Source organism: Mixta sp. Marseille-Q2659, assembly GCF_940807255.1.
GTDB lineage: Bacteria > Pseudomonadota > Gammaproteobacteria > Enterobacterales > Enterobacteriaceae > Mixta.
In genome coordinates this window covers 115,344-165,731 of the sequence record NZ_CALNWY010000002.1, presented here as the reverse complement: position 1 = coordinate 165,731, position 50,388 = coordinate 115,344, and the positions used below count along the sequence as shown (strand labels likewise).

The 50,388-nt window shown below is 51.9% G+C and carries 78 protein-coding genes, 2 tRNA genes and 1 pseudogene (2 of these 81 running past the window's edge); 47 read left to right on the top strand and 34 right to left on the bottom strand.

Annotation, left to right across the window (positions count from 1 at the left end; translation table 11 throughout):
- Positions 1–283 carry the 3' portion of an oxidoreductase gene (locus tag P3C52_RS02795; RefSeq protein ID WP_275553696.1) on the top strand. It extends 812 nt beyond the left edge of the window, so only the last 283 of its 1,095 coding nucleotides appear in the window; its start codon lies beyond the left edge, outside the window; it ends in the stop codon at positions 281–283.
- A gap of 146 nt (positions 284–429) precedes the next feature.
- On the opposite strand, the gene ybcJ is transcribed toward P3C52_RS02795, so the two are convergent.
- Together ybcJ and folD are read right to left on the bottom strand one after the other, a co-directional pair.
- Positions 430–642: a ribosome-associated protein YbcJ gene (gene ybcJ, locus P3C52_RS02790; protein ID WP_275553695.1), complete on the bottom strand. Its 213-nt coding sequence runs from the start codon at positions 640–642 to the stop codon at positions 430–432.
- Positions 642–1,508 carry a bifunctional methylenetetrahydrofolate dehydrogenase/methenyltetrahydrofolate cyclohydrolase FolD gene (folD, locus tag P3C52_RS02785; RefSeq protein WP_275553694.1) on the bottom strand — a complete coding sequence of 289 codons (867 nt, stop codon included), beginning with the start codon at positions 1,506–1,508 and terminating at the stop codon, positions 642–644. The genes ybcJ and folD overlap by 1 nt, the downstream gene beginning before the upstream one ends.
- Positions 1,509–1,690: 182 nt before the next feature.
- Here folD and P3C52_RS02780 point away from each other — a divergent pair.
- A tRNA-Arg gene (locus tag P3C52_RS02780) sits at positions 1,691–1,767 on the top strand.
- Between the two features lie 15 nt (positions 1,768–1,782).
- Here P3C52_RS02780 and P3C52_RS02775 read toward each other — a convergent pair.
- The 18 genes from P3C52_RS02775 to P3C52_RS02690 all read right to left on the bottom strand — a co-directional run bounded on the left by P3C52_RS02775 (position 1,783) and on the right by P3C52_RS02690 (position 9,886).
- Positions 1,783–2,946: a site-specific integrase gene (locus P3C52_RS02775; protein WP_085067656.1), complete on the bottom strand. Its 1,164-nt coding sequence runs from the start codon at positions 2,944–2,946 to the stop codon at positions 1,783–1,785.
- Positions 2,947–3,247: 301 nt separating this feature from the next.
- Entirely contained in the window at positions 3,248–3,724 is a 477-nt protein-coding gene (locus P3C52_RS02770; RefSeq protein WP_275553693.1) for a class I SAM-dependent methyltransferase, read from the bottom strand.
- Between the two features lie 46 nt (positions 3,725–3,770).
- Positions 3,771–4,118: a hypothetical protein gene (locus tag P3C52_RS02765; protein WP_275553692.1), complete on the bottom strand. Its 348-nt coding sequence runs from the start codon at positions 4,116–4,118 to the stop codon at positions 3,771–3,773.
- A complete protein-coding gene (locus P3C52_RS02760; protein WP_275553691.1) occupies positions 4,115–4,324 on the bottom strand; it encodes a hypothetical protein in 210 nt (69 codons plus the stop codon). The genes P3C52_RS02765 and P3C52_RS02760 overlap by 4 nt, the downstream gene beginning before the upstream one ends.
- Before the next feature lie 2 nt (positions 4,325–4,326).
- Positions 4,327–4,590, bottom strand: a complete 264-nt coding sequence (locus P3C52_RS02755) for a DUF5405 family protein (RefSeq protein WP_275553690.1) — start codon at positions 4,588–4,590, stop codon at positions 4,327–4,329.
- A gap of 42 nt (positions 4,591–4,632) precedes the next feature.
- Positions 4,633–4,821, bottom strand: coding sequence for a hypothetical protein (locus tag P3C52_RS02750; RefSeq protein ID WP_275553689.1), 189 nt, complete (start codon positions 4,819–4,821; stop codon positions 4,633–4,635).
- 162 nt (positions 4,822–4,983) lie between these two features.
- Positions 4,984–5,448 carry a hypothetical protein gene (locus P3C52_RS02745; protein WP_275553688.1) on the bottom strand — a complete coding sequence of 155 codons (465 nt, stop codon included), beginning with the start codon at positions 5,446–5,448 and terminating at the stop codon, positions 4,984–4,986.
- Between the two features lie 8 nt (positions 5,449–5,456).
- Positions 5,457–5,657, bottom strand: a complete 201-nt coding sequence (locus tag P3C52_RS02740) for a hypothetical protein (protein WP_275553687.1) — start codon at positions 5,655–5,657, stop codon at positions 5,457–5,459.
- Complete coding sequence (locus P3C52_RS02735) at positions 5,650–6,186, bottom strand: hypothetical protein (protein ID WP_275553686.1); 537 nt, start codon at positions 6,184–6,186, stop codon at positions 5,650–5,652. Before P3C52_RS02735 ends, P3C52_RS02740 begins: the two co-directional genes overlap by 8 nt.
- A complete protein-coding gene (locus tag P3C52_RS20935) occupies positions 6,179–6,853 on the bottom strand; it encodes a hypothetical protein (protein WP_343252003.1) in 675 nt (224 codons plus the stop codon). Before P3C52_RS20935 ends, P3C52_RS02735 begins: the two co-directional genes overlap by 8 nt.
- The gene (locus P3C52_RS02725) at positions 6,850–7,068 is read right to left on the bottom strand and encodes a hypothetical protein (RefSeq protein WP_275553685.1); all 219 of its coding nucleotides are present in this window, start codon (positions 7,066–7,068) and stop codon (positions 6,850–6,852) included. The genes P3C52_RS20935 and P3C52_RS02725 overlap by 4 nt, the downstream gene beginning before the upstream one ends.
- 2 nt (positions 7,069–7,070) lie before the next feature.
- Positions 7,071–7,373, bottom strand: coding sequence for a hypothetical protein (locus P3C52_RS02720; RefSeq protein ID WP_275553684.1), 303 nt, complete (start codon positions 7,371–7,373; stop codon positions 7,071–7,073).
- Positions 7,374–7,391: 18 nt separating this feature from the next.
- Positions 7,392–7,949, bottom strand: coding sequence for a single-stranded DNA-binding protein (locus P3C52_RS02715; protein WP_275553770.1), 558 nt, complete (start codon positions 7,947–7,949; stop codon positions 7,392–7,394).
- Positions 7,949–8,821: an ATP-binding protein gene (locus tag P3C52_RS02710; protein WP_038627872.1), complete on the bottom strand. Its 873-nt coding sequence runs from the start codon at positions 8,819–8,821 to the stop codon at positions 7,949–7,951. Before P3C52_RS02710 ends, P3C52_RS02715 begins: the two co-directional genes overlap by 1 nt.
- Positions 8,822–8,836: 15 nt before the next feature.
- Complete coding sequence (locus P3C52_RS02705; protein ID WP_275553683.1) at positions 8,837–9,001, bottom strand: hypothetical protein; 165 nt, start codon at positions 8,999–9,001, stop codon at positions 8,837–8,839.
- Positions 8,988–9,188, bottom strand: a complete 201-nt coding sequence (locus P3C52_RS02700; protein WP_275553682.1) for a DUF5444 family protein — start codon at positions 9,186–9,188, stop codon at positions 8,988–8,990. Before P3C52_RS02700 ends, P3C52_RS02705 begins: the two co-directional genes overlap by 14 nt.
- 2 nt (positions 9,189–9,190) lie before the next feature.
- Positions 9,191–9,325, bottom strand: a complete 135-nt coding sequence (locus P3C52_RS02695) for a protease FtsH-inhibitory lysogeny factor CIII (protein WP_275553681.1) — start codon at positions 9,323–9,325, stop codon at positions 9,191–9,193.
- A 360-nt stretch (positions 9,326–9,685) separates the two neighbouring features.
- Complete coding sequence (locus P3C52_RS02690) at positions 9,686–9,886, bottom strand: hypothetical protein (protein ID WP_275553680.1); 201 nt, start codon at positions 9,884–9,886, stop codon at positions 9,686–9,688.
- A gap of 246 nt (positions 9,887–10,132) precedes the next feature.
- Between P3C52_RS02690 and ghoS the strand changes: the two genes are divergently transcribed.
- Positions 10,133–10,414, top strand: coding sequence for a type V toxin-antitoxin system endoribonuclease antitoxin GhoS (gene ghoS / locus P3C52_RS02685; RefSeq protein WP_275553679.1), 282 nt, complete (start codon positions 10,133–10,135; stop codon positions 10,412–10,414).
- Here the strand turns inward: ghoS and P3C52_RS02680 are convergent.
- From P3C52_RS02680 to P3C52_RS02660, 5 genes are all read right to left on the bottom strand, one after another.
- On the bottom strand, positions 10,391–10,657 hold the full coding sequence (locus P3C52_RS02680; protein WP_275553678.1) for a hypothetical protein: 267 nt from the start codon (positions 10,655–10,657) through the stop codon (positions 10,391–10,393). The genes ghoS and P3C52_RS02680 overlap by 24 nt on opposite strands.
- A gap of 13 nt (positions 10,658–10,670) precedes the next feature.
- Entirely contained in the window at positions 10,671–10,994 is a 324-nt protein-coding gene (locus tag P3C52_RS02675) for an antitermination protein (protein ID WP_275553677.1), read from the bottom strand.
- 679 nt (positions 10,995–11,673) lie between these two features.
- Entirely contained in the window at positions 11,674–13,110 is a 1,437-nt protein-coding gene (locus P3C52_RS02670; RefSeq protein WP_275553676.1) for an ATP-binding protein, read from the bottom strand.
- A gap of 105 nt (positions 13,111–13,215) precedes the next feature.
- Entirely contained in the window at positions 13,216–13,314 is a 99-nt protein-coding gene (locus P3C52_RS02665) for a YoaK family small membrane protein (protein WP_143807664.1), read from the bottom strand.
- Positions 13,315–13,318: 4 nt separating this feature from the next.
- Complete coding sequence (locus P3C52_RS02660; RefSeq protein WP_275553675.1) at positions 13,319–14,032, bottom strand: LexA family transcriptional regulator; 714 nt, start codon at positions 14,030–14,032, stop codon at positions 13,319–13,321.
- Between the two features lie 101 nt (positions 14,033–14,133).
- Here P3C52_RS02660 and P3C52_RS02655 point away from each other — a divergent pair, with 101 nt between their 5' ends.
- From P3C52_RS02655 to P3C52_RS02480, 36 genes are all read left to right on the top strand, one after another.
- Positions 14,134–14,340, top strand: coding sequence for a Cro/CI family transcriptional regulator (locus P3C52_RS02655; RefSeq protein WP_275553674.1), 207 nt, complete (start codon positions 14,134–14,136; stop codon positions 14,338–14,340).
- A gap of 148 nt (positions 14,341–14,488) precedes the next feature.
- A complete protein-coding gene (locus tag P3C52_RS02650) occupies positions 14,489–14,779 on the top strand; it encodes a CII family transcriptional regulator (RefSeq protein ID WP_084970707.1) in 291 nt (96 codons plus the stop codon).
- Positions 14,780–14,803: 24 nt separating this feature from the next.
- Positions 14,804–14,944 carry a hypothetical protein gene (locus P3C52_RS02645; protein ID WP_275553673.1) on the top strand — a complete coding sequence of 47 codons (141 nt, stop codon included), beginning with the start codon at positions 14,804–14,806 and terminating at the stop codon, positions 14,942–14,944.
- Positions 14,941–15,891 carry a DNA replication protein gene (locus P3C52_RS02640; RefSeq protein ID WP_275553672.1) on the top strand — a complete coding sequence of 317 codons (951 nt, stop codon included), beginning with the start codon at positions 14,941–14,943 and terminating at the stop codon, positions 15,889–15,891. The genes P3C52_RS02645 and P3C52_RS02640 overlap by 4 nt, the downstream gene beginning before the upstream one ends.
- Positions 15,878–17,293, top strand: a complete 1,416-nt coding sequence (locus P3C52_RS02635; RefSeq protein ID WP_275553671.1) for a DnaB-like helicase C-terminal domain-containing protein — start codon at positions 15,878–15,880, stop codon at positions 17,291–17,293. The genes P3C52_RS02640 and P3C52_RS02635 overlap by 14 nt, the downstream gene beginning before the upstream one ends.
- Positions 17,293–17,547 (top strand): hypothetical protein, encoded by a 255-nt coding sequence (locus P3C52_RS02630; protein ID WP_275553670.1) that lies wholly within the window; start codon positions 17,293–17,295, stop codon positions 17,545–17,547. Before P3C52_RS02635 ends, P3C52_RS02630 begins: the two co-directional genes overlap by 1 nt.
- A 1-nt stretch (position 17,548) precedes the next feature.
- Positions 17,549–17,869 (top strand): phage protein NinX family protein, encoded by a 321-nt coding sequence (locus tag P3C52_RS02625; RefSeq protein ID WP_275553669.1) that lies wholly within the window; start codon positions 17,549–17,551, stop codon positions 17,867–17,869.
- A gap of 365 nt (positions 17,870–18,234) precedes the next feature.
- The gene (locus P3C52_RS02620; protein ID WP_275553668.1) at positions 18,235–18,525 is read left to right on the top strand and encodes a hypothetical protein; all 291 of its coding nucleotides are present in this window, start codon (positions 18,235–18,237) and stop codon (positions 18,523–18,525) included.
- The gene (locus P3C52_RS02615) at positions 18,494–18,910 is read left to right on the top strand and encodes a recombination protein NinB (protein ID WP_275553667.1); all 417 of its coding nucleotides are present in this window, start codon (positions 18,494–18,496) and stop codon (positions 18,908–18,910) included. Before P3C52_RS02620 ends, P3C52_RS02615 begins: the two co-directional genes overlap by 32 nt.
- On the top strand, positions 18,903–19,274 hold the full coding sequence (locus P3C52_RS02610; RefSeq protein ID WP_275553666.1) for an NUMOD4 motif-containing HNH endonuclease: 372 nt from the start codon (positions 18,903–18,905) through the stop codon (positions 19,272–19,274). Before P3C52_RS02615 ends, P3C52_RS02610 begins: the two co-directional genes overlap by 8 nt.
- A 33-nt stretch (positions 19,275–19,307) precedes the next feature.
- Positions 19,308–20,005 (top strand): IS1 family transposase gene (locus tag P3C52_RS02605; protein WP_275553408.1). Its coding sequence is split into 2 segments (ribosomal slippage): positions 19,308–19,557 and positions 19,557–20,005, totalling 699 coding nucleotides; the frame shifts between segments, so codons are not numbered across the junction.
- Positions 20,006–20,293: 288 nt separating this feature from the next.
- Positions 20,294–20,656 carry a hypothetical protein gene (locus P3C52_RS02600; RefSeq protein ID WP_275553665.1) on the top strand — a complete coding sequence of 121 codons (363 nt, stop codon included), beginning with the start codon at positions 20,294–20,296 and terminating at the stop codon, positions 20,654–20,656.
- A complete protein-coding gene (locus P3C52_RS02595; RefSeq protein WP_275553664.1) occupies positions 20,653–20,937 on the top strand; it encodes a hypothetical protein in 285 nt (94 codons plus the stop codon). Before P3C52_RS02600 ends, P3C52_RS02595 begins: the two co-directional genes overlap by 4 nt.
- Before the next feature lie 136 nt (positions 20,938–21,073).
- Positions 21,074–21,241: a protein NinF gene (locus P3C52_RS02590; protein WP_343252002.1), complete on the top strand. Its 168-nt coding sequence runs from the start codon at positions 21,074–21,076 to the stop codon at positions 21,239–21,241.
- Positions 21,234–21,527 (top strand): DUF1364 domain-containing protein, encoded by a 294-nt coding sequence (locus P3C52_RS02585; protein WP_275553769.1) that lies wholly within the window; start codon positions 21,234–21,236, stop codon positions 21,525–21,527. The genes P3C52_RS02590 and P3C52_RS02585 overlap by 8 nt, the downstream gene beginning before the upstream one ends.
- Positions 21,524–21,886, top strand: coding sequence for a RusA family crossover junction endodeoxyribonuclease (locus tag P3C52_RS02580; RefSeq protein ID WP_275553662.1), 363 nt, complete (start codon positions 21,524–21,526; stop codon positions 21,884–21,886). The genes P3C52_RS02585 and P3C52_RS02580 overlap by 4 nt, the downstream gene beginning before the upstream one ends.
- Positions 21,883–22,107: a protein ninY gene (locus tag P3C52_RS02575; protein WP_275553661.1), complete on the top strand. Its 225-nt coding sequence runs from the start codon at positions 21,883–21,885 to the stop codon at positions 22,105–22,107. Before P3C52_RS02580 ends, P3C52_RS02575 begins: the two co-directional genes overlap by 4 nt.
- Before the next feature lie 154 nt (positions 22,108–22,261).
- On the top strand, positions 22,262–22,387 hold the full coding sequence (locus P3C52_RS02570) for a YlcG family protein (RefSeq protein ID WP_104958083.1): 126 nt from the start codon (positions 22,262–22,264) through the stop codon (positions 22,385–22,387).
- Positions 22,377–22,991 (top strand): hypothetical protein, encoded by a 615-nt coding sequence (locus P3C52_RS02565; protein WP_275553660.1) that lies wholly within the window; start codon positions 22,377–22,379, stop codon positions 22,989–22,991. The genes P3C52_RS02570 and P3C52_RS02565 overlap by 11 nt, the downstream gene beginning before the upstream one ends.
- 130 nt (positions 22,992–23,121) lie before the next feature.
- Positions 23,122–23,198, top strand: a tRNA-Ile gene (locus tag P3C52_RS02560).
- Positions 23,199–23,343: 145 nt separating this feature from the next.
- Positions 23,344–23,802: a hypothetical protein gene (locus tag P3C52_RS02555; RefSeq protein WP_275553659.1), complete on the top strand. Its 459-nt coding sequence runs from the start codon at positions 23,344–23,346 to the stop codon at positions 23,800–23,802.
- Positions 23,799–24,044, top strand: coding sequence for a hypothetical protein (locus P3C52_RS02550; RefSeq protein ID WP_275553658.1), 246 nt, complete (start codon positions 23,799–23,801; stop codon positions 24,042–24,044). The genes P3C52_RS02555 and P3C52_RS02550 overlap by 4 nt, the downstream gene beginning before the upstream one ends.
- A complete protein-coding gene (locus P3C52_RS02545; RefSeq protein ID WP_275553657.1) occupies positions 24,041–24,508 on the top strand; it encodes a glycoside hydrolase family protein in 468 nt (155 codons plus the stop codon). The genes P3C52_RS02550 and P3C52_RS02545 overlap by 4 nt, the downstream gene beginning before the upstream one ends.
- Positions 24,505–24,849, top strand: a complete 345-nt coding sequence (locus P3C52_RS02540; protein ID WP_275553656.1) for a hypothetical protein — start codon at positions 24,505–24,507, stop codon at positions 24,847–24,849. Before P3C52_RS02545 ends, P3C52_RS02540 begins: the two co-directional genes overlap by 4 nt.
- Positions 24,846–25,142: a hypothetical protein gene (locus P3C52_RS02535; RefSeq protein ID WP_275553655.1), complete on the top strand. Its 297-nt coding sequence runs from the start codon at positions 24,846–24,848 to the stop codon at positions 25,140–25,142. Before P3C52_RS02540 ends, P3C52_RS02535 begins: the two co-directional genes overlap by 4 nt.
- 231 nt (positions 25,143–25,373) lie before the next feature.
- Entirely contained in the window at positions 25,374–25,571 is a 198-nt protein-coding gene (locus P3C52_RS02530; RefSeq protein WP_145055753.1) for a hypothetical protein, read from the top strand.
- Between the two features lie 182 nt (positions 25,572–25,753).
- Complete coding sequence (locus P3C52_RS02525; protein WP_275553654.1) at positions 25,754–26,455, top strand: phage antirepressor KilAC domain-containing protein; 702 nt, start codon at positions 25,754–25,756, stop codon at positions 26,453–26,455.
- The gene (locus tag P3C52_RS02520) at positions 26,452–26,661 is read left to right on the top strand and encodes a hypothetical protein (RefSeq protein ID WP_275553653.1); all 210 of its coding nucleotides are present in this window, start codon (positions 26,452–26,454) and stop codon (positions 26,659–26,661) included. Before P3C52_RS02525 ends, P3C52_RS02520 begins: the two co-directional genes overlap by 4 nt.
- A 91-nt stretch (positions 26,662–26,752) precedes the next feature.
- Entirely contained in the window at positions 26,753–27,061 is a 309-nt protein-coding gene (locus P3C52_RS02515; protein WP_275553652.1) for a hypothetical protein, read from the top strand.
- On the top strand, positions 27,058–27,324 hold the full coding sequence (locus tag P3C52_RS02510; RefSeq protein WP_275553651.1) for a hypothetical protein: 267 nt from the start codon (positions 27,058–27,060) through the stop codon (positions 27,322–27,324). Before P3C52_RS02515 ends, P3C52_RS02510 begins: the two co-directional genes overlap by 4 nt.
- A gap of 33 nt (positions 27,325–27,357) precedes the next feature.
- Entirely contained in the window at positions 27,358–27,630 is a 273-nt protein-coding gene (locus P3C52_RS02505) for a hypothetical protein (RefSeq protein ID WP_275553650.1), read from the top strand.
- A gap of 9 nt (positions 27,631–27,639) precedes the next feature.
- Entirely contained in the window at positions 27,640–28,065 is a 426-nt protein-coding gene (locus P3C52_RS02500) for a DNA-packaging protein (protein WP_275553649.1), read from the top strand.
- Entirely contained in the window at positions 28,049–29,344 is a 1,296-nt protein-coding gene (locus tag P3C52_RS02495) for a PBSX family phage terminase large subunit (protein ID WP_275553648.1), read from the top strand. The genes P3C52_RS02500 and P3C52_RS02495 overlap by 17 nt, the downstream gene beginning before the upstream one ends.
- A 9-nt stretch (positions 29,345–29,353) precedes the next feature.
- Positions 29,354–30,796, top strand: coding sequence for a phage portal protein (locus P3C52_RS02490; protein WP_275553647.1), 1,443 nt, complete (start codon positions 29,354–29,356; stop codon positions 30,794–30,796).
- A gap of 40 nt (positions 30,797–30,836) precedes the next feature.
- Positions 30,837–31,736 (top strand): phage minor head protein, encoded by a 900-nt coding sequence (locus P3C52_RS02485; RefSeq protein WP_275553646.1) that lies wholly within the window; start codon positions 30,837–30,839, stop codon positions 31,734–31,736.
- A 43-nt stretch (positions 31,737–31,779) separates the two neighbouring features.
- Complete coding sequence (locus tag P3C52_RS02480) at positions 31,780–32,388, top strand: HNH endonuclease signature motif containing protein (RefSeq protein ID WP_275553645.1); 609 nt, start codon at positions 31,780–31,782, stop codon at positions 32,386–32,388.
- A gap of 10 nt (positions 32,389–32,398) precedes the next feature.
- Here the strand turns inward: P3C52_RS02480 and P3C52_RS02475 are convergent.
- A protein-coding gene (locus P3C52_RS02475) for an IS1 family transposase (RefSeq protein ID WP_275553408.1) occupies positions 32,399–33,096 on the bottom strand; the annotation gives its coding sequence in 2 pieces (ribosomal slippage) (positions 32,399–32,847 and positions 32,847–33,096; 699 coding nt in all).
- Between the two features lie 55 nt (positions 33,097–33,151).
- Positions 33,152–33,499 (bottom strand): annotated as a pseudogene (locus P3C52_RS02470) (SDR family NAD(P)-dependent oxidoreductase); the annotation flags it as partial.
- Between the two features lie 99 nt (positions 33,500–33,598).
- Between P3C52_RS02470 and P3C52_RS02465 the strand changes: the two are divergent.
- The gene (locus P3C52_RS02465) at positions 33,599–34,483 is read left to right on the top strand and encodes a LysR family transcriptional regulator (protein WP_275553644.1); all 885 of its coding nucleotides are present in this window, start codon (positions 33,599–33,601) and stop codon (positions 34,481–34,483) included.
- Between the two features lie 127 nt (positions 34,484–34,610).
- On the opposite strand, the gene P3C52_RS02460 is transcribed toward P3C52_RS02465, so the two are convergent.
- The 7 genes from P3C52_RS02460 to P3C52_RS02430 form a co-directional block, all read right to left on the bottom strand.
- Positions 34,611–35,174, bottom strand: coding sequence for a nucleotidyltransferase family protein (locus P3C52_RS02460; protein WP_275553643.1), 564 nt, complete (start codon positions 35,172–35,174; stop codon positions 34,611–34,613).
- Positions 35,174–36,112, bottom strand: coding sequence for an XdhC family protein (locus tag P3C52_RS02455; protein WP_275553642.1), 939 nt, complete (start codon positions 36,110–36,112; stop codon positions 35,174–35,176). The genes P3C52_RS02460 and P3C52_RS02455 overlap by 1 nt, the downstream gene beginning before the upstream one ends.
- A 9-nt stretch (positions 36,113–36,121) precedes the next feature.
- Entirely contained in the window at positions 36,122–38,320 is a 2,199-nt protein-coding gene (paoC, locus tag P3C52_RS02450; protein ID WP_275553641.1) for an aldehyde oxidoreductase molybdenum-binding subunit PaoC, read from the bottom strand.
- A gap of 3 nt (positions 38,321–38,323) precedes the next feature.
- A complete protein-coding gene (locus P3C52_RS02445) occupies positions 38,324–39,274 on the bottom strand; it encodes a xanthine dehydrogenase family protein subunit M (RefSeq protein WP_275553640.1) in 951 nt (316 codons plus the stop codon).
- Entirely contained in the window at positions 39,271–39,951 is a 681-nt protein-coding gene (paoA, locus tag P3C52_RS02440; RefSeq protein ID WP_275553639.1) for an aldehyde dehydrogenase iron-sulfur subunit PaoA, read from the bottom strand. The genes P3C52_RS02445 and paoA overlap by 4 nt, the downstream gene beginning before the upstream one ends.
- Positions 39,952–40,263: 312 nt before the next feature.
- Positions 40,264–41,874, bottom strand: a complete 1,611-nt coding sequence (locus tag P3C52_RS02435; protein ID WP_275553638.1) for a hypothetical protein — start codon at positions 41,872–41,874, stop codon at positions 40,264–40,266.
- Between the two features lie 389 nt (positions 41,875–42,263).
- A complete protein-coding gene (locus P3C52_RS02430) occupies positions 42,264–43,271 on the bottom strand; it encodes a LacI family DNA-binding transcriptional regulator (protein ID WP_275553637.1) in 1,008 nt (335 codons plus the stop codon).
- A gap of 195 nt (positions 43,272–43,466) precedes the next feature.
- On the opposite strand from P3C52_RS02430, the gene P3C52_RS02425 reads away from it, so the two are divergent.
- The 7 genes from P3C52_RS02425 to P3C52_RS02395 form a co-directional block, all read left to right on the top strand.
- Positions 43,467–45,215: a class I mannose-6-phosphate isomerase gene (locus tag P3C52_RS02425; protein ID WP_275553636.1), complete on the top strand. Its 1,749-nt coding sequence runs from the start codon at positions 43,467–43,469 to the stop codon at positions 45,213–45,215.
- A 4-nt stretch (positions 45,216–45,219) separates the two neighbouring features.
- On the top strand, positions 45,220–45,648 hold the full coding sequence (locus P3C52_RS02420; protein WP_275553635.1) for a PTS fructose transporter subunit IIA: 429 nt from the start codon (positions 45,220–45,222) through the stop codon (positions 45,646–45,648).
- A 9-nt stretch (positions 45,649–45,657) separates the two neighbouring features.
- A complete protein-coding gene (locus P3C52_RS02415) occupies positions 45,658–46,152 on the top strand; it encodes a PTS sugar transporter subunit IIB (protein ID WP_275553634.1) in 495 nt (164 codons plus the stop codon).
- Between the two features lie 10 nt (positions 46,153–46,162).
- Positions 46,163–46,960 carry a PTS sugar transporter subunit IIC gene (locus P3C52_RS02410; protein ID WP_275553633.1) on the top strand — a complete coding sequence of 266 codons (798 nt, stop codon included), beginning with the start codon at positions 46,163–46,165 and terminating at the stop codon, positions 46,958–46,960.
- Positions 46,960–47,778, top strand: coding sequence for a PTS system mannose/fructose/sorbose family transporter subunit IID (locus P3C52_RS02405; protein ID WP_275553632.1), 819 nt, complete (start codon positions 46,960–46,962; stop codon positions 47,776–47,778). The genes P3C52_RS02410 and P3C52_RS02405 overlap by 1 nt, the downstream gene beginning before the upstream one ends.
- A 447-nt stretch (positions 47,779–48,225) precedes the next feature.
- Positions 48,226–49,596 carry a hypothetical protein gene (locus P3C52_RS02400; RefSeq protein ID WP_275553631.1) on the top strand — a complete coding sequence of 457 codons (1,371 nt, stop codon included), beginning with the start codon at positions 48,226–48,228 and terminating at the stop codon, positions 49,594–49,596.
- Positions 49,593–50,388 carry the 5' end (the start) of a hypothetical protein gene (locus P3C52_RS02395; RefSeq protein WP_275553630.1) on the top strand. The gene runs 1,154 nt beyond the window's last position, so the window shows 796 of its 1,950 coding nt (coding positions 1–796); it begins with the start codon at positions 49,593–49,595; the stop codon falls past the right edge of the window. Before P3C52_RS02400 ends, P3C52_RS02395 begins: the two co-directional genes overlap by 4 nt.

Here is a 50,388-nt window from a genome sequence, read left to right as displayed (position 1 = left end):
TGGCAGCGCCGGCTGGGGCGAAGATGATGAGGCGATGGTGCTGTACCGCGGCGAAGAAGCGCCGCGCCAGCTGCCGACGCCAGCGGGCGACCAGCGTCAGTATTATATGCAGATCGCTAACGCGCTGAACGGCGCGCAGGAAAATCCCGTGCCGCCGGAACAGGCGCTGGCGGTAATGGCGGTGCTGGAAGCCGCGGTAAAATCTTCGCAAAGCGGCCAGGCGCAGCAGCCTGAACTTAGCGCTGAAGAGCAAAGCGCGCTGCGTTTCCCGCAGGTGCAGTAAGCATGCAGAAATAAAAACAGCCGGCTTGGCCGGCTGTTTTTACCCTGGCGACAGGCTGACAGAGGGTGATTGCAGCGTCATGCCGCCGATATCTCTTTATTCAGCCAATTCGATGCATGAATTGTCTGATTCAGACGGCCAGATCTTCAGGCTGTAACCGTCACGCGTTGGCCGTCAAACTCAACCGTCTGGCCCGCGACGATTTTGCAGCGTTTGCGGGTTTCCACCTGACCATCAACGCTGACCAGACCGTCGGCGATCAGATTTTTCGCTACCGCGCCGCTCTCTACCCAGCCTTCCAGCTTCAGCAGATCGCACAGATCGACGTGCGCGTGTTTACCTAATGAAAATGTGGCCATTATGCGGCTCCTTTGTCGTGATACTCTTCGCACGCCTGCAGCGTATTCTGAATCAGGGTGGCAACCGTCATCGGCCCAACACCGCCCGGCACTGGCGTAATCCAGGCGGCGCGCTCAGCGGCAGCCTCAAACGCGACGTCGCCGACCACTTTACCGCTCTCTAAACGGTTAATGCCGACATCAATCACCACGGCGCCTGGCTTGATCCATTCGCCAGGAATAAAGCCTGGTTTGCCAACGGCAACCACCAGCAGATCGGCATGTTCAATATGATGACGCAGATCTTTGGTAAAGCGGTGCGTAACGGTGGTGGTGCAGCCGGCCAGCAGCAGTTCAAGGCTCATTGGACGTCCAACGATATTCGATGCGCCGACCACTACCGCATTCAGGCCGTAGGTTTCGATATTGTAGCGCTCCAGCAGCGTAATGATGCCGCGTGGCGTACAGGGGCGCAGCAGCGGCGCGCGCTGGCACAGCCGACCAACGTTATACGGATGGAAGCCGTCAACATCCTTATCCGGCGCGATGCGCTCCAGCACCTTCACATTATCGATGCCCGATGGCAGCGGAAGCTGCACCAGAATGCCGTCAATGTCGCCATCATTGTTCAGCGCATCGATCAGCGCCAGCAGCTCGCTTTCGCTGGTGGTGACGGGCAAGTCGTAAGAGCGGGAAATAAAACCAACTTCTTCGCAGGCGCGGCGTTTGCTGCCCACATAGATCTGTGACGCAGGATCTTCGCCAACCAGCACCACGGCCAGACCCGGCGCGCGTTTTCCGTCCGCCAGACGCTGTTTCACTTTTTCAGCAACCTCAAGGCGCACCTGCTGCGCAATCGTTTTACCGTCAATAATTTTTGCTGCCATCAGTGAAGAAATCCATCTGTTTGAGTGAATCGGGGAAATGGCGCATATTTTGTCAGAAGCACAGGCTGCTGTCAGTCCCTGAATCGCGCTGGCTGGTTACATCTTCGGCGAAGGGCGTAGCGCGGCTGTAAAAACGTTGACTCGCTGTCTGCGCACCGTATAATTCGACGCAACTCACCGATGCGCCCTTAGCTCAGCTGGATAGAGCACCGGCCTTCTAAGCCGTAGGTCACAGGTTCGAATCCTGTAGGGCGTGCCATTAAATATCAATAAGTTACGCAATTCGCAAACCTACCTGATTTCCTCCTTGTGTCGTATTTGTGTCGTTGTCACCTAAAAGTGAGTCAATTTTGCGCGCATGCTCCGTTAAATGGTTAGGGGCGAGGTGAGCATATCGACGCACCATTTCTATGCTTTCCCATCCACCCATTTCCTGCAGCGCCGACAATGGAACTCCTGACTGAATGAGCCAGCTTGCCCAGGTGTGTCGCAAGTCGTGAAACCGGAAGTCCTCAATGCCTGCCCGCTTGAGTCCGATCCGCCACGCTGTGTTATCATCACACCGCATCTTCCTGACCGCCGGAGTCTTGGTTCCGTCAGGCCGGGTTGCCTCTTTGGTATGAACGAATACCCACCGCGAATGTTTCCCGATTTGCTCCTTCAAAACCCTGCATGCCGTATCATTCAGAGCCACGCCAATAGCCTTGCCCGCTTTGGCGTTCTCGGGGTTTATCCATGCGACCTTTCTTTGCATATCAACCTGCGTCCATTCAAGGTCTAGGATGTTGCTGCGCCGTAGCCCGGTAGCCAGTGCAAAAGTCACGACTGGTTTCATGCTTTCCGGCATGCACTCAATCAGTCGGTTTGCTTCTTCCCGGGTCAGCCACCGAATGCGCTTGCTGACAGGCTTCTTGGTTTTGATAACCGGCGCCGTTTTTATCCATCCCCATTCATTTGCTGCCGCCCGAAGAAGCGACCGCATGAAAGAAAGGTAATGGCTCTTTGTGCCTGCGCTGACGGCCTTGTCCTTATATGGCGGAACGGGCTTGTTATCCCTGATGGCCGCATCCCGCTGAATCTCCCATTTCCGGCGATGATTTCGGTTTACCATCCTTCCCACAATCTTCTGCACTTCCTCGCCGGTAATTGTTGATATATCGCGCCCGGCAAAGTGACCAAGGAAGAACTCTATCTTCACTTTGTCATCGTCCAGGCTGCGCTTATGCTCCTTTTCATCAAGCCAGCGCATGCAGGCTTCTTCAAATGAGCGCGCCGGTAAGTCGCCCAACTCTTCGACGCGCCATGCTTCAGCCTTCAGCCGGTCATGCAGCTCCTGCGCTTGCTTCTTGTCCGCTGTCCCAAGCGATCGCCTAACCCTTTTGCCATTTGGGGTAAAGAAATGACAGTGCCATACACCGCCTCTGAGGGTGATTGACATGATGGTCCTCCTGTTGTGCCATCACCCATGCTCGCCGGGCGATTCTGGGTCGGATTGCGAAGATAATCAATACAGGCGGATTTCAGAACGAGGTACTTACCGGAATCTCCGCCAGTACGGCGGCCAACTAGGTCGCCTTTCTTTATGAGGTTGCTTACTGTTCTGCTGGACACTTTCAGATATGCGGCGGCCTCCGAAAGCGTCATCGGTACGTCGTCATGCATAGATGACCTCTACAGGTAGTTGAATATTGCTCTGGCGATGATGATCGCAATGATTGTGATGAGAAGGTGGAGTGGGGTTAGCATGATTTCAGGAAGATTATCCAGTGTGTTTTGTCGCCTTTGCCTGTTCGTTGCCAGATAGTTGGCTTTTGGTCGGTTAGGGCGATTACCTTGCTAACTGGGATTTGAGTTTCGTTCCATTTAAAAATCAGCGTGCCATTAGGACGCAGCACCCGGAATGCTTCTGCAAATCCTGCCCGGATATCTTGTGGCCACGTCGATTTATCCAAGGCACCATATTTCTTACGCATCCAACTGTTCTCGCCGGCGCGTTCCAGATGCGGCGGATCGAATACGACCTGAGCAAATGTGTTATCAGCGAACGGTAAAGCGCGAAAATCGGCGATAACGTCCGGGCTGATTTGCAGTGTGCGTCCATCACATAACACATGCTGCTCCGCTCGTTTATCCGTGAACACAGCGCGGCTGTCCTGCTTATCCATCCAGAACATGCGTGAGCCACAGCACATATCCAATATGCTTACTTCAGACATAACAACTCCTCACGCATAGCGCGATAGTGAAAATGGGTAGGGGGTTTTACTTCAGGGTGATGTGGGGGATTTTCCCAGCGGCGATGTCGTCATAGATAATTCCTGCGAGGTAATTATCCATATCAATTCTGTCAGTCATGGCTTTGCATGCCTCATCCCGCTTGCGGTCTGCTTCGTTGCGGATAAGTCGGAACTTAAATTGCTCTGTCTCGCTGTTATAATGCTCAAAATGAACATACTGCTCACCACCGGGGCAGTCGCAGGCCATTACAACACCTGATTTTCCCACTATGTATTTAATAACGCATCGCCACCAAGTGGCGCCGCCATTCATAGTGTATTCGCACTCACATCCAACCGGCGGAAGGCCGCGTCCGTTCCATTCTGTGTTCACATCAACCTCCGCTGTTTCTCAGCCCACACCATGCGCTCATGGTCAGTTCGGCACTCGCCCGAGCAGAAATGCCCCTTACTAATCTTCTCTTCGCAGTAGTGACATTCACCGGTGTAGACCATGCTGGGCGCCGGTCTGTTGGCTAAGGCTACTGCTATCAGCTGCTGCTCGCGTTCTGCGGCCTCGTCGAGGATATCGGCATGCATAGTTACTCTCCTTTAAAAGCTCGTTCACACTGCATGGCTACGCTTTCAATTCGCTCCTGCATGGCCTTTATGGTGTCAATATCGGATTGCTTCAGGTCATGAGTGATGAGTTCCCGCACCAGTTGATGCATTTTCGGGAAGAAGCCTAGACGCGAGAGAACGATTTGCCCCTTTGTTTTTCCTGACTGCGACACTTTCTTCTCATAAAGCACGAAATCGTGGGTGCTGCTTTCGATGATGTAACGGTTATCAATTTCAACTTTCATGTTGTTTCTCCGGAATTTGGCAATAAAAAACCGCTTTCGCGGCTATTTGATTTCTTCTATCTCAATCTTCACGGTTATTCCGTATTGCTTCACTGGCGAGCCGTCCGCATCTTCGGGCCTGCTATAGCTTTCGCGAGTCACCAGGTAAGAAATGATGTCGCTCACCTCAACAAAGTTTGGTTTTTCGGTGAAAAATCCGTCAGCCATGATCAATGCCATGGTTTCTTTCATGGGTTATCTCCTTACCTCACCACACACAAGCTGAGCCAGCGGTCGGCGTTCATTCAGCCTGACTCTGATGGCTTCGCATTCTGCTTTGGTGGGATAGATTTTATCGGTCAGGGGTAGGGCGTGAGAGTGAGCGGTAATGAGGAGGATGAAGCCTGCCAGCATTTACACCTCCGGTTTCGGTGCTGCTTCGAGCATGTCACGCCACGAAAGCAGCATGTTTTCTTTACAGTCTAGCGTTGTGCGGTTTCCGCAATGGCTGCAATTCCCATCAGCGATCGGATGGATTTGGCTGAGCATCTCTTTGCTGGGCTCAACCGGCACAATCCTCCATCCTGCCAGCGCCTCATACTGCTGCGCGGTGTTGTCGATGGGTTCGCTTAACTCTTTGCAGTGTGCAATCGCCGTGTTGTAACCTGCAGCCCAGTCAACGGAAAGCTTCAACCTAATAGCTTCACGCATGGTGAGTTCATCCGGCACTTTCACAGGCTCAGCGGTTAATGCCGCCAGTGAAAGACGATGTGAGGCGATGCGCATACGGTCACCTTCCAGCAGTTCTTTTTTTCGCTGAATTCTTGCTATTTCCGCATTGATGAAACCAATCAGCGCCTGCCGTTCCTGATTATTCATCTGCCACCTCAATCCCAGTAGGTTAGTTCTTCCGCAACAAGCTCATCGGCATCTTGCTGGCAACGGATGTCGATGTCAGTTTCGAGACTGGCTCCGGCGAAATCACGCGCACAAGAATTGCGGCGACGGCGCGAACCAATAAGCCACTCCGGTTTTTTCAGTTCTTTCTTCCAGGATCGAACCACAAAACGCATTGCTGATTTATTCATCTGCCACGCTCCCGCCAGCGGCTTTAATTGCTTCTTTCCAGTCATTGTCACGCATACCAGCGGCCATTGTTGGATGCTGAGCGTGTACCTTAAACTCTGGCGCTTTCACAACCAACGGCGCTGCAAGCTGTGCCTCTACTTTTTCACAACGAGCCGTTTTGCTTCGCAGCCCAGCAAGAGCTAAATCAAACTTACCTTGCAGAGTAGCAATCTGTTGGTCATGCTCGGACTGCTCTTGCTCCAGCTCTGCCAGCTGCGCCCGCAATGCTCTGCGCTCTCGGTCACACGCGCCTAACTGGTCGCTAAGATTTTGCGCCTCCCTGTTCAGCCTTACGCATTCTGCTTCAGCATTCCCTGCGCGCTGCTGCCAGTTTTCGGTTAATGCCGCCAGGGCGATTTCCTGAACCTTTATCGTCCACCTATAATCTTCTGCATCTTTAGGTTCAGGCTTCATGTTAACGTAAGCCGTCAGGTCGCTTATGCTGTCGCGTAACTGGCGAATCAGCGCCTGCCTTTCCTGATTATTCATCTGCCACGCTCCGTAAACAGTCGCTTGCCTGCCAATATCCGCTACGCTGCATATAGTCCGAAACTTGCGCTATTAACGGACTGTCGGGATTGGATTTTTTCAGCGCATGGACTAATCGACGAATCTGCATTACTAAATCGTCCACCGGCGCTGGCGGCGCGGCGCGGGTGAATAGCTCAGTACCGTCCTGAAAATTATCCCAATCAGCGTACTCATGCAGACACACTACAGTCGCGTCAGGGTGATTGCCGCAATCGTCATACTCTCCAAGTTTAACTATGCCTATAGGCTCCTGCTTCGCCAGCTCCGCTATCTGCGCTTCTGCCTTATCCGCCCTGTCACGGTCAGTTATCCCTGTCTGCTCCAGAACTGACATTTGCCTATCAAGGCGTATAAAGTCAGCCTTCAGCGCTGCTATCTGCTCTTTTAGCCCGTCAACATACTGAACGAGTGAGCCGCCGGGCGGAATTTCACATTCCTCGACCAACTGGAAATAGATGTCCGCCGCATCTCGTGTATTGCTGTTTTTGCCGATTTTTTCCTCTCGCAATGCATCGCGCTCAGTTGTGAGTCTGACTATCTGCGCGTCACGCTCTGCCAGCTGCGCTTTCAACCTTGCATTTTCCGCCAGTAACTCATTTGCAATTTCTACTGTATCTCGGCTCATTTCCCCACTCCTTCCACTAATTCCATATCGATAACCCGATAAACGATGTCGTCATGCTCAAGCGACCACGGAGTGCCGCCAGTCATGAATGACACTCTGTTGCCGAGGTGCTTCACGTCCGTAACCTGCACCGCCAGCCCATCCTCAAGCTCAATCAGCCATCCGTTGCGAACCCGTCCAGCTTCCGTTTTCAGCCTGCGTTGATATTTGCGCATATTCACTCCTGACGAGCGGCGCCGAGAAATCCGTACCGGCGGTCGCTGTAATCCCACCTCGCATCATCCTGACGCGGCGTGACGACGATTTGAGGCAGAGGAGGGTGCTGGGCTGTTTGCTCAGCGTGATACCTCTGCAAACGTTCGGTGGTGCGGTCTACCATGGTGCTGATGCGTTCGTGCTGCTCTCCATTGCGTAGCGCCTGCATGGCTGCGATTGCACCTGCAACCGCCTCGCGCTTACGTTTCTCCATGTCTTGTTCAGGGCGTGGCAATGCCGCCCCTTGCTCGCGAGGTGATTGCATGGTGTGCTGCCTTACTGTTTAGATGCTGTGGATAGCGTGAGAGGGGTATTGCAGGCCGATGTAGGCGAACGGGATATCATCATCGAAGTCCATTGGTGGCTCATTACCAGCAGGAGCCGCAGACTGTTGGCGCTGTAGTTGTTGTTGTGCCTGCTGCATGCCGCTCGTTTGGTTGGATTGAGACGGCTGTTGCTGTTGTGGTTGTCCTGATTGTCCTCGCCCTTCCTGCCGGCCGCTGAGCATCTGCATGGTTCCGCCAACATTCACGTGAATTTCTGTGGTGTAGCGCTCCTGTCCGCTCTGGTCTTGCCACTTACGTGTTGCCAACTTGCCTTCGATGTAGATTTGCGAGCCTTTCCGCAGATATTCACCCGCAACTTCAGCCAGCTTCCCGAACAGCACCACGCGGTGCCATTCCGTTTTCTCTTTAGTCTCGCCGGTCTGCTTGTCACGCCAGCTTTCGGAAGTGGCCAGAGTGATGTTTGCTACTGCGCCACCATTCGGCATATACCGAACCTCAGGATCCTTCCCAAGGTTGCCTACCAAAATTACTTTATTAACGCCTTTGCTGCTCATCATGCCGCCTTGTTATCTGGTTCGAGTTCTGATTTACGCGCGTCGTAAACCTCTTTAGATTTCGCCTGGAATTCGGTACCGCGTAATGTGCGCCACACCTCTTCAAACAGCGGTTTCAGTGCATCCATGCTTTCTGCTGCTGAAGCATCAGCAACAAACTGCTTCAGCGCTTCTTCCTGAGGATTGGCACCTGACTCCAGCCATCCAAGCAGCTTCTTGCCGGTATCTTCATTCAGGATTAGCGGGTCAGAGTTTGAGAACAGCTTTGTGCGGTCCTTGCTGGCGATTGCATGATGCGTTTCATGACCTATGTCCAGCACGGTCGTAAATTCGTATTCGACGCCATCGCGCTGCTCTGACTTCATGCCAAGCTTTGCCACTTTCTTGCGGCCATTCTCTTCAACCTGAGCTGTTTCCGTTTTGCTGCGCATGGTGGCGATGATGTGCATTGGCGAGCGAAGAATGGCGTCCAGAAAAAGGCGGTGTCGGGGGTTAATCTCGCTCCATGCTGACCATGTATTGCCACGGAATTTTGTCTTGGCAATGGTGTCTACCAGTTCCAGGCAGCCGCCAACTCCGCTCCATTCGTGAGTGATGCTGTCGAGGATTAACGTTTCGTACCCTGCCTGCTCAGCTGCTGTAATGGCTTCAATAAAGCGCTCAGGCGAGAAGGGGGGATCCAGCTCTAATACATCAAACTCTGCTACGTCAGAGTAAAGTGAGGCGCTACCCTTTTCGGTATCAATTACAGCAATCTTCCCGCCGATTCCTTTGGCTACCAGCAATGCGCTGTACGTTTTCCCTGAACCGCTCGGCCCGGTAAGTGCCAGCCGTAGCTTGGCTTTCTTTCTCATGGCTTTTTCGAATTTCATGATCACACCTTTCTGTTAGTGGTTTGCGTACCAGTCGATACGCTCTTGCTGACGCTCCGTGTGGAAATCGGCAATCGCATCCTTCGCTGCCTGCTCATCTGTCATCACCTCCTGCATCAGAGGCTCTGTGATGGCTTTCATCATCTCGATGAAGTAGAAATCGTCGTTAAGCTGCTGCATTTTTTATTACCTTTGCTGTCCAGTCGGCACTTTGGCTTTCATGCCAGCCGATGCAAATTTGAGAGGCCCATTCAATGGCGTCATGCATGCCTTCCTGATTGTCGGGAAAAGCTTCTTCGTAAAGCTTGTTGAGCAACCGGCACCCCTGCTGAACCAGCAGAGTTCCGTTTACGGGGATAATCGTCATGGTTATGGCCTCCCGGGTTGATTCAGCGTATCGATGAGGTTGCGCCATCCGGTACGTAAACGGCGGGTGATAAGGTCGAGTAGAGATTCGTTCTGGGTGAAGCCCACGACTGGGCCACCCGCGATAGAAAGTGTCATCGTGGACTCCTGAAATAGGTTGATTGGTGTAAAAGAAAGCCCTCATTGCGAGGGCTAAGGTGTCTTACTGTCTGGTTATTGAAGGTCTCTAAAGCGTTGGTGCGTAGCACCTCAAAGCCGTCTGCGTAGGCGGCTTTACGGTGTTACTCAGCGATTGGCTTTCCCCAGTCATCCGTGCCGGTAGCATCGGACTTGGTAATCCCAACCGAAAACTGGGGGGTTACCAGGATTGCTTTGCCGCAACAATCAGTGGCTACAGTGCATGATTCTTTGTACATATACGCGTTACTCCATGCATATTCAGGGTAACTAAGTGGCTTCTTACAATGTGGGCAATCCATCCTCTTCTCCTGTCAGTGATTACTGTCGGCGTGCTGCAATCATTGCTTCTGCGATTTCGTATGCATAAATGGGGATTTCTCCTGATGGAACGCCACTTGCCAGCATTCCTTGCATAGCCTTAGCTGCGAAGTAATCACGCAGCGTCATGCCTTCCTGTCCCTCAACCGTCTCACTACCTAATGGCAGTGGAAATGCCGGACCGCCTGTTTCTTTGCTCATAAACACCTCTCCATCACTTTCGCCAGCGCCATCAGCGCGACTATTGTTAAAACAATCACCAGACTCTCTTTTCGTGTAACCATGGTGTTGGCCTGAATTCAGGTAATAAAAAAGGCCAGCGTTTAGCTGACCCCTCGTTAATCGGTGCCTGCTTTTAACCACATCAGGCGAGGTGGTTCCTCAGCTTTCCACAGTCAAAGGAAACTGATATGTTGGCTGTTCCACAGTCAATATAGGAAATATCTTATGGCGGATTATTTGGTGCGCGTTGAGTTATTTGGAGCTGGCGGTGATGAGTACCAAGCTTTGCATGAGGCAATGAGCAGGCTAGGTTTTAGTAGGACCATGGTATTCGACCAAGGCGAAGTTATGGCCTTACCCATAGGTACTTATATTGGTTCTAGTAGTCATAGCACATCAACCGTCAGAGATTTAGTAAAGCAAGTGGCAAACCCTCAATCGACTAAACAAGCCGCAATATTTGTTTGCAGGTATGACGATTGGTCAGCTTTTTTGTATCGGGACTAGTGATACATCACGCCCTTCGCCTAATGGAGGCGGTGAATAACCGCCTTTTTCCAGCTCCAGTATTCGCTTTGCCGCAAAGAACAAAACGCTTTCCATTGTGTCTATGAAATCCTCACCATTTTCTTTATGGCTGGCTACAACCATCATCTGTGCATCATGAAAGTCGCTGCTCCCATCCGTCACAGCAATTGCAAAATCACCGCTAGGGCGCTCCATTACGATTACTTTCGGGTTGTTGATCATTGCTGCCTCTCAATTAAATAAGTGGAATTGACGTGCCCCGCATCTTCTGCCGGGCGTTAACGATGTGTGTTGCGCCCGGACGAACGGTGTCGAAGTTCTTACGCTTACCGAGCGACAGCGTTACGCGCTCAGCAGCTGCTTCAATTTGAAGCGTGTACTCGTTAGGCGTCAGCTTGTCCGCCTGGCTCATTGGCTTGCGCTTGCACTGCAGCTCAACGCGGCTAGGGGTAGGGCGATGTAATGTATCCGCGCTTTTGCTAACTTCACTTTGCAGATGTGCGCGGCGCTCACGGCGGCGGCTTTCTGCTGAACCGGTGAATACTGTTCTGCGTGTCATAAATCCTCCTGTGGGCTTCCGGTTGTGCTGTCATCAACGCATTCGGAAATCCGCATCGGTATATGAATTTGGCTTTTCAGCCACGTAGGTGATCCGTCACCGTTGTATAAAGAGCGTGTTGTCCGTTTCGTCTGCGCCAGCGTCCTGCTGTGAATCCAGTATCACCGCAAGTGCTTATGAAGTCAACACCGCAGGAGATATTTTATTTCGCTAGGTGGTGAACGCTATGATTTTTCTGTGAATTTATTTTTTGCGGTTATCGGCAGGCACAAAAAAAGCCCGCCACTCGAGGAGAGAAGGCGGGCAACGTGGTGAGAATGTGGTTTTACATATGTTCATAGCTGGCATCCGAGCCAGTAATGTTCATGTTAGCAACGGTCGATATAGATGCAAGCGTAAGCAGTTGATTAAAATACCGTTACGTTTATAAAAAAAGCCCGCACGAGGCGGGCAGAGATGCTGTATATAGTCTTTTTTAGCCCTTGGGGCTATGCCTCTTTGGACATTATGTTATCGGCATGGAAGCCGTGAGCTTTAGAGCTGGGCACAAAAAAGCCCGCTCAGTGGCGGGCTGCATGTTCGGTGGGCATGAAAAACCCGGCGCGGTGGCCGGGTTTTATGAGCCAACGTTGGGATGAGGCGGCAGTGTACCGCGTTACCTGCCGGTTAAAAGGATCATTTACTCCTCTATTGCGTCGACAATAGGTTGCACAACCGCATCTCTGGAATTGTCGCTTAAACAATTAACAGCCCACGATGTACATAGAGCATGCCAAAGTATCTCCCCGCCAATATTAAGGCTGTTAGCGGCATATTCTATCCAGTCATGATGATCTGAATTTGTCATGGCATTATTAAGAGCATCTATTGACTCAGAAGGCTTCCTGCTTATTTTTTCTGAAATAGCTGGCCAACCAATTTTTTGAAGAGATTCGAAGACTACGATTTCGGGTGCATCATCACCAGGCAAAATTTTACACCCTATAGCCGGGGATTGATCTCCATCCAGAAATACAACAGATGAGCGAGGAAATCTTTTGTTTGCAGCCATTTGACCTAGCGCCATACCAACAGATGCACTTCCAAAGGGGATGATTTTTACTCTAGATAGCAAGTCTCTTTCTGTTGAAGATGCGATAATTTCAGAAACCAGTGTAGATGCAACAACATCCTCTACATAGATATCGCATTCTGGATGATTTTCCTCATCCATTTTCGTCATTGCAAAATCAGGACTAACCCCAGTAACTACAGTTCTACCCTCAGCACCATTCATCAAGTAAATTCTTGCTTCGGGAGGAAGCTCGGAAAGAACATATGGAGAATGGGTAGTTATTAGAATTTGCAGTTCCCTTTCCCTAGCAAGATGAGCTAGATCGCGCATAAGTCTTCTCTGCGCTCTTGGGTGAAGAGATGTTTCTATTTCATCAATTAAGACAATACCATACTTAGGATAGTCTGCAGCTAATAGCTCCGCAGCCGTTATCTCTCCAGCTCCCTGATGGAACCCTGAATACCTTGCTTCGCCATTGGAAACAACAGTTATCGGTCTTTTAGCATCTGAATCAGTTAGTGATAATCCGGCAGAAACATAGGATTTACCCATAATATTATTGAGCCTATCCAGCTTCATCTGGTCGAAAGCTGAATGCTTTCCTTCACTTACTCCGCTTTTCAGAAGCTTCGAATAACCAAGTCTAGCGTTTACAGGCTGAAGGCGGCTCAAATCTACATACTCAACTCTTCTTTCTGGTCTTTCAGGATTACCTCTCCATCGTGTTGTCTGTTTCCTTATTGATTTAACAGATGAATTACTCCCCTCTTTGTAAGAAAAACGTATAAATGCGTTTTCTATTTTTTCAAAAGGAGTATCAGGAAAGTAATAGGAGGCATATCTTTTCTTAATATCTTTATAAATAGATGCAGCGCACTGTAAGACAGTGCTTTTTCCTGAGCCATTTTCTCCGACTAGCGCCACTATAGGGAATTGAAGATCAACTCGCTGTCCAGACCAGCCTCGTATTCCTTGTATTTCAATCCACTCAAGCCTTTTAGGCCATGAATTTCCGGTTTTCCATTTATTTATTAATTTTCTCATTTCTTTTGAGACTGCCACTTAAGAACCCCCTTCGCATAACAAATTTAAACTGAAATAACTTATTAATTGGGCTTGGGCGAAGGGCTTGTTCGGCAGCAAGCTTACCCAAACGTCTCTTTTGGCTTAAGCCCCTGGCATCCAGGCCCCGCTGGCAATGAACCATACCAGGAGTGCTATCCCCGCTATCCCACAAACAGCAGGGAAGATGTATCCAATCTTCATTTCATCATCCAAACGTCTCTTCCGGCCACTGAGCCTTAACCACCTTGCCAATGATGCGGATACTGTGGTCGCAATCAATAATCCTGTAAGCAGGGTTCAGTGGTACAAGGTAACTAACGCCACCATCCAGCTCATACTTCTTGAAGGTTGCCTCTGAGTCCCCATTAGCAGAAGCAACACAGAAATCTCCTGTCTCTACCGGTTCGGCCGGATCAACCAGAATCAGCATGCCTTCGGGGAAGCTCGGTCGAACGCCTTGCGGCGCGGTCATCGAATGACCCTTTACCTCAAGCCAGAACGCTTTATCGCTGGCCTTTTTAGTTGTTGCAACCCATGCCTTTGCATCGCTGGCTGTATAGCTGTTTACTTCGGAGAACGGGCCGGCCTGAACGTGTGTGAACAGGGGGTAGCTATAATTTGTAACAGCAGAGGCGTTATCGCCTAATGACTGATACATCTCGGCAATCTCAGCGGCTATGCTTGGGCTGAAATCTTCAACATTCACCTTCAGTACACGAGCCAAAGCTGCGGCATTACTTGGGTTAAGAGCGTTCACGCCATTTAGAAGCGAGGCTATGGCGGATTGTCCGATGCCTATCGCATGCGCTACTGATTCTTGGGATATACCCAAAGATACTTTTTTTGATTCGTAGATCGCCTTAAGTCTTTTGGCGTCTTCCAGTTGCTCGTTAGAGAGCGGTCTTTTCTTCGTGGCCATCTGCAAAATTTATCACCGCATGGAATAAATGACTAACGCCGCCGGTGTTGACTATTTTACCTCTAGCGGTGATAATCAGTGTCACTGCTAAGGAGGAGCCTATGAAGCAGCGCATCAAATTAAAAGACTATGCAAAGCAATTTGGTCAGACGAAGACAGCTCAAGATCTAGGCGTCTACCAAAGTGCAATTTTTAAAGCTCTAGCTTCAGAGCGAGACATCACAGTTATCGTTCATGAAGATGGCAAGGTGTCGGCGGAGGAACTGAAATCCTTCCCTAGTATCCGACGTGACATTCAAGCCGCCTAAGTAAAACCCACGCTCTTTTCACAACGGACATGAAGTCCTACGTCGCTGAAAAGCGAAATCCAAACGAAAAAACAAATGGTTCGTGGCAATAGCTACGGCTTTGTCACGTCTTATCAACAAACCAAAAACAACAAGGTAATTATTCAACATGGACACAGCAAAACACAGCAAAAGGATTCGTGAAGTGGAAAGCGAATTACGTTCCCGCCTGGTAACGATGGGGCAGACGAACTTCGCAAAGATGGCTGGCTGGGCTGATTCAAAAGTCAGCCGGTTAAACATTCACGATATGGCTGTGACGTTCGTTCTTCTGGAGAAAGTCTGGGAGACGAGCTTAATCAGGGAAGTGGCACGGCAGGCAGTAGAAGCAGTGCTTCCACCAAAGAAAAAGTCACCGGCTGCCACCAGTGACTCTTCTCAAATAACCATCGAATTTTGAACCAATTCAACGAGGTAATTATACATGAAGAAGCATTCATATCGCCATACCGGCGTGCATAAAAACCTTGCCCGACTCGACTTTCTCATGAAATGCAACCCGGCTATTGGGCCGAAGCTGCGGGAAATCTTTGAGGAACACAAAGCGAAGGAGAAGGGCAAATGAGTAACGTAGCGAGTCTGGCCAGAGCGAGAGAGGCCAGAAAAAACCAGGAGACACCGCATCATGGCGGTAAGGGGTATGCCTTGCTGCACCGTAAAATCAAGGAGCTTCCCTTCTACAGAACGGATTCTGAGGCTGTTCACCTGTGGGTTCACATCATCCTGTCAGCAAACCATGCACCGGCGCCAGTTAACACAGAGTTTGGAGAGATTCTGGTTAACCGTGGCGAGTTTATTACTGGCCGTAACACGCTGGCAGCTGAGACAGGAATCACTGGTGATCGCATCAAATACCTGCTCAATAAGTTCGAAAAGCTGAGCATGATAAGTCGCATTACAAACAGGAAATTCACCCGGATTTCAGTCACAAAATACGACGATTATCAGCCAAATTTTGTGCCAACAGAGTGCCAACAGAGTGCCAACCAAAACCCGCAGCCAGTAAGGCTCTCAGGTGAGGTTGTGCCAACAGAGTGCCAGCAAAGTGCCACAAACAATGAAGTATTAAATAATAACTCAATATCTAAAGATATTGAGTGCCCATCTCAAGCAGCAGAATTCGATGATGATGAGCCTATCAGGATTGCCAGAGAACCTAAGCAGCCTGACCAGCCAAAAAGAATCATCACCCCCTACGAAGAAATGGTCTCTGCCTATCACGAAATACTTCCTGAAATGGCCGGTGTGGAGGTTATTCGTGGAAAGCGTAAAGCGGCAATGCGCAAGTTCTGGAACGAGTGCAATCAGGAATACCAGAAAGCTCATGGGAAACCATTCACGATCGCCAACTGGCGAAACTACCTGGAGTACATCGCAGTTAACTGCACGTGGATGATGCAGGAGCGCCCAAACGGCAAGGGCGGCTTCTGGCAAGCCAAGAACCTGGATTATCTGGTAACGGATGAGTGCTACACGAAAGTGAAGGAGCAGCGCGCAAATGACCGAAAATAATTTTATCCCACCGCACAGTCTTGAAGCAGAGCAGGGCGTTATCGGCAGCATCCTGATCGACAGCCAAAGCGAGAAGTGCCAAATAACTCTGGCCAGCCTGAAAGCGGATGCATTCTACAACAGGGCTCATCAGGAAATCTGGCAGGAAGCTGTTTCGATGAACCGGCGCAAGCTCAACATCGACCTTCTGACCCTGAGTGACAGCCTTGAGCAGTCAGGCAAGCTGCAACAGGTTGGTGGGCTGGCTTATTTGGCTGAAGCTGCCAAGAACACGCCCAGCGCGGCAAACGTCGCTAACTACGCTCAGGTGGTTCGTGACCGGGCTTCAGATCGCATGTGGTTACGCCAGACCGCTGAAGTGATGCACCTGTTTAATTCCCGCAATGGCATGAGCAGCGAGCAGAAAGTTGAGGCGGCACAGGCGCTACTGGCTGAGGCTGTGGAATCAACCACGACAGGAAACAAAAAGGGACTCCGCCGCATCGATGAGATTGCCTCGAAATGGACAGCTATGGTCGAGAACCGCTTCAGCGACCCTGATGCGCATCGTGGCCTTACTACTGGTATCCGTGACCTGGACAACATGCTCGCGCCTAAGCACATCATGCGCGGTTCGCTGTTTGTCATTGGCGCAAGGCCAAAGATGGGTAAGACCACAGTGCTGACGGAAATTGCCCTGCATGTCGCCGACGTTGAAAACCTGCCGGTAGCGATGTTCAGCCTTGAGATGCCAGAAGAGCAAATCTTTGAGCGCATGCTTGGCCAGGCATCGCACGTTAACACTGACATGTTCTATGACGGTGCGAATGACGAAGAAGACTGGAACCGCGTTTATGCAGCGATGGCCAGAATGAGCGACCGTCCTAACATCTGGATTGATGATAATCCGGGAATGACGCTGGCTCACATTCAGGCTGAGTGCCGCAAGCTCAAGCGCAACCATAAACGCATTGGAATGATCGGCATCGACTACCTGACGCTGATGAACACCGAGTCGGCTGAAACCAACGCCCTGGCATTCGGCAAAATCACCAAGGCACTGAAGAATCTGGCCAAGGAGCTGGATACCGTAATTGTCCTGCTGACCCAGCTGAACCGTAATCTGGAAGAACGAGCCAATAAGCGTCCAATGGCCAGCGATTCACGAGACACAGGCCAGATTGAGCAGGACTGTGATTACTGGATGGCCATCTACAAAGAGAGCATCTACGACGACAGCGCCGACCCAACGCTGACAGAGCTGATCCTCAGGCTTAACCGCCACGGTAAGACGGGAACGGTATACGTCGATCAGAAGGATGTGGCGCTTTATCCGTGCGACCAAAAACAGGCTATCGAAGAACGCGCTGACCGCAAAAAGCGTCGCGTAACTCAACAGGTTGAAAAGGTATCGGGGTTCTGATGAAAACACTTCTTGAAAAGTACATTGAGCATCGTGAAGAGCTGGCCAAAAAGGTTTATCTGGAAGACGGATTTATTGTCCTGAATACCGGCAACACACTTTATGAAATCGCAGTAAGCAGAATCCACAGCCATGAAAGCCTGGCCAACTGGGCGTTTCACCTGACCGAGAAAGTGTGGATGGACATGGACATGATGCGTGAGTTTCTGCGCGTGGCCAGCACAGCTGCGAACCTGCCGCTGGAGGGAGTCTGAGATGGACTACAGCAAGATGAGTGACTTTGAGATTAACAAGGCTGTTGGTGAATCTACTGGTGAAGCGCTAAACACTGAAGAAACTCTGAACCTAGTAATTAGAAATAGCACTGGGCGGAGATTCGATCCTTGCAACTCATGGGCTGATGCCGGGCCGATTATCGAGAAATTTGGCATTGGCTTAATGCCTTTTAAAAAGTCGCCAGCAAAGGCATGGCCGCTATCTGTTGGCCTGCTAAGTAATGCCGGCGTGGAACATGAAAACCCTCTCCGCGCCGCGATGATTGTCTACCTGATGATGCACGACAAAGGGGAAGAGTGATGAGCAAGCATGAAGAGGATTTCGGTGGTTGCGCATGGCATAGCTTTTACTCGCCAAACTGCGACGCCTGCCGCGCCAGAGCTAAGCAGGAATATAAATACCGAGCGGAAAAGCCACAGCAGACCGGCAAGCATCAGGAAGGAGAGTGAGATGGACAATCCTCAATATCGAGCCGTAATGGATGGGAAGGGAGGGCTTATCGTTGAAAAAAGGTCTCCGTGGTATATCCGGTTGATTTTTTGGGAGGCGTATATGCCGGTATCAAATAGTCTCCGAGACCTGAAAGCTTGCGACGAACTTGTGGCCCGACTGAAGCTGGCGGACGCTGGGAAAACTAACTTCCGCAAAGTTGTGAGGAATTATCGATGACCAACAACGATGAGCTGGAGCGGCAGCAGCGAGAGCTATTTGCAGAAAGTTTTGAGGACCACACAGGCTGGCATCCTGACGATTACCCAAGCCCGGATGTTGTCGAAACAAGCTGGGAAATCTGGCGCGATGGCTGGCAGGCAGCGTTAAGCAGCAAACAGGAGCAGAAGAATAATTCTGCCCTTGTCAGTACGCCACAGCATGTTCTCGATGAGAAATGGGGAGAGCATTTTGGGCTGAAACAGGAGAAGAGCGATGGAGAAACAGACGTACCTCATCAGAGATAACCGAATACGCCAGAACTGCATAGAAGCTATCCAGAACCTCCCCACTAATACCGATCGCCCCCTACAGATAATCATCCAGGAAGACACCCGCAGCCTTGCGCAAAACGCAAAACTCCACGCAATGCTTACAGACGTAAGCAGGCAGGCAGTATTCATGGGGAAAAAGAGGTCAGTTGAGTACTGGAAGAGCCTGTTTGTTTCGGGTTGGCAAATTGCTACTGGACAAAACCCTGAGATTGTTCCGGGCCTTGAAGGTGAATTTATAAACATCAGAGAAAGCACGGCGAAAATGTCAGTTAAAAAGCTATCAGGTGTTATCGAATACATACATGCCTACTGCGCTATGAACGATATAAGCCTTAGGGCAGGAGATTATTATGAGTGAAATATGGAAAGCGATAGATATTAGCCCTGACTACGAAGTCAGTAATTATGGGCGATTTAGAAGCAAAGACAGAAAAGATATTAAACGACCATATGAGAGATGGATAAAAGGGAAAATAATGACTCCATTTATCTCAAAAGGAACCGGTTATCTACAGGTGAAAATCAATAGGAAGAATTACAACCTGCATCGTCTGGTGGCAACTGCTTTTTGTGATGGCTCCGCGCCATCGTTGGTGGTTAACCACAAGAACGGAATTAGAACAGATAACCGAGCTGAAAACTTGGAATGGGTAACCCATAGCGAAAATATTCGGCATGCATTTCGAGAGCTTGGAAAGCGGGTAATGCTGCCAACTTACTGATTTAGTGTATGATGGTGATTTTAAGGTGCTTGCGTGGCTTCCATTTCCATCAGATGTCCTTCCTGCTCCGCTACTGAAGGCGTGGTGCGTAACGGCAAAAGCACTGCCGGACATCAGCGCTATCTCTGCTCTCATTGCCGTAAAACATGGCAACTACAGTTCACTTACACCGCCTCTCAGCCCGGTACGCACCAGAAAATCATTGATATGGCCATGAATGGCGTCGGATGTCGCGCCAGTGCACGCATTATGGGCGTTGGCCTCAACACGGTTTTACGTCACTTAAAAAACTCAGGCCGCAGTCGGTAACCTCGCGCATACAACCGGGCAGTGATGTGATTGTCTGCGCTGAAATGGACGAACAGTGGGGCTACGTCGGTGCTAAATCACGTCAGCGCTGGCTGTTTTACGCGTATGACAGGATACGGAGGACGGTTGTGGCGCACGTCTTCGGTGAACGCACTCTGGCCACACTGGAGCGTCTTCTGAGCCTGCTGTCGGCCTTTGAGGTCGTGGTATGGATGACGGATGGCTGGCCGCTGTACGAATCACACCTGAAGGGAAAGCTGCACGTTATCAGCAAGCGTTACACTCAGCGCATTGAGCGACATAACCTGAATCTGAGACAACATCTGGCAAGGCTGGGACGGAAGTCACTGTCGTTCTCAAAATCGGTGGAGCTGCATGACAAGGTCATCGGGCATTATCTGAACATAAAACACTATCAGTAAGTTGGAGTCATTACCTGGAAAGCGAGGTAATTGCTTGGGCAAATTTAGTAGCGATCACCACGTCAGTCGGCGAGTTATTTCATGCGACATAAAGACAGGTGAGCAAAGGGCTTATCTAAGCGGCATGGATGCAGTTCGCGAGGGGTTTGATAGCTCATCAATCAGTCGCTGTTGTCATGGCCAGTACCGGCATCACAAAGGGAAAACATGGAAATTCGCCACGGATAAGGACATCGAAAAGATTGAGGTGTGGGTTGGCTACACAGAAGAAAAGAACAGGAGCGCAGCATGAGACTACCAACCAACTTAATGATTATTGACTGCATGCCAAAAGGGCAGTGGTTTACAGCATCAGAAGTCACTCAGTTACTCAAAAGCAAATACGGGATGGTTCACGTATCTGTTGTATCAGGCACATTGCACCGCATGAGCAGCTCGGCAAACGTGAAACTGCTGAAAAGAGGTGACCCGCGACGCCTTCAGTACAGGCTTGTGTCTGTTGGTGATGACTATCTGATCCGCAATATACGGCAGACGAACAAGCGTTTACTGCCGGAGTGGATGAAAGAACTTGCTGAGCCTAAGAAAACCTATCCCGATGGCTTCCTGATGGCCGAGTTCAACAAGCTGATTCGTGAGGTGCGGGCATGAAAGGCTACACAACTGCCGACGTTCGGCGAATGAAAGAAATGGCAACGCACTACCCGCCAGAGCAGATTGCATCGGAGCTGGGCAGGACAAAAGCCGCAATCATCGTTTTCGCCTGCCGTAACGGAATACCGTTGACAAATCGCAGATATGAAAAGCGAACATCAAAGCAACGCAATAATGTTCAGGCGCTGCGGAGGGCCGGGAAAACATACCGTGAAATTGTCGAAGAAACCGGTATCCCTATTTCGACCTGTATACGTTGGGGGAGAGAGGCTGAATGAGGCGAGTATCCCCGACACAGAAAGCCATTAATAACCTGATATTCCGCACTACCTGCCGCAAGTCCCGCAAGAAACCAATCCCAACCGCCAGTCAGATAACCACGTTTGATTACGTAGGTGGCCTGCTGCGTGCTAAATGGGACCGGATGAGGACGGCACGATGAGCGAACCAGTAGAGCCACATTGCGCAGATTGTGGGTTACCGCTGTCACCAGACGAATGTCACGTCTGCTCTGACTGCTGTGCTTTCTACACGATATTCAGAGACCCGAACGGATATATGGCTGGAGACGATGATGAGTAATTTGCGGAAAGAAGCTCGCGGAAGAGAGTGCCAGATACGGATTCCCGGTCATTGCAACCACAACCCTGAAACATCATGTCTTGCGCATCTTCGGCTGGCTGGCACATGTGGAACCGGCATTAAACCGCATGACCTGCTTGGAGCGATTGCCTGCAACTGCTGTCACGATGTTGTCGATGGTCGTGTAAAGACCAGCTACAGCCGTGAAGAGCTTTCCCTGATGCATGCTGAGGGCGTTTTAAGGACGCAGGTAATCTGGCTGAGGGAGGGGCTTGTAAAAACATGAACCAGTATCGGATATCGTTGCCATGGCCGCCCGGAAATAACCACCTCTTCTCAGTATTTCGCGGGCGAAAGATAAAAAGCAAAAAGGGAAGGGAATACACCGCAGCAGTAACTCAGCAAATCACCGAAGCAAATCAGCAATTCCAACTGGCCGGCAGGCTGAAAGTAAAAATCCTCGCATATCCACCTACACGCGCCCGGCGTGACCTCGACAACCTCTTTAAAGCACCTCTCGACTCACTCACACATGCAGGCGTTATAGCTGACGACAGCCTGATTGATGACGTGCGCATGGTGCGCTGCGAAGTGGTGAAGGGCGGACGGCTGGAAGTGGTGATCACCGAACTGGAGGAAGCATGAACGGCATCAATTATCCGATATCAACGGCGGCTGTTTTCGACGATTTCATTTTCCCAATTCACTTGGAGGGCCCGCATCAGATCGAGCAGGAGTTGGCTATGGCTGTTGGCTGGTTCTGCCGTTGGTGCAACGAAGAAAAAGCGGTCGTGAAGGCAAATATGCTTGTCAGCTTTTGGGGGCTTTATCTGAGCTACGAACAGGCAATGGAGCGTGCAGCATGAAAGCAATAGACCATTACCGGCTGGCTATGTATCTGCAGACGCGAAAGCAACTGGAGAGTCGCCTGGCTGAAGTGAACAGAAAGATAGAGCGAGTTCAGTATAAACCCAGCGCCCGGCAGCCTTTAAGCCAGCGCATTCTGAATTGGTGGTTCGCATGACCGAATACCTCAAAGAGAAGTGGCTGAAGCTTCGCATCATGAAAATGCGCGGCATGGCAGAGATAAATTACCGGATCATCCGCAACACAGCGAAAATCATGGGGGTTAAGCATGCACGCTGAAGCACTGACTCAGTTAGCACAGGTTATGCGAAAATCCGACCTGAAGAAGCGTTACCTCAAGCCTGTAAAGCTCATAACTCCTTTGCAATCCGCATGGGTGCGTTGCCTGCTTGATGTGTGGGGTGAGAAGTACGGCGGCCACGTAGGGCCAGATGGCGGAAAGTCGAGCGTGATAGGGCGCCTGATGATACGCAAGGAATGGAACGACAGGGAATCAGAGCGGATTATGGAAGTGGTGAACAATCTTCATAAGCAGGGATATCGCGGAGATGAGCTGTTCATCAAAGCGAAGCAGCTCATTAACCCGCAGCACTCAGTAAGCAATCTTCTCGACCGCGCCAACGAGCAGGAAGATGCTGACCTGGTTGAATCTGTCATCTGCAGTACGTTCGCACCTGATAACCCGATTCGTCATGTAGCCATTAAATACTATTGCGAACGCAAATGCGCGCAAGATATTGCGTACGAGCTGTCGCGGCTGACCGGCATACATGTTGAATCAAGCAGGAAGCGAATCAGATGGTGCCGGGAATTGCTTGAGGCATCCGTATATCACGCGATAATGCGCGAACTGAATGGGATAAATCACAAAGTTGCCGCTTAAATGCAAAAACTTGCAAAAATAATTTGAAAACGAGACGAGAGCCTGGTACATTTCTGTTATGCTCGTGACAAAAGTCGTTGAGCAACAGAATTTAAGCCCTGACCTAACCCGTCGGGGCTTTTTTGTTTTTGCTATCGTAGCTTAATTGGTTAAAGCACCCGACTCATAATCGGTCGATTGAAGGTTCAAGCCCGTCCGATAGCACCATATCTATAAGACCAGCCATTGAGCTGGTTTTTTCGTTTTTGCGCTCAGTGATTCATTTCCCCGTTATATATGACGCTTCGTCACTGCAGCGCACTTTTCTTCACAGCAATCAGCCGGAGACCTCTGGCACCGCCGGAGACGGCTTATGGCTATAACTGATTTCATCACAAAAGAGGCTCTTATCGGATTCGGCGGCGCGGTATCGGTTGGCCTTAATGGCTGGCTGGCATTTAGTCGCTACTGGGTTAGTAACAGAGCCAAGAACGCAAATGACAACCAGCAGATAGACATGCTGGAGCGTCAGGAGAAGTACATTGCCCGCCTCGAAAAGACAAATGAGGAATTACGGGCAGACAACACCGCCAAGGATGAGACGATCCGCCAGTACTGGAAGACCATTGCGGAAACGCAGGCGACGTTACAAATCATTGAAAGTTCACAGGAGCGACTTGAAAGAGAAAACGGTCTCCTGAAGCAAGAGGTGAAAGACCTCACCACATCAAACATGAACCTCATGAAGAGCATGAACGAAATGCGTGAGTCCTACGGCAATCTCGTTCAGAAATTCACTGAGCTTCAGAACTCACTGGGGGTTCCTAGATGAGCATTCAGAAAACCCCCGAAGGAACCGTAATCACCTGGCAAATGTGGCTGGCTATCTTCGCCACATCATTTGGTATCTATCTGGGTGGCGTTTCTTCCGGTTATTTCATAGCTCGCGCCGAATATGCCCAGAAGGCAAATCAGCGTGATGTGAAAGTAGAAGAGTTGAAAAAGAAGGTTGACCAGCTTCCTCAGCAAACCGCTACGGAAGTGAAAGAAGCGGTTAGGGAGGAAAGCAAGTGAGCCAGATTATCCAGATACTTTCGTACGAGGAAGGCTATCGAGAGAAGCCCTACATCGATACGGAAGGCTATCCAACTGTCGCCTGTGGCATCAAGATTGGGCCCAAGGGTGCCAGTCTTAGCAACTACACCTTCACCGTTCCCCGCAAGGTTGGTGATGTATGGCTTCAATCTTTCGTTGATTCAACCATCAACCAGTGTCGCAGCAATCCGGCTATCTACGCAGCGTTGCAGCAATGTAACCCGGCGCGGGCAGATATCCTCTACTCGATGGGGTATCAGCTCGGAGTTGCAGGTCTGGCAGGCTTCAAAAACACGCTGGTCATGATTTCCAACGGTGATTTTGATGCGGCTGCCAATGGCATGCTTAACAGCCTGTGGGCGCGTCAAACGCCCAATCGTGCGAAGCGTCACGCGGCTGTAATGCGCTCCGGTGATTACGATGTGTATAAGGGGCTGATATGAGCATCCTGATATTCCTGTGCGTTGTGGCCGCTGTCATTGTTGCTGTGCTGCTCATCCGTAAACACACATCGGTCGAATTTGTCAGCCATGCCCGTCTGCTGTTCCGCGCATGGTCGGTATGGCTCAGTGGTATCGGTGCTGCACTCGGCGTTTATCTGGCGTCGGCGCCTGATGCGATTATCACTGCATGGAACATGCTACCCCCTGACCTCAAATCGATGCTGCCGGTAAACATCGCTCAGTACGTGAGTTATCTGTTGGTCGCGCTGGGTATTGTTTCTCAGTTCATCCGGCAGAAACGCCTGGTTGAGAAGAAGCAGCAACTGGACAAGCAGCCATGAACACTCTCGTTAACCTGTTCGCTGGCGGCTGGAATTACATTCTGGCCGGTCTGGCTGTTGTTGCTGCGATTCTCGCCAGCTACTTCAGCGGTAAGAAGGTAGCAAAAACCGAGACTCAGGCAAAAGGTGATGTGGCTGAAGCTGAGAGGGTACAACGTCAGGCAGAGGCTAAATCAGATGTGGAATCCCACAACATCCAGACCGCTAAAGAAGTTCAGCAGAGCAACGCTACTCTCAGTGATGACGCTGCTCGCGACCGGTTGCGTAACTCGAAATACCACACCGACGACTGAATACATCGTCACCGACTCCAGCTGCACACTGTTCAGTCCCATCTACACCCACGGTAAGGACGCTGACCTGATGGATATCCGCACCGTAAGGGCGATCAACACCCATAACGAGCTGTGGGACAAAGTTTGCGGCAAGCAGTGACAACCCCCAAGAAGATTCACCCTAAGTAACAGAGCAACATCAGCCTCGCTATGCGGGGCTTTTTTTTACCACAACCAAGAGAAACAACAATGCTAACTATCAAGACGATCAACAAAGACAACGACATTTCAGTTTTACAGGCAACCGGTGACGTGAGTTTCGTTCGTGAATCGCGAATGATTTTCTTCCGTGGCTGGTCAGGCGGTGATGATGAAATGCTCTTGGACGAAGGCGAGGTGGCTTACGTCTGCAATGAAAAAGGCGTCACCGTCGCAACATTCCAGTAAACAAAGCAGGGCCTGACTTCGGTCGGGCTTTTTTATACCTGCAGCAACCCCGCGCCATGCCCGGCGTATTTAACAACACAGAGCCTTTCAGGAATCAGCCTCGGAGATAACCGTTATAAGCGGCGGCTTCTCTGTGGGCGGTTATCTGGGCAACGAGGCTTATTCACTAAAAGGTACACGCAATGAAAGAGATGATCTCGGTAGAACGTGAAGTGTCCATGAGTAGTTTGGACTTTCTGAATAACATCATTAACCCGGCCCGTGTCGAAGCCGGCGAAACCCCTCACGAGCCACGTAAGTTCTTGGCAAAAATTGAGGATGAGTTGGAGTTGGACGGAACCGGAAAAAAATTCCGGTTAAACAGTAACCACACTCAAACAGCTTATTACGATCTCGATTTTGACCAGATGATGCTGGTAGGGATGAGGGAGTCGAAAGCCGTCCGCCGCGCTGTTCTTGCCAAGCTTAAAGTGATGCATGGACCGCAGATACCGCAGTCATTACCAGAAGCACTGCGCCTTGCTGCCGACCTGGCTGAGCAAAAGGCTCAACTGGAAAGCAAGTTAGCAATCGCGGCACCCAAGGCTGAATTTGTCGATCACTATGTCGAAGCATCTGGCTCAATGGGTTTCCGTGAGGCTGCGAAGCTGCTGAAGGTCAAAGAAACAGACTTCCGACTATTCCTGATAGAGCAGGGTGTCATGTATAGGCTTGCTGGAAAGCTAACCCCTTATGCTCAGCATCTTGATGCCGGGCGATTTACTGTGAAAACAGGCGAGAACCAGCATAACGGACACGCATTCACCCAAGTGAAGTTCACGCCGAAAGGCATTCAGTGGATTGCTGGCCTTCTGGCGGCGGCAAATCTGCAGGGAGCAGCATGATGAAAACCATTAAGGGCTTCAAAGTTGTCGTGCTTCTGCATGAAGGTCATGAAGCCGGATTGCCACCGGAAGAGCTTGGTTGGCAAAACCATCCAGATCCAGAGATTAAAGATGGATTTCTGATTATCAGGAAGGGACTAAACACCTACGGCCTGCCACTGAGCAGAATCCGCGCCTTCAGCATTGAAGCAGTTACTGATGAGTAAGCATCACAAGGCGCTTTCTAACCAGAGCGCCTGATGATGATTTTGACTATTAAAATGTTACTATTGCACCTTAAAAACGGAGGTGTGAGTCATGTCAGCCATAAGCCACATAAAAAACCCACTTACCATCATAGGCATATTCGCCGGTATAGTAGAGATATCAGCTAATTTTGTGCTGCCATTTTTAAACCCAGCCCAGCAAAATTTGTATTTATGGTTTCTAATGTTATTCCCTGCGGGCTTAGTGGCGATGTTTTTTTTAACCTTAAACTTTAATGCGGTCGCTCTGTATGCCCCAAGTGACTACAATAACGACGACAGCTATATTCAAGCTAACGCTAAAATGATTGGTAATGTGGCTGAAGGATCTAAAGCATCATCGGGGATTACGTGGCCATGAAAATCATCAAATCTAGTAACTTTAACGAGCAAACCATTTCACTGGACGGAATAAGCTTTGAAAGTTGCACTTTTAGAAGATGCAAGCTTGTCTATTCAGGAACAGATACCTTTAATTTGTTGAATAACAAATTTTTTGATTGCATATGGACTTTTGAAGGGCCAGCAGCAAACACACTTGCCTTTCTTAGGGCCATGTATAAAGACATGGGAGACTTTGGGAAGCAAATGGTTGATGCAACATTCGAAAATATAAAAAGATAACCGCCCCCAGGGCGGTTTTTTATTGGAGCTAACATGGCTGACACCTACCGCATTACAGTAACCACCAAATCAGGCGAGACGCATGAAGGCCTGATGAACCGGTCACAACCTGAAATCGTTAACGGCTTCATCGGCGTTGCTCGTGAAGATGGTGCCTGGGTATATCTGGCGCCTGATGACGTGCTGAAGATGGAGTACGTTCCTGAGCCGGTTAAAGAGGTCGAGCCTGAACCCAAGCCTGAGACTGAAGCCGAACAATCAGCGCCGGCCGATGAAACAGATTCGGCTGAAGAAAAAACAGAGTAAGGAATGATTATGGCGACCGAAGAAAGTAAAAATGAAATCGGCCGCCCAAGTAAACTCGCCGAATCGAAAGAGAAAGCGAGAGAATATTTGCTGGGCGGCTATGAGACCATTGGTGACGTAGTTCCCAGCGTGGCAGGGCTTGCCTGTTATCTTGGCGTGGCGCGGTCATCCATCTATAAATGGGCCGGAGAGGATAAGTCAGAAGATGGCTTTTCGGACATCGTAGAAGGGATTCTGTCTCTGCAGGAGAATAAGCTACTGAATGGCGGGCTAAAGGGAGACTATAACGCCACGATTGCCAAGCTACTCCTTGCCAAGCATGGTTACGCCGAGAAGCAGGAAGTTGATAACAAGTCATCTGATGGCAGCATGGCCACAAGGCCAACAACAATCAGACTGGTAGGGGTAGAGCCAACGAATGGAAAGCCAAGTTGACCTACCTATCCCCGCAAAGTTAGTCCCCGTATTTGCAACTCCCGGCATTCGATATCGCGGCGCATACGGTGGGCGCGGCTCAGCCAAAACTCGAACATTTGCACTAATGAGCGCAGTTAAGGCCTATGAGGCGGCTGAGAACGGCCTGAGCGGGGTGATACTGTGCGCTCGTGAGTATATGAACTCGCTTGAAGAATCCTCAATGGAGGAAATCAAGCAGGCGATACGTTCAGTGCCATGGCTGGATGACTATTTCGATATTGGTGAAAAGTACATACGCACCAAAAACCGGAATGTTAGCTACGTCTTCTGTGGCTTGCGCCACAACCTCGACAGCATCAAATCAAAGGCAAGAATCCTCGTTGCTTGGGTAGATGAGGCTGAATCGGTATCGGACACGGCATGGAAGAAGCTCCGGCCAACAGTCCGTGAAAGTGGCTCAGAAATCTGGGTGACGTGGAACCCAGAAAAAGACGGCAGCGCTACTGATAAGCGATTCAGAAAGAACCCACCCAAAAACTCGATGATAGTCGAGATGAACTATGGCGATAATCCATGGTTCCCGGATGTTCTGGAGGAAGAGCGACAGGAGGACTTGGCCACTCTCGATTACGCCGATTATGCGTGGATTTGGGAGGGGGCTTATCTGGAAAACTCGGATAAGCAGGTGCTGGCTGGCCGGTATGTGGTGCAGGACTTCGAAAGTGACCTGTGGCAGAAAGCTGAAAGGCTGCTGTTTGGCGCTGACTTTGGTTTTGCTAAAGACCCAAGCACGCTACTGCGAATGTTTATCCTCGATAACTCGCTCTATATAGAGTATGAGGCCTATGGCTCCGGTGTCGAGCTTGACGACATGTGGAAGTTCTATGCTGGAAAAGAAGATGCCTCGGCCAAACAAATGCAGGATTGGAAAGTTACCGATGAGGCTAAGTATCCCGGGATTCCTCAGTCTCGTAAGTGGCCAATAAAAGCGGATAACTCGCGGCCGGAAACCATCAGCCATGTCAAATCACAGGGCTTCAACATCTCCGCTGCTCAGAAGTGGCAGGGCAGCGTTGAGGACGGCATTACTTGCCTGCGAGGATTTAAGCAGATTGTGATTCATCCTCGCTGCAAAGAGACCGCCAAAGAGGCTCGACTCTATTCCTACAAAACCGATCGCAATACCGGAGAAGTGCTTCCTGTAATTGAAGACAAGCACAACCACTGTTGGGATGCGGCTCGTTATGGCCTTGATGGATACATCAAACGCAAATCCAAAGGCGCAATCTTCTTCTAAGGAGCAACAGTGAGTGATAACAATAACGAGGTCTCATTCCTCGTGAACGCCCTTGCTGATGCGATAGGGCGGCAGCGCATGCTGTATGCCGGTCAGCCTGGCAACACGAAGCGGACGAAGCTTTGGGATGAGTTCGGTTACCCGGATAATCTCGAGTTCGACCGTTACTACCGAGCCTATGAACGAAACGCTGTAGCGCATGCTGCGGTGCATAAGCTGCTCGATTCCTGCTGGGCTGATCGTCCTACCATCATCGATGGCGATGAGAATCAGGAGGCGGATGAAACAAACCAATGGGAAGCCTCAGTAACCAAGTTTCTCAACCGACACTGGCCGAAGCTGAAAGACGCTGACCGTCGAAATCTGGTTGGTCGTTATTCGGCTCTGCTGATTCAGTTTCGTGATGGTAGGCCGTGGTGGGAGCCAGTTGATCGCAATGTTGTAGGTCGCCTTAAAGACAAGGCCATCGTGCGATTTATCCCGGCATGGGAGGCACAGGTTAAGCCTGGTAACTTTGATACTGACACTCTGTCAGAAACCTACGGCCAGCCAGTGAAGTACAAATTCAACGAGCAGCCCATTGGCGACGATGGCACATACGGCCCGGTGCGCAGCATTGATGTTCACCCTGAGCGAATCATCATTCTTAGTGAAGGCTCTGAAGATGAGAACATTCTCGCAGGTGTTCCGCTGTTACGTGCAGGCTATAACAAACTGCTCGACCTTGAGAAAGTGTCAGGTGGTAGCGCTGAAGGCTTCCTGAAGAACGCCAGCCGCCAGCTTGGTATAGCTTTTGATAAAGAGACTGACCTCCAGACGTTAATGAGCCAGGCCAAAGAGGCAGGGTTTAAAGATTTAGGTGACGCGCTGAACGATAAAATCAGGCGCATGAATAGCGGTACTGATTCGGCTCTGGTTATGCAGGCTGGACAAGCCTCTGTGCTTTCGGTGGCTCCAGCTGACCCCTCGCCAACCTGGACTGTTACAGCTAACGAATTCGCCGCCTCAATCCAGATTCCATTTACTATCTTGTTCGGTCAGCAGACCGGACGACTGGCATCTGATGAGGATAAGGCTGACTGGGCTAAGCGATGTAACGGACGCCGGTTCGGGTTTATGACCTCATTCGTGAAAGCAGTAATTGAGCGCATGTGGACGGTCGGTGTCATTGAAGCTCCTTCATCCGGAGAGGTAACACTGGCATGGTCTGACCTTCTGGCGCCAAGCGAGAAAGAGAAGATTGCCAACATGCAGGCGCTTGCTGACGTGGCTCAGAAAACCCAGCAGGCATACGGCACACCGGCAATCGAACCTAACGAGATACGTGCTGTGGGCGAGCTGGAGCCATTCAGTGAACCAGAGGAGCCAGCCGGAGCCGCAACGACAGACCCGCTGACAGGTGACCCAATTGAACAACCGACAACGACCGGGAAGCCCGATAATACCGCGTAATAAATCGGAACCAACACAGTCATATCGCCAAGTTAATCAAATGTATCGTGATATTGAAGGGCGGTATCACAGCATTAAAGTGGCGCTTAAAAAACTTTTTGATATTCGATTGTTGGGAAGGGAGCGTAGTAACAACTCCCTTTATGGCTACATACTTTCTCGAGAAGGAAATCAGCCGGGAACCCTTTATCAAGTCAATGCCGGTGTGTACATATACGATATGACCGCCGCGCAACTAGCCGACTTACTTGAAAATGTGCAGCGCATACTTGATGACTATCTACTCGAAGGGCATGGTCAGGATATTTGGGCGCTAGATTACATAGCCGCTGAATATCAGCGCGGAACGTTGAATGCCTTTACAAATCTCTCCGCTCAGTCTCCGTTATACGCGAGCCAAACAACGCTCCAGCAGCTACTTAGTAGCCCTGCATATCAGAACCAAATAGCATCTGCTTATGTATCTACATATAGCGACTGGAAGGGCATTTCAGATAGCGCCAGGACTGATTTAGCTAATGTGATTGCCGAGTCGATTGGTAGAGGAGTCTCACCAAGGGAAACTGCATCAATCGTTAGTAAGCGATTGGACGTATCGATGTCCAAAGCAAAAACCATCGCCCAGTCAGAGCAAGTCGGGGCATTAAGGCAGGCACAGCGCAATGAAGTGGATTGGGCTCATGATCGGCTTGGGTTGAACACGGCAATTCTCTGGTTATCAGCTTTAAAGCCAACAACAAGAGCGTGGCACCGAGCAAGGCATGGAAGAACCTACACAACGCAGGAGGTGGAAGATTTCTACTCGCAAAGTGGGAACTCTTTCAACTGTTATTGTGCCAACGTGCCTTGTCTGCTTGACGATGACGGTAATCTCTACAACGAAGGACTATCTCAAAAACTCGCTAAAGAGCGGGAAGATTGGAAGCCACCAACTAAATAATTTGATAAAATATACAGGCGGCTAGACCGGCCAGTCGAAAAGGGTGAACGTAGACACCTCTGCCGCAACCATCATCTACGAAACCTACTACGAGGTTTATATGAAAGTCTGCGCCAAATGCGGTGAAGCGAAGCCGTATACTGAATTCCACTCAAGCAAAAACAGAGCAGATGGTAAGCATCCATATTGCAAAGTATGCGATGCATTAAAAAGAAGAAAACCGCGGGGCGATCTTGTCAACGGGCGTCGAGAGATGCCTGATGTTGAATGGCTTAAAGAGATCATCGACTACCAAGATGGCGTTTTATCTTTCAGAAAATCAAGGGGTGGCATATCAGCCGGCTCGCCTCTTGGGTATGAGAGTCCAAATGGTTATCTTCATGTGAGATTACTAGGCATTCTTTATCCCGTACATCGTATCGTGTGGAAGCTTCATCATGGAACTGATCCTGAATTTATCGACCACGTCGATGGCGATAAAAAAAATAACAGCATCGATAATCTGAGAGAAGTCACTCGAACTCAAAACAACCGTAATGCGAGCCTGAGCAAGGCCAATACCACTGGGTTTACTGGGGTATGCTATGCAAAAAGAGAGAGAATGTACCGCGCAGAAATTTACGCTGAAGGTAAAAGAACCTCTCTTGGGTAATGACTCCAACTTACTGATAGTGTTTTATGTTCAGATAATGCCCGATGACCTTGTCATGCAGCTCCACCGATTTTGAGAACGACAGTGACTTCCGTCCCAGCCTTGCCAGATGTTGTCTCAGATTCAGGTTATGTCGCTCAATGCGCTGAGTGTAACGCTTGCTGATAACGTGCAGCTTTCCCTTCAGGTGTGATTCGTACAGCGGCCAGCCATCCGTCATCCATACCACGACCTCAAAGGCCGACAGCAGGCTCAGAAGACGCTCCAGTGTGGCCAGAGTGCGTTCACCGAAGACGTGCGCCACAACCGTCCTCCGTATCCTGTCATACGCGTAAAACAGCCAGCGCTGACGTGATTTAGCACCGACGTAGCCCCACTGTTCGTCCATTTCAGCGCAGACAATCACATCACTGCCCGGTTGTATGCGCGAGGTTACCGACTGCGGCCTGAGTTTTTTAAGTGACGTAAAACCGTGTTGAGGCCAACGCCCATAATGCGTGCACTGGCGCGACATCCGACGCCATTCATGGCCATATCAATGATTTTCTGGTGCGTACCGGGCTGAGAGGCGGTGTAAGTGAACTGTAGTTGCCATGTTTTACGGCAATGAGAGCAGAGATAGCGCTGATGTCCGGCAGTGCTTTTGCCGTTACGCACCACGCCTTCAGTAGCGGAGCAGGAAGGACATCTGATGGAAATGGAAGCCACGCAAGCACCTTAAAATCACCATCATACACTAAATCAGTAAGTTGGCAGCATTACCCAGCACCCCTTTGATATTCACATCGATCATTTGATCCCACTCATCCACTTTAAGCGAGGACATCAGCGACAGCGGCATGATGCCGGCATTATTGATAATCACATCGATGCGGCCCCATTTTTCCAGCGCGAAGGCAGCAAACTGTTCCACTGAGCTACGACGGGTTACGTCCAGCGTCTGGATCCCGACTTCTGCTCCGTTAACACGCAGCTCCTCAGCCAGCGCGGTTAAACGCTCTTCGCGACGGGCCCCCAGCAATAACACCGCATCGGTTTTTGCCAGTTCACGTGCGATTCCCGCACCAATGCCGCTGGATGCGCCGGTAATTAAGATCACTTTCTGAGACATATTTTCTCTCCTGTTGATGTCGTGCTGGTGATCTTACGTTGGCGAGACTATAAAGATAATCCGCTCATTACTTAACAGACTGGTGACGGTAGCTAAACAATGAATATTGATAAAAACGCGCTTGAAGTGTTTGTTATCGTGGCGCAGACGCGCAATTTTCGGATAGCGGCGGAGCGGTTAGGCGTGACGCGTTCGGCCATCAGCCAAACGTTGCGTCGGCTGGAGGATCGGCTGAACATTTCCCTGATGCAGCGCACAACACGCAGTATTAACCTGACTGAAGCGGGAAAGCGGCTTTATGCTGATGTCGCGCCAGCGATTGAACAGCTCAATAGCGCCGCGACAGAAATTGCTGACCAGCTGGCGCAGCCGCGTGGTCAGCTGCGGCTGGCCATATCTTCCATTGCCGAAAGAGTTATTGGCGGCAAGATACTGGCCGATTTTATCTCTGCTTATCCCTGTATCGAACTGGACATTACCATCACCGATGAAGAGTTCGACATCGTGGAGCAGGGTTACGATGCAGGCGTGCGCCTTGGCGAGGTCATCGCGCAGGATATGATTGCGGTGCCGGTTTCCACCCCGCAGCGCCAGGTTGCCGTGGCTTCTCCCGCTTATCTTGCGCAGCATGGTATGCCGCAGCACCCAAACGAGCTGATCCATCACCGTTGTATCGGCTGGCGCAAAGGGCCCAACGTTTCGCCTTATCGCTGGGAATTTGCCGAGCGGGGACGCGATTTTGATGTGGATGTTAATCCTCAGCTAACCACCAATGATATGGGCGTCATGATCCGAACCGTGTGTGCAGGCGGGGGGATTAGTTTTGGTATGGAGGAGACCTTTCAGCCCTATATCGCGCGTGGCGAACTGGTGACATTGTTAGATGAGTGGCTACCGTCTTTCCCTGGTTTTTATCTCTATTTCTCCAGCAGGAAAAACCTGGCGCCAAAGCTGAGAGCGTTTATCGATCATGTGAAAATGTGAGTGGTTGAGTCGGTATAGTTTGGCATTTCGCGCGTGAAAACATTGAGGTTGTTGCTCGTCGGGTTTGAGAGCAACCCGCATCGCCACCTCAACACAATGGCAAAGCCTTTGAGAAGGAACGCCATCATCAGGAGGGTAAATGTTCACGCATCCTCAGCCGCCGCTCTGCATTTTCTAAATCCGCTAACGTATCTATGTCCTGCACAATGCCCTCATCATCAAGCGGCAGATCCAGCACTTTCCCATCTCGTCGCGCGCCTTTCACAATGTCCCTGGCGCCCACGTCGCCCGACAGCGCCATTAATAAAGGTTTAAATGCCCGACTAAAGCCCACCGGATGCCCCTGACGTTGGCAATAATGAGGCACCACCAGCGGTTTTTCTTTTAACCCTGCGGCAACGCGTTGCAGCGAAGCGGGCTGAATTAAGGGCAGGTCGGCAGGCATAATTAACCAGCCTGAAGCGTCGGGCGCGGCGTTGACGCCCAATGAAACAGATTCACCCATGCCGCGCGTGCCGCCCTCCGGTCTGATCAGCTGCCAGGCCAGACCGGCGGCTTCTACTGCCTGAATGACATGCGCAAGCACAGTTCGATCGCCCAACTGTACGTCGAGCTTATGCGTTGTTGCGCCAGAGGCGAGAAACCGTTCCCCTTTGCCCGCCGCCAGAATAAGTACCACAGGGGAGAGCATTAATGCTCTCCGGTCATGAGGCGGGCCGCCGCCACGTCCGCCAGCACCGAGAGCGCCAGCGATCGGGCGTCTCGTGCTTTCGGGAACAGCCCGATGGGGGCCTTGATACGATTGATCTCGTCCTCGCGCCAGCCAAGTTCGCTGAGCTTTTGCATACGCTGGCAATGCGTGCGATGGCTGCCGAGCGCGCCGATATAAAAAGGGTTCGCCTTCAGGGCGAGCTGCAGCGCAGGCAATTCACGGTTCAGGTCATGCCAGAGCAGGATTACCGCCGTATCCGCATCCATTAACGCGGCACTTTGCGCAGAGACATTCTCAAAAGCGTGCGTCTCGTAGCCTGCGGCCTGCGCAAGATCGGCGGTTGCCTGCGCTTCAACAGAGCGGCCATAAACAATCGCCCGCACGCAGGGGCGATACGCCGTCTCAAAACCCTCGTTATGCCAGCCTGTTTTTGGAACAGTATTTAGCGTTTGCAGCGTCTGCGACTGAGGCGTATAGCGCAAGCCAACCGGCCTGCGCTGTTCCAGGCAGTTCAACACCGCCAGCAGCGGTTGCGCCGAGCGTAATTTATGAATGCTCAGCGTAATGCCGCCGCCGCAGGGCAGGGCGATATCGAACCAGGGCGATCCTGCGCCATATTGCACACTGCGATCCTGACCGGACGCGATCGCCTGTAGCGCTTCAAATGCGACGGCGGCTTCCACGCAGCCGCCGGAAACGAAACCGCAATATTGGCCATCTTCGCGTACCGTCATCTGCGCGCCCAAAGGCCGCGCCGCGCCGCCGCGAATCTCCACCAGCGTCACCAGCGCGGCTTCCATGCCGCACGCTAATGCCTCAACCGCAAAGCGTAAGATCTCTCCGCTGTCATCGGTCAGAAAAGCAGGCTCAGGCGTTAACCGACTCTCTTCGGCCAGTCCGATAGTTGATAGCTGCATCGCTTCTCCTTATTCAACGACCGGAAGCGCGCTAAGCAGCTTATCCAACTTGATGGGATAATCGCGTACTCTGGCGCCCGTTGCGTTATAAATCGCATTGGCGATGGCCGCACCGACGCCGCACAGCCCCAGCTCCGCTATTCCCTTGGCCTTCATCGGCGATGACATTGGATCGGTATCGTCGAGGAAAATAACCTCCTGTTCAGGAATGTCGGCATGAACCGGCACCTCATATTGCGCCATATCGTGATTGACGAAATAGCCCAGGCGCGTATCGACCGCCAGCTCCTCCATCAGCGCTGCGCCGATCCCCATGGTCATCGCGCCGATCACCTGGCTGCGCGCCGTTTGCGGATTGAGAATGCGGCCAGCGGCGCACACCGCCAGCATACGACGCACGCGGACTTCGCCGGTTGCGATATCAACGCCGACTTCAACAAAATGGCCGGCGAAGGTGGATTGCTGATACTGCTTATCAAGATCGCCAAACTCAATGGTGTCTTCCACCGTCAGAGTGCCGTTTACCGCAGCCTCGCTGATGGGGGCGCTGCGCGTACCGCTAATGATCTTCCCGTCGGTAAACTGTGCCAGGTTGGCATCAAAGCCGAGGTTGCTCGCGACCGCTTCGCGCAGTTTTACACAGGCGGCATAGACGCCCGCCGTGGAGGTATTGGCGCCCCATTGCCCGCCAGAGCCGGCGGAAACCGGAAAGGTTGAGTCGCCCAGCCGCACCTCGACCTTCTCCAGCGGCACGCCCATCATCTCAGCGGCCGTCTGGGCAATAATGGTGTAGCTGCCGGTGCCGATGTCGGTCATATCCGTTTCGACAACCACTTTCCCTGTCGCGTCGAGATGTACACGCGCGCCGGAAGGGGCAACGATATTGTTGCGAAAACCGGCCGCCACGCCCATGCCCACCAGCCAGCGTCCGTCCCGAACCTGCGCGGGCGTGGCATTACGCCGCTGCCAGCCAAAGCGCTCCGCGCCGGTGCGCAGACACTCAATCAGTTGACGACGCGAGAAAGGGCGGTCGGGATTGGCGGGATCGACCTGGGTATCGTTGAGAATGCGAAACTCAACGGGATCGAGGCCCGCTTTTTCCGCTATCTCATCAATAGCGATTTCCAGCGCCAGCATTCCTGCCGCTTCACCCGGCGCGCGCATGGCGTTGCCTTCCGGCAGATCAAGTTTTGCCAGCCGCAGCCCGGTATGACGATTGGCACCTGCATAAAGCAGTTCGGTCTGCTGAACTGCCGTCTCTGGTATACCGCCGGGCAGATTGCCGGACCAGCTTTCATGGGCGATGGCGGTGATTTTACCGCTTTGATCGGTGCCGATGCGCAGTTGTTGAATCGTCGCCGGACGGTGCGTGGTGTTGTTAGGAATTACCGGCCTTGGCAGCATCACTTTCACCGGCCGTTTTGCGGCGCGAGCGCCCAGGGCGGCCAGAAGCGTATCGCTGCGTAAAAACAGTTTGCTGCCAAACCCTCCGCCGATATAGGGCGCGATCACCCGCACTTTTTCAGCGGGTATTTGCAGCGTTTTGGCCAAATCGGTTTGGCACCAGTTCACCATCTGGGTTGAGGTCCAGACGGTAAGCTTATCGTCGTCCCAGACGGCCATCGATGCGTGTGGCTCCATCGCCATATGGCTCTGATCGGGCGTGGTGTAGGTGGCGTCCAGTTTTACCGCCGCCGTTGACCAGGCCGCATCGAAATCGCCGACGTTTTTGTCTGGCTGGTCTTCGGGCGGTGAGGTAACGGCGGGCTTCTCATCAGCCAGATCGTAAGCGCCCGGTTCACGGCTGTATTGCACGTGTACAAGGGCTGCTGCCGCGCGCGCCTGCTCAAAGGTCTCAGCCACCACCAGCGCAATGGCCTGCTGATAATGTTCAATGGTCGGGCCGCCCAACAGCGTGGCGATATTTTTATCCCCTTTGCCTAAAGGCCCGGCGTTATCCGCAGTGACCACAGACAGCACGCCAGGCGCGTTTTCCGCTGCCCTGATGTCCAGTTCGGTGATCTGCCCCTTCGCAATCGCGGCGCTGACGATATAGCCATAGGCCACATTATCGACAGCATCATGCCATTCATAGGCATAGTGGGCGCGGCCGGTGGTTTTAAACGGGCCATCAATACGATTATGCGGTTGGCCGACCACTTTCAGCTGGTCAATCGGGTTCTCGCCTGCCGGTTTATCAAATTTCATCTTTTATGCCCTCGCTTCCGTCAGCACCGAGGCGAGCGTACGCTTCGCCAGCAACAGCTTGAACGCATTTTCAGGCGTGGGTTGCGCACTGGCGAACAGCTTGTCATAAACCGCCTGTGCGCCGTAGGGAAGCGCTGCATCCGCTTCCTCCAGCCGCCACGGTTTATGGGCGACGCCGCCAAACGCCACGCGTCCGGTGCCATCCGGTTGCACAATGGCGGCAACCGATACCAGCGCGAACGCGTAAGAGGCACGATCGCGCACTTTGCGATAAATGTGCGTGCCGCCAGCTGGTGGAGGCAGCGTCACCGCGGTAATCAGTTCGCCTGGCTGCAGGATGGTTTCCAGATGCGGCGTAGTGCCCGGCGCGCGATAAAAGTCGGCCACCGGAATTTTTCGTTCGTTCCCGTCTGGATTAACGGTTTCCACCACCGCATCCAGCAGCAGCATGGCGACGGCCATATCGCTGGGATGCGTAGCGATACAGGCTTCACTGGCGCCCACCACGGCAAGCTGGCGGCTGAATCCCTCCAGCGCGGCGCAACCGCTACCGGGCAGCCGCTTATTGCAGGGCTGGTTGGTATCGTAAAAATAGGGGCAGCGCGTGCGCTGAAGAAGGTTACCCGCCGTTGTTGCCTGATTACGCAGCTGACCGGAAGCGCCTGCCAGAAGCGCCCTCGAGAGAACCGCGTAGTCGCGGCGCACGCGAGCATCGGCCGCCAGATCGGTGTTACGCACCAGCGCGCCGATGCGCAAACCGCCTTCGGCGGTCGCATCGATGCTGTCCAGCCCAAGAGCGTTCACGTCAATAAGATGGGTTGGCTTTTCAATTTCCAGCTTCATTAAATCGAGGAGATTGGTGCCACCAGCGATAAATTTTGCTCCAGCAGTTTTACGGGCGCTGGCTGCCGCTTCTGCAGGCGTTTTCACACGTTCATAAGTGAAAGCTTTCATGATTTCAGCTCCCCGGCGGCGTCTTTAATGGCGTCAAGAATGTTCGAGTACGCCCCGCAGCGGCAGATGTTGCCGCTCATACGCTCGCGGATCTCCTCGTCCGTCATTTCCGGCGGTGACACCAGATCAAGCGTCACGTGGCTGGGAATGCCGGCTTCCAGTTCTTTCAGCGCCGCCACGGACGAACAGATCTGGCCGGAGGTGCAGTAGCCGCACTGGTAGCCATCATGTTTAACAAAAGCCGCCTGCACAGGATGCAGATTATCAGGCGAACCCAGGCCTTCGATGGTGGTGATTTCGGCATCCTGATGCATCACCGCGAGCGTCAGGCAGGAATTGATCCTGCGGCCATCAACCAGCACGGTACAGGCGCCGCACTGCCCATGGTCGCAGCCTTTTTTGGTGCCGGTAAAATGCAGGTGTTCGCGTAGCGCATCCAGCAGCGTGGTGCGGGTATCAACGTTAAGCTGCTGGCGCTCGCCATTTACTTTTAAGGTCACCGGAAGGATTTCAGGCGGCGGCGTCATAAAATGTTCGCTGTTGCCCAAGGCCGGGCCGGGCAGGCCCGCCGTCGTTGTTGCACTGACTTTTCGTTGCTCCCGATACGTCTGGCCAAATTCATTTTGTTCAGCCTCACCGGTACGGTTTTGTTCAGATATTTCGCCTTGGTTGCTCATACCAGGCCTCCAGTATTCAAAAGAAAGAAATAGTGACTGCTATCTAACTCTGTTTTTTAAACATTAAGCATAGACGGCGCTGGCGGCGGGATTACTCTTAAATCGCCAATACGGCGATAAGGAATAGTTATCAATGGCAGGCGAGGGAAGGGATGCTGCTGCGTAAAGGCTTAGCGTGGCGCCAGTTGCCGCCGTGAAAATGGGCAACCAGTCTGTAAGACAGAGCGTCGCTTATCGGCAGTCGTATTAGCGTGATACGTGACGTTTGATATGAGCGGCAGGAGTCCTGCCGCTTTGGTAGGTCTAATGGTTTTATGCTTTGGTAAAGCTGCCGATAATATCGATGTTGTTCAGGATATTAGGCTGAACGGGCAGCGTGCCGCTGGTCTGATAATCCACCGCGATTTTCGCCACGGAGCCGATGGACTGGTTCTGAGCCGCCGTCAAATGCGTCACCCTTGCACCATTTGTAATATGAAGCAGGGCATCAACATTGGTGATATTCACATTCTTCACGCTGGTGAAACCGGTATTAACCGAACGGATAGCCGACGCCGCGCCGCCCGTCGCCAACTCTGAGTTATCGAGGTTGGCGCCATCGATCATCATGCCGCCCGTAGCGTTACCCTCACAGTAAACCGCGCCGGTAAAGTTTTTGACGTTCAGCCCGCTGATTTTCGCGATGCCGGAGGAGTTAAAGCCAAAAATCGGTTCGGCACAGTTTTCGATATGAATATTTTTAAGGGTCGGCGATTTCAGCTGCATGATATTCATGCCACGCTTTCTGCTGGCCGGATTCATATAAAGCTCGACGTTTTCAATCACGCTTTGTACGTGTCCCAGCTTCTCAGGATCTTTCCCGTCATCTTTGGCGGACAAGCCCTGTACGGCGGCATCGGGCGCCCAGAACGCTTTGACATTTGAAAACTTGCTGCGCTGGCTGTAGTTCATAAAGAACATCGCCGCGCGATCCGGGCTCCAGTGCTGGCCGGTGTAGTCATCCGCCGTGCGCGTGACATGCAGCAGCATATTTGAAACCGTTACGTCTTTGGTCTGAATCAGCGCCACGTTCCACCAGGTCGCGCCGCCAGCGGAGATGTTGCCGTTCATAATGCCGCGCTTAACGCCTTCAAACACATAGTGACGGCGGAAGGATCCGATAGCTTTGTTGTTAGCAAAAATAAAATCAGCCTCATCGGTCAGCGGATTTTGGTTGGTACGACTGCCCGGCATTCCCTCTGCATGGAAAGCAATGCGGCAATCCTGGCCCGCTTTGGCGCTGGCAAAGTTATTTACCACGGTAGCGCCCGCGCCCCATACGGCAAACGCATCGCCCTTATCTTCGCCCCAGGTGCTGGTTTGATCGGTTGGGCCTGCGCCGGCGCCCAGGCATTCCACCGCAAAGTTGCCGTCAATCAGCGATCCATACCATTCACCGGTAGAAAGCACATAAACCGAGTGCAGCATTTGCTCGAAAAAGGAGCGGGCGACGGTAACATTATGTGCTTCAATCGCCAGCGCGCCCTGCCGCGTCGTATTAATGGTGCGATCCGCGACTTCCAGCGGATTGCGCATCTGGATGCGCTCAACGATTGAGTTGTTGCCAGCGATGCGTAGCGCCGTTCGGTTTCCCATATCCGGCCCGATAAGCAAGTTACAGCCAGGCGCGCCGATAATCTGCTGGAAAGGCAGGGTAGTTTTTACTTCATTATTTAACGCAATCTTCGTATCGATGGTGACATATTTTTTGCTGTTCAGAAGCTCGGCAAGTTCCGCTGATTTATCATCTCTGGCATCAACAGAAGAGATATTTGCCTTTGAGGTGCTGATGCTGTCCAGAATAACCATTGGGGCCTCGATTTCGCTGCGTGGAATAGATTGTGCTTCACCCACTTCATTAACGCCGATCAGATTCGTACTCATATTTTTCTCGCATAGTCAGGTTAAAGGATGGCAATCCTTTGCCATATTTCTTATCGGGGTTGCGTTGGCTTTTAAAATAACGCTGCGTCAGCTTGTCCGATGTTCCGCCTGACCTACTGTCGGTAATTTGCCTCCGCATATCTATTTAACCTTGTCCGCTTATCGCTCAGCGGGATCGCGCTTTCTGCAGGAGAAACGCGTGGCGCATAACGGCGCATCAGGCGGCCCTTTTTTGCAGACCAGCCGGGTTATTCTTGCCCGACAAACAAGAAAAGTTTAATGACGCGGCTGTTCTACCGTTCACGACAAGAAGCCCCGGTGCAATAAATCAATCCGGTCGGACAGGTTTACAACAGGCCGGGGAATGAATGGCGTAAACCTGGGCATCGTCACTCAGAACCGCAGGACTCTCGCACCACAAGCGTCGGCGGTAAAATAATCCGTTTCGGTGGCTCATCATTGCCCTGAATACGGTTGTACAACAGCTCACCGGCCTGGCGGCCAATCTCTTTCGCCGCAACGGAAACGGTCGTTAGCGCGGGCTGTACCAGTGAAGCCTCGGTAATATCGTCAAATCCCACCAGCGCGAAATCCTTGCCGGGCATCCGGCCCATTTTGCGCAGCGTCTGCATAACGCCGATGGCAACCACATCCTGATAGCAGACTGCTGCGGTAATTTCCGGGTAACGCTTAAACAACGCCTCAGCCACGCGCGCGCCGTCGCTTTGGCTGGCAAGAGAAGTGACGATCCAGTTGCTGTTGGGCTGGATACGATGCTCAAGCAGCTTGCTGCTGTAACCGCCGATTCGCTGCGCCCGACTGACAGAGCTTTCGCTGCCACCGATAAAAGCGATATGACGATGTCCCAGCTGGAGTAAATGTCGGGTTGCCAGCTGGGCTCCGAGGAAGTTATCAGTGCCGACGAAATCAAAATCGACATCATTCAGCGGGCGAACCACCATAATGGTGGGAATATTGCGCCGCTTAAGGGTTTCAAAAAACAGCGGCGGCGTTTCTTTGGCCGCGCACAACACCATGCCGCAGGCGTTGTTACGCATCAGCGAATCAACAAATTTTTGCTGTCGTTCGCCCGATTCCTCACTGTTAGCAAGAAACAGCAGCAGATCATGGCGCTCCATCTCCTGACTAAGGCCTGCGGTCATTTCGCCGTAAAACGGGTTGGTAATATCGTGCAGCAGCAGGCCAACCTGATTGCTGGAGCGATTACGCAAATTGGCTGCGGTCTGGTTATAGACATAGCCCAGCTCATCAAGCGCCTTCAGCACCCGCTGACGCGTGGCGTCTGAAATTCGTCCCCGGTTGCGTAATACCATAGATACCGTTGCGGTTGATACGCCCGCTCGTTGTGCGACCTGCGCCAGGGTTATTGAAGTCATCTGCTCTCCTTGTTAAACAAAGCGTTAGTATAGGTTAATCGAATAACCTGAAAATGACATTTTTTCTTGTGAAAGGCTTCACAGATATAGTTCTCTCTCACGCTTTTTTGTTTTGAATGCGGGGTTAATCGCGTTTACCAGTCTGGTCAAACCCGGTTAATCGATTAATCTGGGGGAAAGCAAAGGGAGCGACTTATGAAGCATATTAATTACGATAAATTTCCCGAAGTTCGCATAAAGGGATTTGACGATCACGCCTGGCGCGGCTGGTCAGCGGTTCAGCAGGCCGTTGCGGCGCGGCTGTCGGAACAGCAGAAGATTGTGCTGGTTATTGACTGTTACCCTGGCGTTCGCCTGGCTGAACTTGAGCAGCAGCTGGTTTACTGGCTGAATCCCGCGCTGGCAATCAATGCGGAAACGGCCCGCCACAGCGCGCAACATTTGCATGATCTGCTCGCCGCCAATCTGACGGATGACCGCGTATTTGGTGTGCTTTCCTGCCACCAGCTCAGCGAATTTTTCTGCGACGACAGGCTGGCGGCGTTACAGCAGGAAGTGGAGCAGGTTAAAGCGGGCCTGGTGGTGGTTTACGGTCCTGGCGCCGCGTTGGTACACCCTGGCGACATTCTGATCTACGCCGACCTGGCGCGTTGGGAGATTCAGCAGCGCTTTCGCAGCGGCGAGCTGGGTAACTGGGGCGCCAATAATGAACAGGAAGATATTCTGCGCCGCTATAAGCGGGCCTTCTTTGTTGAATGGCGGGTGTTTGACCGCCATAAAACGCCGCTGCTCAGGCGCGCTGATTTTTTGTTAGATACGAACCGGCAAAACGATCCGGCGCTGATCAGCGGCATCGCATTGCGTTATGGCCTGCAACAAACGACCCAACAGCCATTCCGTGTGGTGCCGTTTTTCGACCCTGGCGTCTGGGGCGGACAATGGATGAAAGAGAAGTTCGATCTCGATCCTTCGCAGCCCAATTACGCCTGGTGTTTTGACTGCGTGCCGGAAGAGAACAGCCTGTTACTGCGCATCGCTGATGTGCGAATCGAAATCCCTTCGCAGGATCTGGTGTTGCTTTATCCGCGCCCGCTACTGGGCGAGAAAGTGCATGCCCGCTTCGGCACCGAATTCCCGATCCGCTTCGATTTTCTGGATACCATTGGCGGGCAGAACCTCAGCTTTCAGGTTCATCCGGTGACGGAATATATTCAACAGCACTTTGGTATGCACTATACCCAGGATGAAAGCTATTACCTGCTGGAGGCCGAGCCGGGCGCGGAAGTCTACCTTGGCACTCAAACCGGCATCGACCCACAGGAGATGCTCAACGACCTCGCCAGCGCCCAACGCGGGGAAAAAGCCTTCGACGATGAAAAATTCGTTAACCGTTTTCCGGCGCGCAAACACGATCACTTCCTGATCCCGGCGGGCACCGTACACTGCGCCGGTGCCGGGACAATGGTGCTGGAAATTAGCGCTACGCCCTATATTTTCACCTTCAAATTGTGGGACTGGGGCCGTCTGGGGCTGGATGGTCTGCCGCGTCCGGTTCATCTGGAACATGGCAGCCAGGTTATTGACTGGCAGCGGGATACCCAATGGGTACGCGAACATCTGATCAACCAGTTTGAACCTGTTGCTGAAGGTGACGGCTGGCGTGAAGAGCGTACCGGCCTGCACGAACGCGAGTTTATTGAAACCCGTCGTCACTGGTTCAGCAAGTCGGTGCTTCATCATACGCGGGGCGGGGTAAACATACTTAATCTGGTTGAAGGGAGCGAGGCGCTGGTGGAAAGCCCGACTAACGCCTTCGAGCCCTTTGTTGTGCATTATGCGGAAACCTTTATCGTCCCGGCGGCGGTAGGGGAGTATCGCATATCGCCTTATGGCAGCAGCATCGGACAGCAGCTCGCCACCATGAAAGCCTGGGTAAGAGGATAACACTATGATCAATGTGATACTGGCCACGCATGGCCCGCTGGCGGAAGCGCTTCTCACCAGCGCCCGCATGGTCTATGGCGAGTTGCCGCATGTTTTTCCCGTCATGCTTAGCGAAACTAAAGGCATTAACGCTTTCCGCGATGAGTTTGCCGCTGTTCTTCATCAGGCCCGCAAAAAGGCTGACGGCGTACTGGTGCTGTGTGATTTGCAAAGCGGCACGCCTTGGAACATCGCCTGTCACCACGCGTTCGATCCTGCAACCACACCGCCAATGGCAGTACTGGGCGGCGTTAATTTCCCGATGCTGCTGCTCACTGACGATCTGAAAGAACTGACTGACATTAAGCAGGCCGCCGCTGAGCTGCTGGCCCAGTCTAAAAACACTATGGTGCAGGCCAGCCTGATTCAAACACAGCAATCTGATGATTTTTAGGGGTTAACGATGAGCATTTCCTTTGTACGCATTGACGATCGCGTGATTCACGGCCAGCTGGTGACCCGCTGGGCCAAAGAACTGCCGTGTGACGGTATTGTCGCCATTGACGATGCGGTAGCGGCCGATCCGCTGCTCTCCTCGGTTATGAAAGGCGCAGTGCAGGACACCAAAGTCTGGCTGTTCGACACCGCCACGGCGATTGACAAGCTGCCGAAAATTATCGCCAGCGAGAAGCGCTATTTTGTTATCGGCAAGTCACCGGTCACGCTACAGCGCATCGAACAGGCGGGTATCAGCCTGCAAAACAGCAACCGTAAAATTAATGTCGGGCCGATGAGCGCCCGCGCCAACACCACCACTATCGGGCCAAACCAGGCGGTCAGCGCGGAAGAGGCGCAGGCGTTTGACTATCTGGCGCAGCGCGGACATCAGATTGAGTTTCGCCTGGTGCCGGATGCCAGCAGCTACAGCTGGCAGGACGCCCGACAAAAAATAAAATAAGGAGACCGTTATGGTTTTTGAAGCGGCGTTAATCGGCATTCTTTGTTACCTGGGATCGCTTAGCAGCCCCTGGCCGCTTGGCGTAACCGGCGGCTGGTATCTGATCACCCGTCCGCTGGTTTCGGGAATGCTGGTAGGGCTTATTCTCGGCGATATGCAAACCGGGATCATTATCGGGGTTGCCGTACAGGCGGTCTATATTGCGATGGTCACGCCCGGCGGCTCAATGCCGGCGGATCTTAACTTTGTCGCCTTTCCCGCTATCGCGTTGGGGATCTTATCCGGCAAAGGCGCGGAAGTGGCGGTCGCGCTGGCCGCTACCATCGGCATTGCCGGAACGGTGCTGTTTAATGCCATGCTGGTGCTGAATTCATGGTGGAACCATCGCGCCGACGTCGCTCTGGAAAAAGGTGATGAGCGCGGGGTTTACCTGAACAGCGCTATCTGGCCGCAGGTCACCAATTTTCTGATGCGCTTCGTGCCGACTTTTATTGCCGTCTATTTTGGCGCGCAGTATATCAGCGCCTTTATGGACAGCCTGCCGCATATCGTCCTGTCAACGATGAATGTACTGGGCGGCATTCTGCCCGCCGTGGGTATCGCCATCCTGCTCAAGCAGATCATCAAAAGCTACAGCATGCTGATCTATTTTCTGGTGGGTTTTATCTGCATCGTATTTCTGAAGCTGAATATGGTGGCGCTGGTGATAGTTGGCGCGCTGCTGGCGCTTATTCACTATAACTACAAGCCGGAACCGCAGGTGGCGAGCGCCGCCAGGCCGGGCGACGACGATGAGGATGAATTCTGATGGAAGAACGTAAACTGACCCGCCGGGATTTACGCCGCTGCTGGCGCAGCTGGATGATGTATAACCTCTCCTCGATGAGCTTTGAGCGTCTTGCCTCTTTCGGCTTTTGCCTGAGTATGCTGCCGGTAGCGAAAAAGCTTTATCCCGATATTCAGCAAAGACAGGAGATGCTCAAGCGCCACGCTTCGTTCTATAACACCGAACCGCAGTTGGGTGCCATCGTTAACGGTATGGTGCTGGGGCTGGAGGAGAAGCGCGCTAACGGTGAGCCAATTGACGGGGAAACCATTAATACCCTGAAAGTCGGGCTGATGGGGCCGGTGGCCGGGATTGGCGACTCGATGATCCCTGGCATGTTAATCCCCATTCTGCTCAGCATCGGTATGGCGCTGGCGGCTGGCGGCAATATTCTTGGTCCTTTGTTTTACAGCATCGCGTGGCTGGCGATTATCCTTCCCGGCACCTGGTTTCTGTTTCTTAAAGGCTACCGCATGGGATCAACGTCGGTAGAGATGCTGGTGAGCAGTAAATCAAACCGGCTCAGAGAGGCGCTGTCGCTGCTTGGCGTATTCGTAATGGGCGGCGTGGCAGCGAGTTATGTCAAGCTTGGTACCGGGCTGGAGTTCGTGACCAAAGACGGGGTGAATATTCATCTGCAACACATGCTCGACGGTATTTTCCCTCAGCTGCTGCCATTGCTGGTGGTGATTGGCACCTGGTATTTAATGGCCAAACGCGGCCTGTCACCGGTAAAAGCGATGCTGTTGCTGCTGGTACTGGCAGCGGCTGGCGTAGCGGTAGGGCTGTTTGCCGGCTAAGCGAACAACAGGGTTTCCCGACAAGTTGCTGGCCGAGGGAGTTCCATTGGCACCATCTCACTAAGCCATATCACTAAGGTGCGCCACATTCATAATGATGCTGCGCACCTCTTCTGGGCTCTGGCTGACAAGCTCGCGTAATGAGGCGCAGACCTTTAAGCCTGCAGATCGACTGTTTCCATGTTGCTGAAAGCGGTGAAAACATAACGTTATCTCCTGTGCAGGAAAACCCGTTATGGTAATAAAAGGTTGTTTGCTTAACCTGAAGTCCAATTTCAGTTGAGAAAAACAACGCTTTTCTTGTGCTGTTACGCTCTTCGTAATCTCCCCCTGGTAAGCTAGAATAGCGCCTCCTCATAGCCGGACATATCTGGTTGAAAAAGGAACGCTAACGGGAGCTGGCGGCAAACTGGTTCCTTCGCACCGGACGGCATATAACCTTCTCCCATGTATTTAAACAAATTTCTTACTGATTACGATGAATCGCTCTCCAGCGATCTGAACATCGATCAGCTTGGTCAACTGGTGATCTGGTCGGCGTGGGGACAACAAATCTTCCACAACAGCATTAGTTCCGTTGCCAACGATGTCCGTCACTACACGCTGAACCTGCTGCATCACTATATTGTAAAATCCGTTGTTGATGACGACACCCTGCAGCTCAGCCAACTTCTAAAAAAGCGCTATTCCTTTAAAGATGAGCTGCACTTTAAAACCGCGCTTCTGATCCATCTGGAAAATATCTACACCTTTTCAATGCTGGAAGCGCAGAGCAAAAATGTAGTTACCACGGGCGTGCTGGGCATTATCAAGGCGCGCCAAAAATGGAACGATGAGAGCGAAAACCCGCGCATTATTTTTGGTCACGGTGCGGAGTGTCAGTTACTGAATAACCAGATGTCGCTGGGAACAAACGGGCGCTATAAAACGCCGATGATGAACCTGAAATTCTTTGACCGGCAATATCGCTACGATCGGCAGGAGGCCCAGGCTGTCTGGCTACGGGCAAAAGCGTTTATTGAAAAAGAGCCGAAGCTGCGCAAAGTCAGCCGGGAAGCGCTTGCCTGGCTCCGTAGTTTACTGACGCAAAACCACAAAAAATCGCTGAACATCCCTTTTCGGGAGATACCAGACGCCCTGTGTAATGCCTATGTTAAGGCTTTCCCTTCCTCACCGGCGGTCGGGGAGTATGCTAAAGATTTCTGGCTGGAGATGACGCAGCTTAATCAGGGGGCTGCTGGCATGCTCTATCAGGTACTGGAGAAAACTAATTCTGAAGAGGCTTTGCCTGAAGTGATTTTTGCACGCGCCAGTCAACACGCAGCAAAAAAACTGCCGGAAGATGAGTGTCAGAAGTTAAACAATATCGTTCAGGCTGAGCCTTTCCTGGCACTGATCAACCTGCTGTTTAATGCGATGCTGCGCCAAAAGAAGCAGACGCTGGCTGAGGTAGCTACATTCTGGCGCGGGCAGGGGCTGAATGCGCGTACCCTGCCAGCAAAGGCCGCTCAATTACGCCAAATACCGCAGTTAATGGCATCGCTTACTGGTACGCCTAAAAATCGTTTTGAAGCGCTGCTGGATGTTGCCAGTGCAAAAACGCTGGAAGGGCAGGCTGCCGCTTTACTGGATTATCATGCCGGATTGATGACGGCGCGCGGGCAGATTCCATGGGTAATGCTAAATGACCGCAGGCTGGAAGTGCATATTCCGCCGCGCCCGTTTAAAGAGGCGCAGAACTATCCCCACTGGGTAAATAACTATTATCTGCCGCAGTTCAAATACATGATCGCTGGCTTAAGGGGAACAGCTGCATGACCCTGATGGAAAGCTTTCGGGCGCAGCTGGAGAAGATGGGGAAAATAAAGCGCGTCTGGCTTACCAGTTTTAATATCAATATCTCCTTTATCGAAAAATATCTGCTTCCGGCGGTACTGGGCCAGGATATTCCGGTTAATCGTCTGCATTTCGAAGGGCTACAAAAGGCATTAGTCGAGCAAAAGATCGATTTCCGCATCTGGTGCGATAAACAGATATTCCAGCATGGCCAACCTAAACAGACTTCAGTCGTCATAACGGCGCTGGCGGTGCGCGAGCTGTTTCCGCTGTCGCCTGGTAGTAAGAAAGTGGCTTCCTGGGAAGCAGAAATGGCCCCTCATTTTGGCAAGCGCAGCCTGTTTCATCCAAAAGTGATCTATCTGGAAGATGAACAGGGCCGGATAGTTATCGGAGCCGGTAGCGCCAATTTAACGCTGAATGGCTGGGGGCGAAACCAGGAAGTGTTTGATTTTCGCTGCGTCAGTAACAGCGAACAATATCATCAGATTAAGCAGTTTTTTATGCGTATTGGCGCCGCCACCGACCAGAACTTCAGGAAAAAAATTCGTTGGGGGGATGATGAGGAGTGGGCGTTTATTCACAGCCTGGGCGGCAAAACCCTGCTGGATGCGCTGAGAGTACCAACAAGCCCGAAGGCGATTACGGAACTGAGCGTTTGGTCACCTTACCTGGCTGGCGATCTGCCGACATTTATCGCCCAGCTGGCGCAGCAGACAGAAAATCAACGGCTAAAAATCCGGCTGGTGCCCGATATGCTGGGCGGAGCGATCC

What these genes read in the sequence shown, in the direction of transcription:
- P3C52_RS02500 (WP_275553649.1), top strand. Translation starts at nt 27,640, where the DNA reads ATGGCGACCGAAGAAAGTAAAAATGAAATCGGCCGCCCAAGTAAACTC.
- P3C52_RS02690 (WP_275553680.1), bottom strand. Translation starts at nt 9,886, where the DNA reads ATGAGCAAAGAAACAGGCGGTCCGGCATTTCCACTGCCATTAGGTAGT.
- P3C52_RS02715 (WP_275553770.1), bottom strand. Translation starts at nt 7,949, where the DNA reads ATGAGCAGCAAAGGCGTTAATAAAGTAATTTTGGTAGGCAACCTTGGG.
- P3C52_RS02495 (WP_275553648.1), top strand. Translation starts at nt 28,049, where the DNA reads ATGGAAAGCCAAGTTGACCTACCTATCCCCGCAAAGTTAGTCCCCGTA.
- P3C52_RS02540 (WP_275553656.1), top strand. Translation starts at nt 24,505, where the DNA reads ATGAGCATCCTGATATTCCTGTGCGTTGTGGCCGCTGTCATTGTTGCT.
- P3C52_RS20935 (WP_343252003.1), bottom strand. Translation starts at nt 6,853, where the DNA reads ATGAGCCGAGATACAGTAGAAATTGCAAATGAGTTACTGGCGGAAAAT.
- P3C52_RS02430 (WP_275553637.1), bottom strand. Translation starts at nt 43,271, where the DNA reads ATGACTTCAATAACCCTGGCGCAGGTCGCACAACGAGCGGGCGTATCA.
- folD (WP_275553694.1), bottom strand. Translation starts at nt 1,508, where the DNA reads ATGGCAGCAAAAATTATTGACGGTAAAACGATTGCGCAGCAGGTGCGC.
- P3C52_RS02415 (WP_275553634.1), top strand. Translation starts at nt 45,658, where the DNA reads ATGAGCATTTCCTTTGTACGCATTGACGATCGCGTGATTCACGGCCAG.
- P3C52_RS02485 (WP_275553646.1), top strand. Translation starts at nt 30,837, where the DNA reads ATGTATCGTGATATTGAAGGGCGGTATCACAGCATTAAAGTGGCGCTT.
- P3C52_RS02735 (WP_275553686.1), bottom strand. Translation starts at nt 6,186, where the DNA reads ATGAATAATCAGGAAAGGCAGGCGCTGATTCGCCAGTTACGCGACAGC.
- P3C52_RS02465 (WP_275553644.1), top strand. Translation starts at nt 33,599, where the DNA reads ATGAATATTGATAAAAACGCGCTTGAAGTGTTTGTTATCGTGGCGCAG.
- P3C52_RS02625 (WP_275553669.1), top strand. Translation starts at nt 17,549, where the DNA reads ATGGACTACAGCAAGATGAGTGACTTTGAGATTAACAAGGCTGTTGGT.
- P3C52_RS02675 (WP_275553677.1), bottom strand. Translation starts at nt 10,994, where the DNA reads ATGACACGCAGAACAGTATTCACCGGTTCAGCAGAAAGCCGCCGCCGT.
- P3C52_RS02520 (WP_275553653.1), top strand. Translation starts at nt 26,452, where the DNA reads ATGATGAAAACCATTAAGGGCTTCAAAGTTGTCGTGCTTCTGCATGAA.
- P3C52_RS02745 (WP_275553688.1), bottom strand. Translation starts at nt 5,448, where the DNA reads ATGAATAATCAGGAACGGCAGGCGCTGATTGGTTTCATCAATGCGGAA.
- P3C52_RS02535 (WP_275553655.1), top strand. Translation starts at nt 24,846, where the DNA reads ATGAACACTCTCGTTAACCTGTTCGCTGGCGGCTGGAATTACATTCTG.
- P3C52_RS02770 (WP_275553693.1), bottom strand. Translation starts at nt 3,724, where the DNA reads ATGTCTGAAGTAAGCATATTGGATATGTGCTGTGGCTCACGCATGTTC.
- P3C52_RS02620 (WP_275553668.1), top strand. Translation starts at nt 18,235, where the DNA reads ATGACCAACAACGATGAGCTGGAGCGGCAGCAGCGAGAGCTATTTGCA.
- P3C52_RS02460 (WP_275553643.1), bottom strand. Translation starts at nt 35,174, where the DNA reads ATGCTCTCCCCTGTGGTACTTATTCTGGCGGCGGGCAAAGGGGAACGG.
- P3C52_RS02565 (WP_275553660.1), top strand. Translation starts at nt 22,377, where the DNA reads ATGCACGCTGAAGCACTGACTCAGTTAGCACAGGTTATGCGAAAATCC.
- P3C52_RS02600 (WP_275553665.1), top strand. Translation starts at nt 20,294, where the DNA reads ATGAGACTACCAACCAACTTAATGATTATTGACTGCATGCCAAAAGGG.
- P3C52_RS02420 (WP_275553635.1), top strand. Translation starts at nt 45,220, where the DNA reads ATGATCAATGTGATACTGGCCACGCATGGCCCGCTGGCGGAAGCGCTT.
- P3C52_RS02755 (WP_275553690.1), bottom strand. Translation starts at nt 4,590, where the DNA reads ATGAAAGTTGAAATTGATAACCGTTACATCATCGAAAGCAGCACCCAC.
- P3C52_RS02575 (WP_275553661.1), top strand. Translation starts at nt 21,883, where the DNA reads ATGAACGGCATCAATTATCCGATATCAACGGCGGCTGTTTTCGACGAT.
- P3C52_RS02660 (WP_275553675.1), bottom strand. Translation starts at nt 14,032, where the DNA reads ATGGCCACGAAGAAAAGACCGCTCTCTAACGAGCAACTGGAAGACGCC.
- P3C52_RS02710 (WP_038627872.1), bottom strand. Translation starts at nt 8,821, where the DNA reads ATGAAATTCGAAAAAGCCATGAGAAAGAAAGCCAAGCTACGGCTGGCA.
- P3C52_RS02695 (WP_275553681.1), bottom strand. Translation starts at nt 9,325, where the DNA reads ATGACACTTTCTATCGCGGGTGGCCCAGTCGTGGGCTTCACCCAGAAC.
- P3C52_RS02525 (WP_275553654.1), top strand. Translation starts at nt 25,754, where the DNA reads ATGAAAGAGATGATCTCGGTAGAACGTGAAGTGTCCATGAGTAGTTTG.
- P3C52_RS02590 (WP_343252002.1), top strand. Translation starts at nt 21,074, where the DNA reads ATGGGACCGGATGAGGACGGCACGATGAGCGAACCAGTAGAGCCACAT.
- P3C52_RS02725 (WP_275553685.1), bottom strand. Translation starts at nt 7,068, where the DNA reads ATGCGCAAATATCAACGCAGGCTGAAAACGGAAGCTGGACGGGTTCGC.
- P3C52_RS02655 (WP_275553674.1), top strand. Translation starts at nt 14,134, where the DNA reads ATGAAGCAGCGCATCAAATTAAAAGACTATGCAAAGCAATTTGGTCAG.
- P3C52_RS02550 (WP_275553658.1), top strand. Translation starts at nt 23,799, where the DNA reads ATGAGCATTCAGAAAACCCCCGAAGGAACCGTAATCACCTGGCAAATG.
- P3C52_RS02585 (WP_275553769.1), top strand. Translation starts at nt 21,234, where the DNA reads ATGAGTAATTTGCGGAAAGAAGCTCGCGGAAGAGAGTGCCAGATACGG.
- P3C52_RS02580 (WP_275553662.1), top strand. Translation starts at nt 21,524, where the DNA reads ATGAACCAGTATCGGATATCGTTGCCATGGCCGCCCGGAAATAACCAC.
- P3C52_RS02640 (WP_275553672.1), top strand. Translation starts at nt 14,941, where the DNA reads ATGAGTAACGTAGCGAGTCTGGCCAGAGCGAGAGAGGCCAGAAAAAAC.
- P3C52_RS02740 (WP_275553687.1), bottom strand. Translation starts at nt 5,657, where the DNA reads ATGAATAAATCAGCAATGCGTTTTGTGGTTCGATCCTGGAAGAAAGAA.
- P3C52_RS02510 (WP_275553651.1), top strand. Translation starts at nt 27,058, where the DNA reads ATGAAAATCATCAAATCTAGTAACTTTAACGAGCAAACCATTTCACTG.
- P3C52_RS02610 (WP_275553666.1), top strand. Translation starts at nt 18,903, where the DNA reads ATGAGTGAAATATGGAAAGCGATAGATATTAGCCCTGACTACGAAGTC.
- P3C52_RS02665 (WP_143807664.1), bottom strand. Translation starts at nt 13,314, where the DNA reads ATGAAGATTGGATACATCTTCCCTGCTGTTTGTGGGATAGCGGGGATA.
- P3C52_RS02700 (WP_275553682.1), bottom strand. Translation starts at nt 9,188, where the DNA reads ATGACGATTATCCCCGTAAACGGAACTCTGCTGGTTCAGCAGGGGTGC.
- P3C52_RS02720 (WP_275553684.1), bottom strand. Translation starts at nt 7,373, where the DNA reads ATGCAATCACCTCGCGAGCAAGGGGCGGCATTGCCACGCCCTGAACAA.
- P3C52_RS02555 (WP_275553659.1), top strand. Translation starts at nt 23,344, where the DNA reads ATGGCTATAACTGATTTCATCACAAAAGAGGCTCTTATCGGATTCGGC.
- ybcJ (WP_275553695.1), bottom strand. Translation starts at nt 642, where the DNA reads ATGGCCACATTTTCATTAGGTAAACACGCGCACGTCGATCTGTGCGAT.
- P3C52_RS02760 (WP_275553691.1), bottom strand. Translation starts at nt 4,324, where the DNA reads ATGCATGCCGATATCCTCGACGAGGCCGCAGAACGCGAGCAGCAGCTG.
- paoA (WP_275553639.1), bottom strand. Translation starts at nt 39,951, where the DNA reads ATGAGCAACCAAGGCGAAATATCTGAACAAAACCGTACCGGTGAGGCT.
- P3C52_RS02705 (WP_275553683.1), bottom strand. Translation starts at nt 9,001, where the DNA reads ATGCAGCAGCTTAACGACGATTTCTACTTCATCGAGATGATGAAAGCC.
- paoC (WP_275553641.1), bottom strand. Translation starts at nt 38,320, where the DNA reads ATGAAATTTGATAAACCGGCAGGCGAGAACCCGATTGACCAGCTGAAA.
- P3C52_RS02435 (WP_275553638.1), bottom strand. Translation starts at nt 41,874, where the DNA reads ATGAGTACGAATCTGATCGGCGTTAATGAAGTGGGTGAAGCACAATCT.
- P3C52_RS02570 (WP_104958083.1), top strand. Translation starts at nt 22,262, where the DNA reads ATGACCGAATACCTCAAAGAGAAGTGGCTGAAGCTTCGCATCATGAAA.
- P3C52_RS02410 (WP_275553633.1), top strand. Translation starts at nt 46,163, where the DNA reads ATGGTTTTTGAAGCGGCGTTAATCGGCATTCTTTGTTACCTGGGATCG.
- P3C52_RS02530 (WP_145055753.1), top strand. Translation starts at nt 25,374, where the DNA reads ATGCTAACTATCAAGACGATCAACAAAGACAACGACATTTCAGTTTTA.
- P3C52_RS02455 (WP_275553642.1), bottom strand. Translation starts at nt 36,112, where the DNA reads ATGCAGCTATCAACTATCGGACTGGCCGAAGAGAGTCGGTTAACGCCT.
- P3C52_RS02425 (WP_275553636.1), top strand. Translation starts at nt 43,467, where the DNA reads ATGAAGCATATTAATTACGATAAATTTCCCGAAGTTCGCATAAAGGGA.
- P3C52_RS02650 (WP_084970707.1), top strand. Translation starts at nt 14,489, where the DNA reads ATGGACACAGCAAAACACAGCAAAAGGATTCGTGAAGTGGAAAGCGAA.
- P3C52_RS02680 (WP_275553678.1), bottom strand. Translation starts at nt 10,657, where the DNA reads ATGATCAACAACCCGAAAGTAATCGTAATGGAGCGCCCTAGCGGTGAT.
- P3C52_RS02615 (WP_275553667.1), top strand. Translation starts at nt 18,494, where the DNA reads ATGGAGAAACAGACGTACCTCATCAGAGATAACCGAATACGCCAGAAC.
- P3C52_RS02630 (WP_275553670.1), top strand. Translation starts at nt 17,293, where the DNA reads ATGAAAACACTTCTTGAAAAGTACATTGAGCATCGTGAAGAGCTGGCC.
- P3C52_RS02515 (WP_275553652.1), top strand. Translation starts at nt 26,753, where the DNA reads ATGTCAGCCATAAGCCACATAAAAAACCCACTTACCATCATAGGCATA.
- P3C52_RS02775 (WP_085067656.1), bottom strand. Translation starts at nt 2,946, where the DNA reads ATGTCAATCACCCTCAGAGGCGGTGTATGGCACTGTCATTTCTTTACC.
- ghoS (WP_275553679.1), top strand. Translation starts at nt 10,133, where the DNA reads ATGGCGGATTATTTGGTGCGCGTTGAGTTATTTGGAGCTGGCGGTGAT.
- P3C52_RS02595 (WP_275553664.1), top strand. Translation starts at nt 20,653, where the DNA reads ATGAAAGGCTACACAACTGCCGACGTTCGGCGAATGAAAGAAATGGCA.
- P3C52_RS02750 (WP_275553689.1), bottom strand. Translation starts at nt 4,821, where the DNA reads ATGAAAGAAACCATGGCATTGATCATGGCTGACGGATTTTTCACCGAA.
- P3C52_RS02645 (WP_275553673.1), top strand. Translation starts at nt 14,804, where the DNA reads ATGAAGAAGCATTCATATCGCCATACCGGCGTGCATAAAAACCTTGCC.
- P3C52_RS02505 (WP_275553650.1), top strand. Translation starts at nt 27,358, where the DNA reads ATGGCTGACACCTACCGCATTACAGTAACCACCAAATCAGGCGAGACG.
- P3C52_RS02400 (WP_275553631.1), top strand. Translation starts at nt 48,226, where the DNA reads ATGTATTTAAACAAATTTCTTACTGATTACGATGAATCGCTCTCCAGC.
- P3C52_RS02635 (WP_275553671.1), top strand. Translation starts at nt 15,878, where the DNA reads ATGACCGAAAATAATTTTATCCCACCGCACAGTCTTGAAGCAGAGCAG.
- P3C52_RS02405 (WP_275553632.1), top strand. Translation starts at nt 46,960, where the DNA reads ATGGAAGAACGTAAACTGACCCGCCGGGATTTACGCCGCTGCTGGCGC.
- P3C52_RS02445 (WP_275553640.1), bottom strand. Translation starts at nt 39,274, where the DNA reads ATGAAAGCTTTCACTTATGAACGTGTGAAAACGCCTGCAGAAGCGGCA.